Source organism: Flavobacterium chungbukense (assembly GCF_020805785.1).
Taxonomy (GTDB): domain Bacteria; phylum Bacteroidota; class Bacteroidia; order Flavobacteriales; family Flavobacteriaceae; genus Flavobacterium; species Flavobacterium chungbukense.
In genome coordinates this window covers 1-57,671 of record NZ_JAJGZV010000012.1, presented here as the reverse complement: position 1 = coordinate 57,671, position 57,671 = coordinate 1, and the positions used below count along the sequence as shown (strand labels likewise).

Genomic DNA, 57,671 nt, shown 5'->3' with positions numbered 1-57,671 from the left:
ACAGCAGATATTAATACGCCATTAAATGAAGACAAAACCGCTCTTTTTAGAATTAATACGGCTTTACATAGTGAAAGAAGTTTTCAGGATGCAGGATTTAATAAAAGCTTTTTCATCGCACCGAGTTTTTCTTATGAAGTTAACGAAAGATTGACTTTGTTAATTGATGCTGAATTTAGCACTTCTAAAGGAACTTCACCAACAAGATTAGCTCCTTGGACTGGAGGAACGGCTCATAGCATTGAAGAGTTAGGAATTCCTTACAAACTTTCTTTTGCAAATAATACCGTTAATTATACCAGTCAGCAATATAATGTATTTGCTCAATTAAAATACAAAATGTCAGAGACGTGGACTTCGCAAACAATTGTTTCTCGTACGAGATCATCATCTGACGGATATGTTGTGGCATTGACTGTTTTGAGTAATGAAACGTTGAGACAGCAAGTTACAAATCAAGAATATCCATATTATGGAACTGATATTCAGCAAAATTTTAATGGAGATTTCAAAATTGGAAAATTGCGTAACAGAGTAGTGGCTGGTTTTGATTACTATAGTCTTCGTGCAACGCGAAATGATGCTTCTGTAAATATGCCTGCGATTAACTTCAAAAAACCTGGAGATGCATACAACAATTTTACAATAAAAAGAATAGAACCATTATTTGCAACAGCTAAGTATACCAATTTTGTTTCTAATAACGAAAGAACATATAGCGCGTATGTGTCTGATGTTTTAAATGTTACGGACAAATTATTAGTTATGGCTGGAGTTAGAGCTGACCGTTATATTAATAAAGGAGTATATTATCCAAGTCGTGATTCTATTGCTGGAAATTACAATCAGACGGCATTTTCTCCTAGATTTGGAGCTGTTTATCAGGTTATTAAAGATAAAGTTTCGGTATTCGGAAATTACATGAACGGATTTAATAATGTTGGTGGATCTGATTTTAACGGAAATACATTCAAACCAAATCAAGCCAATCAGTTTGAGGGCGGAGTTAAATTTGACTTTAATAAAATCAGCGCCACTTTTAGTTATTACGATATTAAAGTAACAAATGTAACGCGAGATGATCCAGATCACGTGAACTTTCAGATTCAGGACGGAACTCAGTTGAGTAAAGGTTTTGAAGCAGAATTGATTGCCAATCCAATTCGTGGTTTAAACATTGTAGCAGGTTATACGTATAACGACAGTGAATATACCAAAGCAAATCCTAGTATTAATGGACTGCGCCCGACTACGGCTGGTTCGCCAAGAACCGCCAATCTTTGGGCAAGTTATCGTTTGTCTGAAGGGCCAGCCGCAGGTCTTGGATTTGGTTTCGGTGGAATTTACGGAAGCGAATATTACCAAACCAATACAGCAACTTTTAAATTTAGCATTCCTTCTTACACTGTTCTGGATGCATCTATATTTTACGATAGACCAAAATTCAGATTAGGCTTAAAAGTAGATAATCTTACGAATGAAAAATATTGGTCTTACCGTTTGGCCGCTCAGAATCCAACGAGAGTTACAGGAAATATTACGTTTAAATTCTAAGATTATAAATCTTTCATTTAAATGAGATTATCTACATTTGGATTTTATTGCAAATTATGACCAAAGGTTTCAAGAATACAATTAGGCAAATACATTTGTGGCTCGGTTTAGCATCGGGCCTCATTGTTTTTATAATAAGCATTACTGGATTTCTTTATGTTTTTGAAGAAGAAATTCGTGATTTTTCACAGAAAGAATATCTGCATGTTCCCGTTCAGGAAAAGCCATTTATTGGTTTAAAAACGATTATTGAAAATTATGAACGTCTTGAACCTAAACAGAAAATTACGGCTTTAAAAATAAATAGAGAAGAGCCAAATGCAACGGTCGAAATTTCTACCAAAAAGAAAAAGACGTACTATTTTAATCCGTACGATGGAAGTTTAATCAACCAGCAAGGTTCAGATTGGTTAAATACGGTTTTAGAAATACATCGAACTTTATTATTGGGCGAAGTTGGGGAGTTTATTCAAGGTTGGTCCGTTGTCATTTTCATCATAATGTTGATTACGGGTTTGATTTTATGGTTTCCAAACCAAAGGCGCTTACTTAAACAATCTTTAAAAATAAAATGGGGCGGTTCTTTTAAAAGAGTCAATTTTGATCTGCATCAGGTGTTAGGATTTTACGCTTCCATTTTTTTGCTTTTAATTGCTTTTTCGGGAACTTATTTTAGATATGATACCGTCAAAAAGGGAGTGAGTTTAGTCACAGGAAGTAAGCTCAGAAAAGGAGATGAAATAGTTTCTAATGCTAAAATCAATTCGACAACAATTCCCGTTCGTTACCATACTATTTACGAAAATGCCAATGCAAAATATCCTGGCGCAACTTCAGTTTCTTTTTCGATTAGAAAAACCGGCGAACTTCGATTAAGAATGATATATCCGAATAAATGGGCAAGAAACCAAAACACTATTTTCTTTGATGGTAAAACAGGGCAAATGCTTAGAACTAAATTATACAAAGACAATAATGCTGCCGACGTTTATGAAGCCAGTAATCACGATTTACATACAGGTGTTTTCTTTGGTCTTATTGGAAAAATAATCTGGAGTTTGGTTAGTTTAATTGGAGCTTCTTTACCCATTACTGGATTTATTATTTGGTGGAAGAAAGGGAAGAAGTCTAAAGGAAAAAAGGTTAAGAGTTAAAAGTTGGAAGTTTTTTTTAAAAAAATATAAATCGCAAATGTCTTTGGCTTTGCGATTTTTTTTGTTCTAAAGGTTTATAAAAATGACTTTCTATATTTCACTACAAATTTTCCTTAACTCATTACAAAATGTAATTTTCCCTTTATATTTTGTAAATAAAATAAATTTCAATGTTCTACATTTGGTCGAAATGTAAAAATTACGGCCATGCAGATCAACTTAAATTTAGACTCATTTTGGGCAAGCAAAAAGAAAGTTTCTCTTTGGGAAAGATTATTCAAAAGGAATAAAACGATAAATAAAGCATTGACAACACCAGAAATAATTGGTGGAAATTGTCAAGGTTTATTGCTGAAAAATGAAAATATAAAGTCTTTTCTTTTTTCTACAGATATGGCACTTATCGAAAATAACGATGCCGATGCAATTCTAGCGGTTTATCCTTTTCCACCTTCACCAAAAATCATCAAAACGTTGATTGATTTTGCAGGAAAACCAATTGTCTGCGGTGTTGGCGGCGGAACAACCAAAGGTAAAAAATCACTAGAAATGGCGATTTATGCTGAAGAAGTTGGCGCGGCGGGAATTATTGTCAATATTCCGTTTGAGAATAAAGACATTAAAAAAATTAGAGAGAAAGTTTCTTTACCGATTATAGCAACCGTTACTTCTTCCGATTATGATTTTCTCAAAGGAAAAATCGATGCTGGAGTTGCTATTTTTCACGTTTCTGGTGGAGCAAATACGAGTAAAATTGTAAAAGAAATTGCCGATAAATTTCCAGATTTTCCAGTAATGGCAACAGGTGGAAAAAGTTTACACAGTATCGAACAATCTATAAATTCTGGCTCAAGAGCAATTGTGCTTTCGCCGCCTTCAAATAAGGATTTGTTTAAAACGGTGATGGATAAATATAGAAAGACTTTTGGGAGTTTATAATTGATTATTCGTTTTGCCTATATTTGTTTATAAATGTAAAATTAGAATATTTTTCATTTTGTAAATGAACCAATAAGGATGAGTAAATTAATCGAAATTCAAAAACAAATTTGTAATAAATACGGAAGTAAATTTGAAACTTGCGAGTTACATCTAAAAGTTGGAATCTCACTAAATATAATTGAGAAAAACTATGAAATGCCAATTCACGCACTAAGACTTCGTGTGGAAAACGGTACAAATGGCTGGTATATCTGGGCTGGAGATTATTCTGAAGATGATGATTTCTTTAAGCCCTTACATGCTTCTCACTTAGAGGAATATTGTCCAGTACTTTTGCCTTATTTAGGATTAGCGCCTGGAAATAGATTTTTAATTGCAGAAAATGGGAATTACGTAGATGTGTGGGAAGATTTGTCTTTACTTGAATATAAATAAAAGTAGCAAAGTACTTTAAATAGATCAATCGATGAAATGGAACCTTGTCATTTTAATTTTGTTGCTAATTTCTTGTAATAAAAAGAACAATGCTGTAATTGTAACAGATGATAATTCTGCTAGTTATTTTCGAAGAAAACTCGAGAATAAAAAATTGATGGACAGCTTGGATAATCTTGTTATGAGCAAAGGAGATACTTTAGCTTATAATGAATTAAAAGCCATTCATTATATCGGCGAACAAAAATTTACAGGATTTCTTTATTATGCATTGATAATGTCAAACAAATACAATTATAAAGTAGCTTCTTATGATGTTTATGATATTCTAACCACAAATGAAAAATTTTTAGACAAAGAAACAAGAAGAATGGCAGATGAATATTTAATAAAAAGTAAGCGATACAAATCAAATCCCGCCATAACGAAGCGTTGATCCTAAAACCAACATTGCGACCCCAATAGAAGTAACCGAAATAATAATCAGAGCAATTCTGTTAATATTCTTTTCATTCAAATTCGGAATCACATAAAACTGTGCACAGATTGCGCAGAAGAAAGTACAGAAAAGCAAAATCAATTTTATTGAAATCACTTTTTCAAATCCACTTTTAAAGGCAAACCAGGTTTCAATGGTAATGCCAAAATCATACGCCATCCAGATTCCTGTAATAATTAATAAAGCAAGAGAAGACATTCCGAGAACTTCAAATTTCTTTTCAAAACTTAAAATAATATGCGGATCTTTTTTTCTTAACGCTGTTGGCAAATAACAAATGGCCAACAATAAATGTCCGCCAACCCAAACCGTGGCCGCCAAAAGATGAATTATTAAAACGAAATGATGTGTGCTCATAATGAATTCATTTTAAGGTTGTTACTCTCTAAAAATAATTTTTATTTTTGGGGTAGAGAAGTTTTTAAGCCTGATTTCTTTATTCGAATTGTCTAATTCTGAAAGTGTTGGCACATTATTTACAAAGTGCTGAACATAATAATTTCCTTCAAAATTTTGAGTTTCTAAATATTCAATCATCTTCACAAAATCGTCTTCTGAAATTAAAGAGGAATGAAAAGTAGTACGCACTTCAAACGGGATATTTGACTGAATTAAAAGATTTAAACTTACTTCAAATTCAGAAAATAAGCCTGATTGCGTTAGTTTTTTAAAGGTATGAGGAAGACTTTTATAATCTAACGCGACATAATCAATTAATCGATTACGAACCAGGCTATTCAATATTTTCGGGTTTGAGCCATTGGTGTCTATTTTAACTGCAAATCCCATTGTTTTGATTTCTTTTATAAAATCAATTATTTTATGATGTAAAGTACATTCACCGCCGCTTAAAACTACTCCGTCCAACAATCCTTTTCGGGTTTTAAGAAAATTCAAAACAGTTTCAAAATCTATTTTTCCTTTTCCTAAAACAATATCAGGATTGTAGCAATATAAACACCGCATGTTACAGCCTGCAAACCACACTATGCAGGCCGTTTTATGCGGATAATCTAATAAAGTAAAAGGCGTGAGGCTAAATATTCCTTTAATAGATAATGCTTTCTTCGAAATGTTTGCGTTGTTGGTGTTCACCTTTTTTTCCGATATTAAAACTTTCCACAGGTCTGTGATATCCCATTACGCGGGTGTAAACCAAACATTTGCTTCTTTCGTTTTTGTGTTCTGTTAAAACTTTATGCGTTTTTGTTTTCATAAGCCAAGTGTTTTTGATTGTTTTTTTGAAGTAAAATTTCATCACATTTCGGGCAATATTCATGTTCTCCGTTCAAATAACCATGAATTGGGCAAATGCTGAAAATTGGTGTTACGGTTATGTAAGGCAGTTTGAAATTGGTTAAAACTTTTTTCACGAAGTTTTTACAAGCTTCTGGGCTGCTTATTTTTTCTCTCATATAAAGATGCAAAACCGTACCGCCAGTATATTTACATTGTAATTCGTCCTGAAGCAATAAAGCCTCAAAAGGATCGTCGGTATAATCTACCGGAATCTGGGAACTATTGGTGTAATAAATGTTTTCGTTTTGTCCCGCTTGCAAAATATCTGGGAAACGCTTTTTGTCTTCTTTTGCAAAACGATACGTTGTTCCTTCGGCGGGAGTGGCTTCAAGATTGTAAAGATTTCCCGTTTCTTCTTGAAACTCTTTCATTCTTAAACGAATATGATCTAGAATTTCGGTAGCAAAATGAATTCCTGAACTACATGTAATATTCTGTTTTCCTTCAGAAAAATTAATTACCATTTCGTTCATTCCGTTTACGCCAATTGTCGAAAAATGATTTCTAAAATGTTCCAAATAACGTTTTGTGTATGGATACAATCCGCGATCGTACATTTGCTGAATAAAGACTCTTTTTTTCTCTAAAGTCGACTTGGCGATTTTCAATAATTCATCCAAATGAGCAAACAAATTGATGATATTTCCTCGATGCAGAAATCCCAAACGTGCCATGTTAATCGTAACAACGCCAATGCTTCCCGTCATTTCTGCACTTCCAAAAAGCCCGTTTCCTCGTTTTAATAACTCTCTTAAATCGAGCTGTAATCGGCAGCACATACTTCTAACCGCATTGGGTTTGTATGCTTCTGGATTTTCGATTCGATTTCCTTTTTCATCCAAAATATATTGGCTTCCAATAAAATTCTGAAAATATGACGAACCAATTTTAGCTGTATTTTCAAATAGCAAATTGACATTTTCTCCATTCCAGTCAAAATCTTCTGTAATATTTACCGTCGGAATTGGAAACGTAAAGGGCTGTCCGTTGGCATCTCCTTCAGTCATAATCGTATAATACGCTTTATTGATGAGGTTCATTTCCTGCTGAAAATCGGCATATTTTAAATTGGTTAGTTTTTCAACGCCTCTTTTTTGAGCTTCATCAAGTAAGTTTTTATCTTTTATTTTAGCGAATAAATGATCGTTATTTTGTGTCGGAATTTGTTCTTTTAAATCTTCAGGAACATTCCAATCCAAAGTAATATTTGTAAAAGGCGATTGTCCCCAACGAGCTGGTACATTCAAATTGTAAACAAAACTTCTAATTGCTTTTAAAACTTCTTCATAAGTAAGCTGATCTTTAAAAACATAAGGTGCCAAATAGGTGTCAAACGAACTGAAAGCTTGAGCGCCAGCCCATTCACTTTGCAAAATTCCCAAAAAATTAGCCATTTGTCCCAAAGCTTCTCTAAAATGAGAAGGAGGTCTGCTCTCGACACGTCCGCGAACGCCATTAAAACCTTCATTTAATAGCACTCGTAGGCTCCAACCAGCGCAGTATCCGGTAAGACAATCCAAATCATGAATGTGTATGTCGCCATTCCTGTGAGCAGAACCTTCTTCTTTATTGTATATTTTATCCAACCAATAATTGGCAATAATTTTTCCAGCAGTATTGCTTACTAATCCAGCATTTGAATATGAAATATTGGCATTCGCATTAATTCGCCAATCAGACTGATTAATATATTCTTCAACAGTTTGCGTACTGTCTATGTAAGTCGTATCATCATTTAAACCGTTAATATGTTCGCGTTGTAATTTTCGGGTATGACGGTAAATAATAAACGAACGCATGGTTTGGAAATAGCCATTTTCAAAAAGAACTCGTTCAATTATATCCTGAATTTCTTCGACTGGCCATGAATATTTAACTTCCAAACCAGAAATCACAATTTTGTAAATCTTTTTATCGAAAGGTTTATTGACACTTTGAAAAGCTTTTTGAATAGCATCCTGAATTTTGTAAGCTTCAAAAGGCTTATAATCTCCATTGCGTTTTATTACATATTTTTCCATCCTAAAATTTATTTATAGTGCTTTTTCAAAAGTTTTTTCGAGTTCGATTGCTTTTGGAAACAGAATATTATTCTCTAAATGAATATGTTTTCGTAAATCTTTTTCAAATTCTTCCAGCATTGCAAAAGCTACTTTGTATGTATTGCAAGATTCTATTGGAGGAGTATAATTGTTGGTTAAAGCCGCAATTCGTCTAAAACGTTTGCTTTCTATTTCATGGTCTTCTTTTAATGTTGCAATCGGATTTTCAATACTTAAAAAAGGGGGCGTATCTAAATAATTTCCATTGTTTTGAGCATTTTTCATTTTTATAATGAAAGGAAAAACAACCATTTCTTCTCTTTTCAAATGCGCTTTTAGGTCTAAATAAGATTTAGAAAAAATAGTATGTATTTCATGAAGTTCGGGATGAATTGCTCCTTGAACACCAGATAATTTGTTTAAATATTGAAGAATTATAGGCGCTTTTTCGTTAATATATCTATGATGTGTTTTCGTCAGATAATCTGCTATAACATCAACAGGCCATGTTTTATAATCAAAAGATTGATTAACAGTGCTTCCCTTTGCATCTAGGATGTATTCAATTAAAATAGCTTCGTCGATATCTCTCTTTTTGCAGACTTCTTCAATGGTTCTATATCCTTTACAGCAAAAATCGATATGGTATTTTGTAAAAACAGCTGCCGTTCTGAAATCATCTGCTACGATTTCGCCAATGGTACTTTTATTTGTTAGTTTCATAATGGGAGTGTATAGATTAATTTTTGGTTCAGCACATTTGTTTGTTCGGCGCCTCTTTGCATTGCTTAACTATAATTAAAGAAGTCGCTATCATATTTGAAAATTCTATAAACGGAATTGTAATTTCATGCGATTCTGTAAGTGAAACAGCATAATTATGAAGGTCTTTTATTTTTATAAAAACCAATTCAGAATCTCGTTCTTCGCTCGTGTAGAATGAAGTAACCAATTTTTGCAATTCTTTTTTTAATATTTCGAATGATAAATAATCATCAACTCGATGTGCTTTTGGAAACTTTGGAATTAATATTTTGGATGAAAAAACAAATTCGGCAATAGTTTTGTCTACATTTTCTGAGGCCTGATGCGCAAAAACCAAAGCCTCTAAAAGTGAATTGGAAGCCAAACGATTTTTACCATGAAGTCCAGTTCTTGAACATTCGCCCACAGCGTAAAGATTTTTAATCGAAGTTGTAGCATTTTCATCAACTTTAATTCCGCCACACTGATAATGAGCCGCAGGGACAACCGGAATTAAATCTTTTTCAGGTTGTATTCCTAATTCATTGCAATGTGCCGCAATTATGGGAAAATGAGCATAAAAATCGGCTTTATTCAAATGCCTGCAATCTAAGTACACATGGTCTTTTCCGCTCAAGCGAAGTTCTTTGCTGATGGCATCGGATACCATGTCTCGTGTAGCCAATTCGCCTCGAATATCATGTTTGAATAAAAATCTTTTCCCTTCCTCGTTTACAATATGAGCGCCAAAACCTCTAACGGCTTCGGAAATCAGAAACAACGGATTTTCTTTTCCATTAAACAAAGCCGTTGGATGAAACTGCATATATTGCATGTCTACAATTTCGGCTCCCGCGCGCGCTGCCATTGCGATTCCATCGCCAGTTGCAATTTTCGGATTAGTAGTATTTTCAAAAAGCTGACCGCATCCGCCAGTACTTAATACAACAGTTCGAGTTCTAATATATTTGATTCGATTGTATTTCTTTTCATAAAAAAAGGCTCCGGTACAGATCGTTTTATTCCGCTTCACTTCTGTATTCAAGTCAATCACCAGATGGTTTTCTAAAAGTTCAATGTTTGGTATTTTCTTAATGATTTTGAGCAGTTTGCGCTCAATTTCCAATCCAGAGCTGTCTTTATGATGTAATATTCTGTGTTGTGAATGGCCGCCTTCCAGACCTAAATCCCATTGTCCTTTTTCATTTTTGTCAAAAGAAGTTCCGATTTCGATTAATTCTTGAATTCTTTCGGGCGCTTGTTTAATCACCATATTAACAATTTCTTTGTCACACAAACCGCCTCCAGAACGAAGCGTATCATGAATGTGTTTACTAAAACTGTCTTTTAAATGATCTGTCACCACTGCTATACCGCCTTGTGCCAGTTGTGTATTGGTATTTTTGGCAGTTTCTTTAGTCATTATAACAATAGATAAATCTGGTCGTTTTTTTGCTGTTTTCATCGCAAAAAATAATCCCGAAATACCAGAACCGATGATCAATATATCTGTTTTAAGCATGTTATTTTGATTTTAGCGTTATTGCATTTTTTATGATAATTCAAGCATTCTTTCAATTGGTTTTAAAGCTTCTATTCTAAGCTTTTCTGAGATCTTCATTTCCGGACTTTCATTTTTAAGGCACCAATACAATTTTTCAAGAGTATTCATCTTCATGAAAGCACATTCGCTGCAAGCGCAAGTATTGTCTTCTGTGGAAGGAGCCGGAATCAGCGTTTTATCGGGTACCGCTTTAGAAAGCTCATGCAGGATACCGGCTTCTGTAGCCACAATGAAAACGGCAGCAGGATCCGTTTTAATAAAATTAATAATGCCCGAAGTAGAACCGATATAATGGGCCACTTTCAAAATATGGCTTTCCGATTCTGGATGCGCTGCTATTTTCGCATTAGGATTCTTATTATAAATTTCAATTAATTTGTCTAACGAAAAGGCTTCATGCACCACGCAAGAGCCTTTCCATAAGACCAAGTCACGTTTGGTTTCTTTCTGAAGATAATTACCTAAATTTTCATCTGGAGCAAATATGATTTTTTGTTCTTCGGGAATAGACCCGATTATTTTTTTGGCATTCGCCGAAGTGCAAACCAAATCGCTCATGGCTTTTATTTCGGCAGAACAATTTATATAAGTTACTACAACATGATCAGGATAATTTTCTTTAAACAATTTAAAATCTTTCGGATCGCAACCATCTGCAAGAGAACATCCTGCTTCCCAATCTGGAAGCAATACTTTTTTATTTGGATTTAAAATTTTAGCGGTTTCTGCCATAAAATGAACTCCTGCAAAAACAATAACATCGGCATTTGTTTGTTGTGCTTTTTTAGATAATTCAAGACTGTCACCGATAAAATCTGCTAATTCCTGGATTTCCTCACCTTGGTAATAATGAGCGAGAATTACAGCATTTTTTTCTGTTTTTAATCGGATGATTTCCTGTCTTAAAAAGTTCTTGTTCATTTTGAAAGTTGATGGTATTTATAATTTTAATACGGTAAATGTATTATCATCATTTCTTTCAAAACATGATTCAAATCATACTCTTATATATTTATTTTTTTATTTTATGCAGTCGAGAAGGTTTTTAAAGAGTATTAAATAAAAAAAGCTGCAACTCTTTTTAGAGCTACAGCTTTTTTATTATCAGGATATTTTAATTTCTTTTAACTAGAAAAATTCAAACCTTTATTTTTAAAACTCACATAAAGTTCTTGTCTTGCTGAACTTATCGTTTCTTCAGTTCTATAAATACTGCACCAGAATTTAATGAGCAGTTTGTATTTTCCGTCAGAAATAGAACTGTAATAAATCTGCGATGGTTTTGCGTTGTTTACCAAAGGAAGATTTCCAAGGGTTTCGTTTACAATGGTATTTATTTCTTCCGGAATAGTTTCTCCATTGATTTCAAAAGTAATTTCAACCAATTTAAAATTGTCCGTATACGTCCAGTTTGTAATATTTTGAGACAGCAAATTACCATTCGGAATAATAATTTCGGCACCGTTTGGCGCATTGATTTTGGTTGTTCGAAGTCCCATAGATTTTACGCGACCTGATTCTGAACTAATTTCCACAACATCGCCAATTTGGATCGGTTTATCAAAAATCAAAATAATTCCCGATACAAAGTTGTTAACGACATTTTGAAGTCCAAGACCAACACCGACACCTAAAGCTCCTAAAAGAATACTTAATTTATCTAAAGGCATTCCAGATGCGGCAACTGCCAGAAGATAACCGCTTATTAAAACTACTAATCGCGTTATTAGCAATTTAGAATGCTGCCTTTTATTGATGTTTTCTTCGTTTTCATCGTCAATTTCACCAAAGAAATACGCCACATATTTTTGCAATAAATGCGCAGCCCAAATGATAATAAAGAATAAAACAATATTACCTAGCGTAAACGTAATACTTCCGATTGTGTTTGGATGACTTAATAATGAAGCCAGAGAAGAACGAAGCGATTCCCAAATATTTAAATTGGAAGCAATCACAATCACCCACATATAACTGATTACGATGATGAAAGGTTTTTTAAGCGTGTCTGATAAACTTTCGTAATCAAACATTTTTTCGATTCCTCTTTTAACTCTTGTTGTATAAATCTGCAGTAAAATAATTTCTAAAATAATCTTCAATAAAACGCTTAAGGCCACAATTTGAGTTAAAGAAATAAATGCGGTAAGGCTTAACATATTGGAAAGTGAAACTCTTCCGAACAAATTGTAGAGAATAGATAAAAAATTTAATCCAATAAAAAGGATGCTTGCCCATTTAAAAAAGCCTTTGATGTACAATTCGTCTTTCAGTGTTTTAATCTGCACTAAACCATAGCGAATTCCTAAAAGATTAATCGCAACAAAGGCAAAACGCTGTAATAATCCGATTGTGATAAATAAATCAAGGAAGCAAAGCGCAAAGAATATTCCGATAAGGAAAAGCCAGTTTCGCATGGAAACTCCCGACCACTGATTTTTGAAAAGTATCGTTAAAGCACCAAGTAAAAGAAGTTGTATAAATTCTAAAAACAAGGCTGGCGCATATAAATTGGTGACAACCGCAATGTTTAAAGCGATTACCATTACGGGCACCATAACGCCTCGATTGAGGTATTTAAAGTTTAAAAGAGAAAGACTTTCAGAGTAACCGTTTGCTTTTAAGTATTTTATATTTCGAGAAATGTACCAGAATAAAAGACCCATAAAGAAACATAACGTAATCAATCCGCCGGCCTTGTAACCTAAATAATATTCGGCAACGCTTTCTTCAATTATTATTTTGGCTTTAATGTTGTGCGTCACTTTTTTAGAAACGGCAGAATCTCCAGTCTGCCATAAAGAAGGGTATTCTTTATTGAAAATACTGATTCCAGATTTTTCTAATTTATTTTCAACCGTAACCAAAGCATTAGAAACGGCAATTTTTCGCTCAACAGTAAGTCTTTTTTTATTGTTTAAAGTCGTTTGGTTTTTAGTCATAAGACTATCTGTGCCAACGTATCTTTTTCGAAGATTTGCAAATTCTTTTTTGAATTGCTGACGACGAATCGTATCTTTTATCAAAGTCATTAAAGTCTTATCTTTTCGAAGTTCGATAACACGACTTTTGATTTTTTCGAGACTTAGATTTTTTTCATTAATGGCTTTATTCTGATCTTCTAATTCCTGTTCAATCTCTTGAAGAACAATACGATACATCTGCTGATTGCGCACATTTGGATTGGCTCCTTTTAAACTTGCAAGAATTAAATTCAGTTTACTTTCGGTACGTTTCATTTCGCCAAAAAGATGACGCGTATCACCCGCAAAATCAATGTCATTATAGGCAGATTCTAATACTTCTCCTGCTTTTTCGATTGCCATTAAATAATCGCTGTCGGTAGCTGTAGTATCGTTGAATAAACGTCCGCGGCTTTCTTTTTTAACCTGTTTTTGTTCCTGCGCGTAATTAAACTGCGAAACAAAAAATAGAAAAAATAAGGATAGAAAATAAAAAGTACTCTTTTGAAAAATCATAATGTAAAGGCTTATTTAGGGAGTTCAAATTTAATTGTTTTTAGAAAACTTTCGGTTACTAAATATTAAATTTAAGTAAGTCTAAAACGCTTTACGATATGGGTTTATTTTATGAGTTTCTCGAAGTAATTTCTTTTCGAATTTCTTTTAAAGAATTAGAAAAGATAATGATAAATGAAACCATAGAAAAAGGGATTACAATCAAGGCTGAAAAGCCCTGTTTTGTAAACAAAAAGATAACAGCAATTATCAGAATTATATTTAGCGCAATTAAAGAATAAATTGCAACCTGAATCATTTTCTCTCTTTTAAGTAATTCTTCAAGAGTCATTTCGCTTGGTTTCTTTGTTTTCATTTTATATTTTTACGTTAGAATTGTACAAATATTCTAAAAAAAATATTCTAAAGCAATAAGTCTAATTTTTTTGACTACCTAATTAATTTCATGGAAGAAATCGAAACTTGTCCAGCACAAAGACTTTTAAAAATGTTATCTGGTAAATGGAAAGCAGAAATTTTTCGCTTGGCAGTAGAATCTCCTTTACGATTTAATAGTTTACTCAGACAAATTCAAGGTTCTAACAAACAATCTTTAGCAACCGCTTTGAAAGAATTGGAAGAAGAAGGACTATTAGAAAAAACAACGATCAAACTGAAACCTCTGCACATCGAATATAATTTGACGGAAAAAGGACAAGCTTTGATTCCTGTTTTTCAACAATTAGAGGGATTGTCTTAGGAGCAAAAGACGAAAGAGGAAAGACGAAAGAGGAAAGAAAATACATAGAAAAAGATTCTCAAGTACTACTCAATGCTACTACATCATTGATATTCTTTGAGAATCATTCCTATCCAAAAAATAAAAACGTCAGCTAAAAAAGCAAGACAGCTTAGTCGATAAAACTGAATTTATCTTCAAAGATTTTTCCGATTACCGGAATGGGTTTCTTTTGTTCGTTTGCGGCATTTATGATTCCGAAAATCCATAAAATTAAAATGATGTAGCCAACGTAGCTTAAAAAATAAAGCGGCGGAGCGACCATTACAGTTACAGACAAAGCAATATTTACAAGTAAAGAAACCAGAAAAATTCCGAATCCTTGTTTTAAATGATAGCGCACCAAATCACTTTTTGGCGTTAGATCTTTACTCTTAACAAAAGCTACAATCCATCCAATAATTGTGATATAGCTTAAAATAGACAGGGTTTTATTATTCATCGTTTTAGTATTTATTACGTCAAAAATAAATGCAGAAAACCGATGCTGAAATAGTTGGTTTGTCTATGGTAGCTTTGAATTGGTATTCGGAAAGTTTGGATTAAAAATTAACAATTGATAATTATTAATTGTCTTTCATCAAATTAAAAAACTGTTCTTTTTTGCTCCTCGAAATCGGCACAACAGATTTATCGCTCATGTGTACCATTCCTTCGCGCGAATAGCTTACAATCGAATTAAGATTAATTAAATGCGATTGATGAATGCGGAAAAACAAAGGAGGTTCTAGTAAATCTTCATAATTTTTTAATGGTTTAGAAACCATTATTTTTCTTCCGTCTATTAAAAAGAAAGTAGTATAAGAACCCGAAGTTTCGCATCTCAAAATCTGGTCTAGTTTCACTACATACATCGCTTCTTGTGTTGGCAGAATAATTCGGTCAGGCGTTTTCGAAAGATTGTGCTGTAATTCGTTTAACTGATGTTTTTCTAAAACGCGTTCTTGCAAAAGAGAAATACGCTCAATTGCCGTTTTCAGTTCCTCTGGATCAATAGGTTTTAAAAGATAATCTATGGCGCTGTATTTAAAAGCACTGACGGCATGCTGTTCATAAGCTGTTGTAAATATTAAATGAAAAGAATTGAACGAAATCTGCTGTAAGACATCAAATCCGGTTCCGTTTTGCAGTACAATATCCATAAAAACTAAATCTGGTTTTAAACGGTCAATTAATTTTACGGCTTCTTCTACACTTTCCGCGTAAGCGATAATCTGAATTTGATCTGATGCCACCATTTCAAGTATAATAGATAAAGCTTCGCGAATGCGTTGTTCGTCTTCTATAATTATTGTTCTATACATTTTTATACGATTGGAATATTGATAATAACAATGCAGCCCGTTTCATTACTTTCTAAACTGCGTTCTAAAACCTGAAAACCAGCATTTGGATATTCTTTTTGCATTTTATTCAACCTTTCGTCGGTGATTGTTGTAGACAGCGATTGATGGTTTTCATTGGCCTTCAGTTTGTGTGAAGCGTTGAGCCCGATGCCATTGTCTTTGATCGTGCAGATTAGATTTTTTAGATCGGTTTGCTGCGAAAAATAGATTTCTAACAAACCTTTTTCCTCTTTAGGTTTAGGTTTTAATCCATGTTCTACGGCATTTTCTATAAAAGGCTGAATCAACAGTGGCGGAATAAGAACGTCTTCTTCGACCGTTTCATCACAGACAATAGCATAATCGAAATTATTGTTTAGGCGCAGTTGCTGCAATTCGATATAATTTTTTAATGTACCGATTTCTTCTTCTAACGAAATAGTTTCTTTTCGAGATTGTTCTAAAATCTGTCGCGTAAGTTTTGCAAATTTATTCAAATAAGAAACTGCTGGAATAGTGTCTTTTTGCAGAATCATGCTCTGAATATTTCCTAAAGCATTAAAAATAAAATGCGGATCCATTTGAGAACGCAGTAATCGTCTTTCTAGCGAAAGTCTGGCTGCCAGATTTTCCATGGTTTCTTTTTCCATTAACTGCACTTTCAAATCGCTATTGGCTTGTTCTTGTTTTAAAACTTCTTCGCGATTTAAGTAATAACGCTGCCTGTAATAATAAGATCGAAACATAAACACCAATCCGATTAGCAAAACGCCAGCAATGCCATAGCCTAAAAGTTTGTTTTTTTGCTCCAGTTCATTTTCAAGTTCCAGTTGCTTAATCCGTTCCATTTTTTTTGAAGATTCATATCGGGCATCTGCGTTTTGCAGAAGTTTTTGTGTGCTTTCATTATATTTTAACTGATTGTATTTGGTATATAATGTGTCGTATGCGTAATAAGCATGATAATCTTTTCGCTTTATCGAAACCTCTTTTAGGCAGCTATAAAAAGTCGCAAGCAGATAATTATCCGTATACGGAAGACTTAATTGGTATTTTATTCCTTCAATAAAAAGCAATTCTGCTTTTGCGTAATTTCCTTTTTCGGTGTAATACATTCCTTGAAGTCCGATAGCGCTTCTATAAATGATTTTAATATTGTATTTTTTGGCAATTGCAGTAGCCTTTTCGAGATTGGTTAATAATGCTTTTTCGTCTATTGGTTTCGGGCCTTTTGAGTAAAGGTCAGCGAGATTAACGTAAGCGATTCCAATATTGCTTTTACTCACTATTTTAGAAGTATTTTTTTCTGCCAAAGCAATAGTTTCTTTAAAGAAATTTACGGCAACGGACCAATTTTCATTATGTCCAGAATCTAGCTGATCTGTTAAATAACCTCCAAAAGCCAATCGAGCATACAATTGACTTTCTGGATCTCCAGCTTTGGCAGCATGGTATAAAGCCTCTTTGGCATATTTTTTTACTTTTTCTGGCGAAGAAGGAGAAAACAAATAAGAGATATCTGAAGCAATTTTTGCGCATTGATCATGAGCATTTATAGAAGTAAAAAGTTCGTACGCTTTCAGTAGGTTATCCAAAGCTTGAGGTTTATCGTCTATGTACGATTTTAAAGCTCCCATTGCGAGCGAAGCAAAAGCTTTTACTCTAATTTTATTGCTTTTTTGAGCTAAAATATAGGCAGTGTCTGCGTAACGGGTAAACTCCTTTAGATGAAGCAAACGTCTTTGTGTTAATGCCAAATAAGAATAGCAAATCACTTCATCGTCGATATTCTTTTTTTTCTTAGCTAAATCTAAAGCCAGAAGCTGCATCTTTTTGCAAGAGGCAGAATCTGAAAAACGTTTGTCATATCCATAAGACGCCATTTTTTCTATGGAAGAAATTTGCTGCGCGTTTGAATACGAAAAGAACAAAATAAAGAAACAGAACAACGCTTTAAATTTGTCATTTTCTGCCGTTAGAAAAGTAGTTTTTAAGTGCATATACAATTTTAATTGAAAGCAAAGTACAAATTGCGAAGGGACTAACCAAAAAAATAAGGACTCAAATTTTACACGAAAAACCTTTATAAACAATCTTTTATAAGCTAAGCCAAAAGTAATATTTCTCAATAATCGTAAAGATTTACCAAATAAAAATCTAAAACATCCATTTACCAATTCCGAATTGTCGACAGAAGATCTTAGTAGTAATCTTGTTGTTATTAATTTTTTTTAAAACCCCGAAATTATGAATAAGAATTTTTTTACATTGTTGCTTATAGGTTGCCTTTTTTTCTCTGTTTTAACTTTTGGACAGCAAGAGGATAAACGCATAAAAATTGAGATTGCTGTCAAAGATGGAAACAAAATTGTAAAAGGCACCATACGATCAGCGACACTTTCCTTTACTAGATCTGTGGTGAATTCGGAAACGAATGAAATTAAAAACAATTATTATTTTTCTATTGATTTTGAAAAGCAAGATATTGCTTTGCTAGCCGCTTTTATGAAAAACAAATCTGGAATTGACGGACAGATTACAATGACTGATCTTTTTGGAAAACTGCCCAACAGAAAATTTGATTTTACCAAAGGAAGAATTGATTCTTTGAGCGATCAGATTACGGCTGATTACACGAGCGCTTATTTGTCACTTCTTTGTGATTCTTTAATTATTGATGGCGTTAAAATTGACTAAGGATATGGCTGAGTTTAAAAAATTCGAAAAAGTAGGGAGCCAGTTTATCATGAAAAGACAATATGGTTTTGGCTTAGTAGTCGTAATCGGAATGCTGGCTTTTGCCATTGGTGGTATCTATAATAAAAATACCGCCGTAATCTGGATTTTTGGTATTTTGACTGTTTTGTGTTTTATCTCCATTTGGGCACAGCAGTTTATTATAGATATGGAGAAAAAAGAATTCATTATAAAAAATGGATTAATCAATAAACCGTTGCAGATTCCGCTTTCGAATTTTGTCAATTTTGAATTGGTAAAAATCAAGCACAATTTTATAACTACCAATGTTTCTTTAAACCTTTATTATATGAAAGATACGAAAGAAAAGTGCATGGGAATTGCGCAGGGATTCTCTACGCGATCTATGCAGAATCTTATTAATGAAATCAATGAAATAATACAGCCAAATGAACGTTATTGAAAGATATAACATAGAATATACTTTAAATACATTTGTTCTATATCCAAATAAACCGTCATTACAATTGTTATGGTGGTTTTTAGCGGGTATAATTGGAGGGTTACTTGCCTTATTTTTTCTTCAGGATCATCTGGACGAAGTTATGCGCTGGTCGATATGTATTTTATTGATATACTTTGTTTTACATGTTTTGTATGATATAAAGATTGGTTCGAAAATTCATTATATATTTGATGTTTCTACGAATTCAATTTATAAGAAAAGCCCATTGTTTTCAAAAAAGAAAATTATGCAATTAGATGAAGCTGTAATATTTACACAATCAGAAATGGGAAGTTGGTACTATGCATTGGGAGCATATAAAACTCAATTTATAAAAAATTACAGAATTAGCGAAGCATTTAGTTCTGGAAGAAAAAGCTCAGAAAGGCAAGAGGCGTATGAAAATTTTGTACTTATTAAAATTGACAAATTAATAGAGAAAATACATTTGGAACGTAACAACTAAATCATAGTAAAAGTATATTTTATGAAAATTAAAATCATTCCATTTTTCATTATGCTGATTTCAATTTTTTCTTGCAATCTGATAAATGATACTCCTGATCAAGTTTTTCAGGTAATTGGTTTGAATGCCAATAAAATTCCTTCGAGTTTTCAAAGAATTTTTAGAGAGTTTCGACAGCATAAAGCGAATGGCACATTGAAATTGCCGTCTGAAGATGGCAAAACAATGAAAAAAGCAAGTTGTGAAGAAGTAGTGAAATTTGCTTATGCAAATATTTTTAAGCAAGATATTAAAAGAATAAAAAATCTGAATCCACCAAAAGATGCTGAACCAATTGTAAAAGCAGGAATCGAGTTGTTTGAATATGCAGATGAAATTCAGAGCAGGGATTTTTTAATAATTGCTAAAATGATTGATGAAGGAAAAAGTGACGAAGAAATTGATACTGCCGTAAAACATCTTGATGAAACCAAAGGAGCTGAATTAGATCAGCGATTTGGCAAAGTAATGAATTTGCTCCTGCCTTATGCCGATGCCAATGGAGTACAATACAATAAGATTTAAATTGAAAATTGCTATATAATTGCTATATAATAGTGATCAACGATAATTAACTAAATATTTAAAATTCAATCCTCAGTAAATTTACTGGGGATTGAATTTTTACAAGTAATTCATTCCGAAAATATAGAAGTAAGTAATATTATTTATTAATCAAAATCACTTCGTTTCCTGCTATGGCATAAACGATATGATCTTCTTCGGGTTTTAGAATAAACTTTCCAGTAAATTCTCCAAAAGCGGGCAAAATCATTTGATTGGGTTTATGAAAAAAACAACGCAGTTTTAAGCTTTGCATTCCCAATCCGCGCAATATTATTCCGGGATGAATATGTCCTGAGAAATTGAAAAAATTTTCTTTTTCTGTGGGATGATGCGTGAATAGAAAACCGTCGATTTCTAAATTATTGACCACAACAATTCCGATTTCATCATAATGTTTCTGATCAATGATATCGTGATTTCCTGCAATTAAATACGTTTTTTGATTATGATTGGAAATCCATTCTACAAATAAATCCCATTCCGAGTTTTTAACGCTATGAAATAAATCTCCCAAAAAAATGATTTTCTCGGGAAGAAAATGATCCAGAATTGCTGTGATTTTTCTAAAATTTTCAGAAATAGCATTTTCTGGAATCGCGATTCCGTGTTTTCTAAAATGTGTTACTTTTCCTAAATGAACATCAGAAATAATGACGGTTTTTTTTTCTTCCCAAAATAAAGCGCCACTGAAATGAAGTATAAAGTTTTGTTCTTGTATTTGAATATTCATAAAGTATTATTTCATGTAAGAAGCGGTCATTTTCTGAATTCTTTCTGCCAAAGTTTCGCTTGACAATTTTTCTCTCAATCGATCTGTAATAATTGGGAAACTAAATGGCGTTGGTTTTAAGCATTGTTTCCAAACGATATTTTGGCTGGCAATTCTTTCTAAAGCTAAAATCAGACGCCCTTCTTCTAATTGATGCTCAAATGTTTCTCGATATGCTTGATGCAATAATAAGTTATCTGGTTCATAATCCCTAAAAACTTCAAATAATAATTGAGAACCACTTTGCAAATGTTTTGTTTTTACCATTTTTCCAGGAAAACCCGTAAAAACCAATCCAGCAATTACAGCAATATCTCGAAATTTTCTTCGAGCCATTTCAGTCGAATTCAGACTTTTCTGCAAATCGTGATGGACGTATTCTGTAGAAAATAAATTATTATCTAAAACCGCTTCAATATCAATTTCTTGATCCGAAAGCAATTCAAAACCATAATCATTATACGCCAAAGAAAAAGTTATAGATTGCAGTAAACTAATTCGATACGCCAATAAACTTGCCAAAGCTTCATGCACGAATCGACCTTCAAAAGGATAAAAAATAGCATGAAATCCTTCTCGAGTTTTAAAAGTTTCAATTAAAAATTCATCGGAGCTCGGCACAATAGATTCTTTACGCTGTCTTAAAAATAAAGGTTGTAAAGCTTTTAATTCTGGAGAAAGATCATCGGTATTGGCGCGATACAATTCCTGACGAAGCAATTCACTCATTTGAGAAGACAAAGCCAAACGGCCGCCCATCCAACTCGCAATTTTCGATTCTTTCTTCGGACTCGCTTTTTTGACCAAAACCTGCATATTCCTGATTTTGAACAATTCCAGTTTTTTTCCAGCAAAAATAAAAGTATCACCAGGTTTTAATTTTGAAATAAACCATTCTTCAATAGTTCCGATATAACCGCCACTCAGAAATTTTACATTCATTACAGCATCGCCCACAATGGTTCCAATTTGCATCCTATGGTGCATGGCAATCATGCGACTATTTATTTTATAACAGCCGTTTTCGTCAATTTCTACTTTTTTAAATTCGTCATAAGCTTGTAAACTCTGACTTCCGTTGGTAATAAAATTGAGAATCCAGTTCCAGTTTTCTTTGGTAATAGTTTGATAACTGAAAGTACCTTGAATTTCTTTGAAAATTTCATCAGGAAAAAATCCATCAGAAACCGCTAAAGTGTTGAGGTATTGAACGAGAACATCCCAACTATTTAAGTAGGGAACACGATCTTCAATAACACTATGTTCGACAGCTTTTTTCAAAGCAGAAGCTTCTATCAATTCGATGGCATGTGTAGCCAAAAAATAAATCACACTTTCTTTTCCCGGCTGATGTCCGCTACGTCCGGCACGCTGCATAAAACGAGCGACACCTTTTGGACCGCCAACTTGAATAATCGATTCAACAGGAGCAAAATCAACACCCAAATCTAAACTCGAAGTGCAAACGATTACTTTTAATTCTTCATTTCGAATCGCATTTTCTACCCAAAGTCGGGTTTCTCGGTCAATACTTCCGTGATGCATCGCCATTTCGCCGGCAAATTCGGGATATTTTTCTAATAATCTTTGATACCAAATTTCACAAGCCGAACGAACATTCAAAAAAATTAAAGTGGTTTTACTGGCTTTTACAATTTTGGCCGCTTCATCGATTAAATGCAATCCCATGTGTCCTCGCCACGGATACGTATCCATTTTGGGTGGAATTATAGAAACGACTTTTATCTTTTTATTGATAACGGCTTTAATTAAAACAGAATTATGATAAGCTTCAGAATCAACTCCGAGTAAAACTTCTTGCGCTTGCTGCAGATTTCCAATGGTGGCTGAAATTCCCCAAATTCGAATATTTTTGGCAATGGTTTTAAGTCGGGATAAACCCAATTCTACTTGAACGCCACGTTTCGTTCCCAATAATTCATGCCATTCATCGATCACAATTGCGCTGCAATTTTTAAAAGTATTGGCATAGCCTTTAGATGCTAGAAGCAATTGTAAACTTTCTGGAGTTGTAATTAATAAATCGGGCATTTTGCCTTTTTGTTTGGCTCTTTCTGCTGCAGAAGTATCTCCAGAACGAATTCCAACCGTCATGGGAATTTCTAAATCGGTTAGAACTCGTTCTGCCGCTTGTTTGATTTCTACAGATAAAGAACGCAATGGCGTAATCCAGATTGCTTTTAAACCGGGATTGTGTTTCGTTTTATAATTTGGATTTTCTTTAATATAATTTAAAATGATCGGCAGCCAAAGCGCATACGTTTTTCCGCTTCCTGTTGGCGCATTTAATAAACCGTTTTTTCCTTGCAAAAAAGCAGTCCATGTTTGTGTCTGAAACGGAAAAGGCTTCCATCCCTGACTTTCAAACCAATTGCTGGCGATTGTAAATAGCTGCTCTCTGTTCATTTATAAAATCATATTTTTTAAATCTTCTATAGAATTGGCTTCTTCGATTTTCTTATCATGACGCCATCTTAAAATTCTTGGAAAACGGGTTGCAACACCACTTTTATGTCTTTTAGAAAGTGCAATTCCTTCAAAACCAATTTCAAAGACTAATTTTGGCGTTACGCTTCTAACAGGACCAAATCGTTCTAAAGTATTTTTTTTAATAAAATCGTCTACCATTCTAAATTCAGCATCGGTTAAACCAGAATACGCTTTCGCGAAAGTGACAAGTTCACGTTCCTGATTTTCATTCTCTTGCCAAAGGGCAAAAGTATAATCGGTAAATAAATTAGATCGTCGCCCGTGACCGCGCATCGCATAGGTTAGTACGGCGTCTATGGTTAAAGGTTCGATTTTCCATTTCCACCAATCTCCTTTTTTTCTTCCAACTAAATACGGAGAATCTTTGCGTTTCAGCATTAAACCTTCGCTTTTCATTTCGCGAGATTTCAATCTTTCTTCTATTATATCTTCCCAAGTAGAAAAAGTAACTCTTTCAGAAAGTTGTAGCGGAATATCTTTTCCGATTAAAGTAGTAAACAATTTTTCTAATAAAGTTCGGCGTTCTTCATAAGGTAAATTTCGAATATCATTTCCTTGCCATTCTAATAAATCGTAAGCTTTTATAATAACAGGAGAATTTTTTAAAACAGAAGCCGAAACATTTTTTCGACCGATTCGGGTTTGTAAATCATTAAAAGTACCAATTTCATTTTCTATGAAAGGAAGAATTTCACCGTCAATTACAGTTCCGTTCGGAATCACTCCAACGAAAGTTTGAAATTCAGGATATTTATCGGTTACCAATTCTTCGCCACGGCTCCAGACATAAATTTCATTATCGCGAATAATGGTTTGAGAACGAATTCCGTCCCATTTGTGTTCAGCACTCCAATCTTCTGGATTTCCTAAAGAAGAAACTTCTCCTTCAATCGGATAAGCCAAATAAAACGGATACGGTTTTGATAAATAATCACTGCTTCTTTCGTCTAAAATCAATTCTTGAAAAGTTATGGTATTCGGATTCCAATCGCCCATTAATTTGTAAGCCAATGTATCTTCATCAATATTTTCAGCTTTAGAAAGTGCCCTAGTCATCAACTTTTGACTCAGACCGATTCTGAAACTGCCTGTTATTAATTTCGTAAAAACGAAGCGTTCATAATAATTTAAATTCAGCCAATTCGTTTGCAGATATTCTTTTTTCTCAAAATCATCTTTCTTTTTTAAAGCGATAATTTCCTGTAAAAATTCGGTCAGACTTTTATCGGAATGTTCTTTTGTAGTCGGAATAACCAATGCAATGGTTTCTGCTAAATCTCCCACAATATGATAACTTTCCTCAAACAGCCAAAGCGGAATATTTGCGATTTCATTTGCCCATAATCGCAATAAAGTAGTATTTACAGGGCGAGGAGGACGTCGATGCGAAAGTATGGCAATCGTCCAGACTTTATCTTCGTCACTTGCTTTCAGAAAATAAGTAGTCAAAGCATCTACTTTTACCGATGTTTTATTAGAACTATCTAAGGTTTTTATAAGCTCGGCAAAGTTTTTCATTTTTTTTGTTGTTGGTTTATAGTGGATTGTTGATGGTTTGATAATCTTTGAAATTATAACTCATAACTCATCATTTGCGGCGTCGTTTGTTTCTCCTTCGTATTGGGTGTGGGCGGTTCTGGCATCGTAACCTAATTCTCGGAGGTATTTTGAGAATATATCAGAATATCCGTGTGTGCAGATTACTTTTTCTGCTCCTGTTGCTTTGATACTTTCCAGTAAACCAGTCCAATCGCAATGGTCGCTAATTACAAATCCGCGATCAACGGCACGTCTGCGTCTGGCACCTCGAAAAGCCATCCAGCCGCTTGCTGTTCCTGTAACAAAAGGTGTCATTTTTCGAATCCAAGTGCTTCCGTGTGCGCTTGGTGGAGCGAGAACAATATTGCCTAATAAATCTTCTTTTTTGGTTTCTTGTGTGACTCTAATGGTTGCAGGCAAATCTATTAACGGACGAACGACGTTTGTCATATTTTCGATAGCGCCGTGCGTATAAATGGTACCGATATTCTGATCAAGGTATTTTAGTAATCGTTGTGCTTTTCCTAAAGAATATCCAAAAAGTATGGAAGTTTTTCCTTCTGCACGATTTTCTACCCACCAATTATTAATGTCGGTCATGACATCTTTTTGCGATTCCCAATTAAAAGCGGGAAGTCCAAAAGTGCATTCGGTTATAAAAGAATGGCATTTTACGACTTCGTAAGGAACAGAAATTCCGTCGTCTTCTGTTTTATAATCTCCCGTAAAAACCCAAACTTCGCCTTTGTATTCTACTCGAATTTGGGCAGAACCAATAATATGACCTGCAGGATGTAAAGAAAATTTTACTCCATTTATGGTAAATGTTTCGTTCCAATCTTTTCCTGTAACATTAATTTCGCCAAGACGATATCTGATAATGGCAACATTGGTATGATGTGTTATATAATTTTGATGTCCCCATCTAGAATGGTCTGAATGTCCATGCGTAATGATGGCATTCTTTACAGGACGCCAGGGATCAAGGTAAACATCTGCCTGCTGGCAGTAAATTCCTTTATCGTTAAATTGCAATAATGGTGGATTCATCTTTTAAATTAGATAATTATCTTGTTGCAATTATTAGATAAGTAATTAAAGAAATACTCAAAACACACGTAAAGACGTTTATAAAATTGAGCATTGCGAAAGAAAATTTATATTTTGACGACATAGTAATTTCTTTTAATTTTTTAACATTCAAAATTTCTGTAAGGTGGACAATCATATTTGTGATCTTCATGATCTAAATTATAACTGTCAAAAGGATTTGCATCATCATAAGTTGAAAAAGGAGTATTATCTTCAGCTGTGTTTAATCCGCTTTCTATGATTTCATAACAATCATTATCAGAAAAAGATTCACATTCTTTTCTGTAATTATTCTCATCATTTTGCCCGCTTGTAAATTCTTCATCTAGAGCTTCATTTTCGTGAGCGGTGTCAATATGATCGGGTCTGCTGCATTTAAAATCATTTAATTTTGCAGTGTATCGGCTTTCGAAATTCGTTTTCATAGCTGCTTTATTTAAATTAATAATTTCTCAACTTATATACTTACAAATTTGATAATTAGAAGATTAAAAAAATTATAGGATTTGATTTTATTCTTATATGATTTCCTTTCAACTAAGTTTTTATTTTGTAAAAGTCAAGTATAATTCTGTAAAACAAGCTTTTGGATAATTTTGCAACTTTGTCTTGTTAATTATTTAAAAATTATAATATTATGGAAACTTCAAGAAAAGATTCGAAATCTGGAATGAAAGATTCTGGAAAAGCTCAAAAATCAACTTCTGGTTCTAGAGCAAAAAGCACTACTACGAAATCAACTGATTCAAAAGGTAGAGCTGGACATTAATTTTTTTTAGTTAATTATAAAAAACTAAATAATAAAAGCGTGCTATTTACATGTAAGTAGCACGCTTTTACACTTTTATAAGAAAAAAAATAAAATAATCCTTTAATAACATGGAAATTGTGTAACTCATTTTATGTCAATTATTTATAGCTTTATGTTCAAATAAATCTCTGAAAACATGTCCCTTACCAAATACAATCAGAAAAGAAATTTCAAAGAGACCCAAGAACCTCAAGGAAAAAAAGGAAAATCGGAAAGTAAATTAATATTTGTTGTCCAGAAACATGCTGCATCACATCTTCATTATGATTTTAGGTTAGAAATGGACGGTGTTTTGAAAAGCTGGGCAGTGCCAAAAGGGCCTTCATTAGATCCGGATATTAAGCGTTTGGCGATGATGGTTGAAGATCATCCGTACAGTTATAAAGATTTTGAAGGGAACATTCCAAAAGGAAATTATGGCGCTGGAAATGTGATTGTTTGGGATAATGGAACTTATGAGCCTGCTGAGGAAAGCACACTAACTCCCGAAAAGCAATTATTGGCAGATTTGAAAAAAGGACATTTAAGAATTATCTTGAAAGGAAAAAAGTTGAAAGGAAATTTTTCATTAGTTAAGCTAAAAGGGAAAGAGGATAATGCTTGGCTTTTAATTAAAAAAGAAGACCAATATGCTGATAAAGCAGATATAATACTTCAAAATAAATCGGTAATCTCAAAACGAACTTTAGAACAGCTGGAAAAAGAAAACGAGCCGGAGCCTGTTAAAAAAAAAGTGAGTTCGACAAAGAAAACAACCGAAACAAATCAACCAGTAACTTTTATAAAACCAATGCTGGCCAGTTTAAGTGATAAACCTTTTGATGATAAAGAATGGATTTTTGAGAACAAATTTGACGGTTACAGAACCATTGCGGTTTGTAATGAAAATGATGTTGAATTGTTTAGCAGGAATAAAATTTCATTTACAGATAATTTCAAAACAATTGCTTCAGATTTAGAAAAGATAGAACATCATGTTGTTTTGGATGGAGAAGTGGTAGTTGAAAAATCAGGTCGTTCCGATTTTCAATTGTTGCAAAATTATTTGAAAACAGGAAAAGGAAAACTAAAATATTATGTTTTTGATATTTTAAACCTTGACGGAAATGATGTAACCGGACTTTCATTATTAGAACGAAAAGAGTTACTCAAAATGCTACTTGAAAAATATGATTTTACGAATGTTTTCTATTCGGAACATATTGTGGAAAACGGAATTAAATTTTTTGATCAGGCGGTAAAGAAAAAAAGTGAAGGCATAATTGCAAAAAAAGCTTATGGATCGTATGCCGCAGATAAAAGATCTAAAGATTGGCTGAAAATCAAAATCTCGCAGGCAGAAGAAGCCATCATTATCGGAATTACAGAACCTAAAAATTCCAGAGAACATTTTGGAGCTTTATTATTGGGACAATATGAAAATAAAATCTTGAAATTTATTGGTAAATGTGGAACGGGATTTACGCAGTCAACGTTAAAAGAATTGTATGAAAAGTTTAGTCCCTATTTTATTGATGAAAGTCCATTAAATGAGAAAACGGGTTTAAGAGATACCGTGCAATGGATTAAACCCAAATTTGTCTGTCAGGTAAAATTTGCAGAATGGACGCAGGACAATCACTTAAGACAGCCTGTTTATTTGGGACTTCGTTTGGATAAAAATCCTAAAGATGTTGTTTTTTCTAATGAAATAATTACGCCTAAAAAAGAAACTTCAATGAAAAAAGAAATACATACAACAGATAAAAACGAAAATGATTTAGATTTGAAAGTAGGGAAAGTTACGCTTCACCTGACAAATCAAAATAAAATCTATTTTCCAGACGATAAAATTACGAAAGGAGAAATTGTGACTTATTACAATGAAGTTTCAGAATTGATTCTCCCGTATTTAAAAGATCGCCCGCAGTCTATGAATCGATTTCCGAACGGAATTGAAGGTCCGAGTTTTTATCAAAAAGATGTGGATGAAGATAAAATTCCAACCTGGATAAAAACAAAAAAAATCTTCTCAGAATCCAATAATGCAAATATTGATTATCTGATTTGCAATGATAAGGCAACGTTGCTTTATATGGCTAATTTGGGTTGTATTGATATAAATCCGTGGAATTCGACCATAAAAAGAATAGATAATCCAGATTGGGTTGTAATCGATATTGACCCTGAAAAAGATGATTTTAAAGAAGTCGTAAAAGTAGCTTTGGCTGTAAAAGAAGTGATGGATAGTTTTGAAGCACAATGTTATTGCAAAACTTCGGGCGCGTCAGGTTTGCATGTATACATTCCGCTTGGTGGCAAATACGATTATGATTCTGTCAAAATATTTGCTGAGATTCTGGCTCATGAAATTCATCAAAAACTACCGGATTCAACTAGTTTAGAACGTTCTATAAAAAAGCGTAAAGGAAAAATTTACATTGATTATTTACAAAACAGAAAAGGACAAACTTTGGCAGCGCCTTATTCTGTGCGTCCAAAACCTGGAGCGACAGTTTCAACTCCTTTAGAATGGAATGAAGTAAACGATAAATTAACTCCGCAACAATTTACAATCAAAAATGTATTGCAACGATTTGAGAAAAAAGGCGATTTGTGGGCGCCAGTTTTAGGAAAAGGAATTGATATCAAATCGATTCTGAAAAAGACAGAAGCGATTTAAATCAAGAAGATTTTTTCTTCTTTTCTAAACTCGCTTTCAACATACTCATTAAATCATCGGATTGTTTGTGAACGACTTTAAGTTTAGGCGCAGTTTGTTTTTTGCCTTTGGCTTTGTCTTTGATAATTTTTAAAAGTTTGGCGGTGTATTCGTCTTTATATTTTGAAATATCGAAAGGTTCTGTCAATTGTTCTACCAATTTATTCGCCATATCGACTTCTTTCATTTTAGTTTTAGAAACAGCAGGTAATTTTAAATCGCTTGTATCTCTAATTTCTTGCTCAAATCGAATGCGATTTAAAACAATAACATTTTTATAAGGTTTTAGAATGGCAAGTGCTTCTTTGTTTCGAAGTACAAAACTAGTTACGCCAACTTTTCCAGTAGATGCCATGGCGTCTCTCAATAAAGCATAAGCATTTGCAGCGCCTTTGTCGGGTTCTAAATAATACGGTTGTTCGTAATACAAACTGTCAATTTCTTTTTCGAGAGTGAAATTTAGAATGTCAATAGTTTTGGTTTTCTCGGCATCGGCAGCTTCAAAATCTTCATCTTCTAAAACAACATATTTCTCGTCAATTTTATATCCTTTTACAATATCTGCAAAAGCGACTTCTTTGCCAGTAGTTTCATTTACTCTTTTAAATTTAATATTGCTGTGATCGCTTTTGTCCAACATGTCCATGTCAAGTGAACTTTCTTGAACGGCAGAAAAAAGTTTTATCGGAATATTAATTAGCCCAAAGCTGATCGAACCTGTCCATATAGATCTCATAACCTTATTTTTTTAAATGAAAATAAAGTTATGAAGATCAAAACAGATTCAATTACAAAGCGTTTTGTAAAAGTTACAAAATCTCAATCTTAAAGAGCTGAAAATTAGAGTTGAATTATTTCAGTATTTCTTGAATTGTTTTTACGAAAGCCTCCACAGGTTGAGCACCAGAAACGGCATATTTCCGATCAAATACAAAAAATGGTACGCCTTGAACGCCAATCTCTCCAGCTTCCTTAATATCAGATTGCACTTCTTTTATAAACAAATCTTCACTTTCTAAAACTTCTCTAACTTCATTTTCGGCAAGACCAGCTTGAATGCCTAACTTTATTAAGGTAAGTCCATTGTTTAAATCTTGGCCATCTGTAAAATAAGCTTTAAAGAAGATTTCTTCCATTCGATCGCCCATATTTTTGGTTTTAGCCAATTGAATGATTCGATGAGCATTTAAAGAATTCGAGATAACCGCTTTGTCAAAATTATAATCTAAACCAACGCTTTTAGCACGTTCTGCAACACCTTTGTGCATTTCTTTAGATTGTTCAAGAGACATGCCTTTTCGTTCGGCTAAAAACGTGTAAACGTCTGTGTCAGGTTGTGCAGTGATGGTTGGGTCCAGCTGAAAGCTTTTCCATTCAATTTCAAAATTATCATTTGGAAATACTGAAAGAGCAGTTTCCAATTGTCTTTTTCCGATATAACAAAACGGACACATAATGTCCGACCAAATTTCTATTTTCATATCGTAAAGATAAGGAAAAATTTGTTTCAGGTTTTAGGTTTCTCCCGAAGCGTCGGGATCACGTTTCTATGCTTTGTGTGGTTTTTAACGCAAAGTGCGCAAAGTTTTTTTAAAGGCTTGTGTTTGCAAAACGCTAAGTTCGAAAAGCTTTGAGCAATATCTTTGCGGCTTTGCTACTTTGCGAGATTATCTCGTCCAACTTTTGAAAAAAACTTTGCGAGCTTTGCGTAAACCTTAGCGTCTTTGCGGTAAAAATATACATAAAGTATATCAGCCTGAAACAAAAATTAACCAAAAATAAAAAACCGCAACTCTTTATAGGAATTGCGGTTTCTAGGTATAAAAAATGGTTGGTTAATAGCGATATTTTTTTTTACAATGATATATCTTTAATATTGAACTAAAAAACATCCCTGTAACAAAAAGAAACTTTGATGTTAACTATTTAACATAACAGGCATTACAAGCATCGTAACTGTTTCTCCCTCTTCTAAACCGTCAACTGGAGTTAAAATTCCAGCTCTGTTAGGCAATGACATTTCAAGCATAATCATGTCAGATTGTAAATTAGTCAACATTTCTGTTAAGAAACGAGAGTTGAAACCAATTTGAAGATCATCTCCTTGATAATCACAAGTTAATCTTTCTTCTGCTTTGTTTGAGTAATCGATGTCTTCTGCAGAAACGTTTAATTCAGCTCCAGCAATTTTCAAACGAATTTGGTGTGTTGTTTTGTTAGAGAAAATCGCAACACGACGAACAGAACTTAAAAATAAAGAACGGTCAATCATTAATTTGTTTGGATTTTCTTTTGGAATTACCGCTTCGTAGTTTGGGTATTTCCCGTCGATTAAACGACACATTAAGATATAATTGTCAAATGAGAAAGTCGCATTTGAGTCATTGTATTCAATTTTTACTTCAGCATCAGAACTTCCTAAAATACTTTTTAAAATGTTTAAAGGTTTTTTAGGCATAATAAAATCGGCAACTTGAGATGCTTTTACATCTGTACGTGCGTATTTTACCAATTTATGAGCATCTGTAGCTACGAAAATTAATCCTTCTGGTGAAAACTGGAAGAAAACTCCAGACATTACCGGACGTAAATCATCATTTCCGGCAGCGAAGATAGTTTTGCTAACCGCAGTTGCTAAAACTTCTGCAGGAACAAGTGTAACAGATGGATCTTCAAGACTTACTGCTTTAGGAAATTCTTCTCCAGCAGCATAAGCTAATGCATATTTACCAGAATTAGAGCTAATTTCTACTGTGTTGTTGTCTTCAACAGTAAAAGTTAAAGGTTGTTCTGGAAACGTTTTTAAAATTTCAAGCAAAAGTTTAGCAGGTACAGCCACACTTCCTTTGCTTGTAGAATCGATTGATAATGTTGCAGACATTGTCGTTTCAAGATCTGAAGCCGAAACTGTCAAAGCATTATTGTCTAGTTCAAATAAAAAGTTATCTAAAATAGGAAGTGTATTGTTGCTGTTAATAACACTACCTAAAACTTGTAATTGTTTTAATAAGTACGAACTCGATACTATAAATTTCATCGTCTTTTGTTTTATTTTTTGCTCTTTTTCTCAGTTTTTCTTCAACTAAGTAAGGTTTTACAAATATATCGTAAACATTCTTAGTTTCGCAATTTTTTTATTAACATCTACTTGCTGTATTTTCTTTTTCTTAAAAAGGTAAAAACAAGTCCGAACACCAATAAAATTAGAATTGGAACTCCGATAGTTATGAATTGGGTCAAAGTATAGCTTTCATAAACTTTCTCTTTGTCTAATAAAGGCAGTTCAACATCTTTGCTTCTGATGTTAATAAGTCCAGTATCATCAAGCAAATAATTAATACTATTCATGATGAAGTCTTTATTGTCGTACAAATTTCCTGTTCGTTGGTCGTAACCTAATTCAACTGGCTCTAAGTTCTTGTCTAGCTGATTTCGAGCTAAATCTCCATCGGCAATTACAATCATTTTATTCGGTTTTCCTTTTGCAGTAAACGAATTGTCTTTAAAAGGTAAAACTCTATTTTCAAAAGCAGAATGAAATTCTCCTTCTAATAAAACTGCCAGTGCCTTGTTGCCTTTATTCACATATTCTTCAGGCGTTGTTTTTTCGGTTACCATGTTTAGATTTACTTCTGCTGGTGTTCCGATTATTTTAGAATATTGTGAAGATTGTAATAAAACCGTTTTCTTGATTCCGTTTTTTAAAGTGTCAATCGGGTTGGCAAAATCGAATTTAATTCCGCCCAGATTTTTTACAATCGGATGCTGGCTTGTTGGATAAACTTGCGGTGCAAATTTCCATATAAAATCCTGATATTGTGTTGCGCTTCCTTGTTCTCCAGTTGCTAATTTTATCGGACTTCCTTGCTCATCTTTTACCAAATCAGGATTGATTCTAAATCCGTATTTAAAGAACATGTCGTTCAAGTTTAAATCTCTCGGATATGCCAAAGTTGCACCTGCATCATTATACAAACTGTCCATGTCAGCCGCCGTTTGGTCTATCAGCCAAAGCGTTTTGCCTCCATTCATAATAAATTGATCTAGCACTTCTTTTTCTTCATCAGAGAATTTTTCTGTTGGTTTTGAAATAATGGCTAAATCGTATTTTTTAAGAGCATTTAGTGTTCCATTCGGATCTTTTGCAACAGAATCTAAAGTAAATGGGCCAATAAAATAGCTTTCTCTAATTTGCAAAAGCATTTTTGCAATGTAAATCTCTTTCAATTCGCCATTTCCTCTTATAATGGCAACTTTCTTTTGCTTGTTTTTTGTGATTTTATTAATCGCATCTGCAATAGAATATTCTAAATGCTGAATGGAACCCATTACTTTTTGAGTGGTTGAAGCGCCCATTCTGTTTTTCAACAAAGGCATATTAACTTCTTTGTTGTTGTAAATGGCAACCGCCCAAGGAAAAACCATTGCTTGAGATTGTTTTCCTTTATCATCAACGGTAATGTTTATTGGTGTTAAACCTTTCTGGAAAAGCGATTTTGTCAATGCGTCGCTTTCTTCTTCATTTGCTAATGGATCTACAAATTCGAAAACAATATTTTTATTATAGGCCTCAAATTCTTCTAATAATTGTTTGGTTTCTTGCTGTAAACGTCTAAAATCGGCAGGAAGATCTCCTTCCATATAAATTTTTATAGAAAGCGGATTTTCAACTTGTTTTATAATTCCTAATGAAGTTGGAGATAACGTATAGCGTTTGTCCTTCGTTAAATCAAAACGATGAAAAAATAAAGTTCCAAGTACATTTAAAACAATTAAAATGAAAATAGTAATTCCTAGCGTCTTGATATTTTGCTTTGTAGATGTTTTCATTACGCTTTAAAAGATTTTAATTGATAAACAGTAAAAGATAAAAAAGCGATGGTTGTGCTTAAAAAGTAAATTACATCTCGTGTGTCTATGACACCGCGACTTATGCTTTTAAAATGGTTCTGCATTCCTAAAACAGAAATAAAATCATTAGAACCAGGAATTAGCGAACTCAATCCTTCAAAACCAAAATAAAAGAAAAAGCAAAGAAAAACGGCAATGATAAAAGCCACAATCTGATTTTCTGAAAGGGTAGAAGTAAAGATTCCGATTGCTGAATAAGAAGCTATTAAAAACAATAATCCGAAATAAGAACCAATTGTGCTTCCCATATCAATATTTCCTTCTGGCGAACCTAAATCTGAAATTACTTTTACATAAATTAAGGTTGGAATAATTGCTAAAATAATTAACAAAAACGAACCGAAAAATTTTCCGTTTACGATTTCCCAGATTGATAAAGGCTTGGTTAAAAGAAGCTCTAAAGTTCCTTGTTTTTTTTCGTCAGAGAAACTTCTCATGGTTACTGCTGGAATCAAGAAAATTAGAATCCACGGCGCCAAAGTGAAAAACGGAGTTAAATCGGCATAACCTGAATTTAGAATATTATAATCTCCTTCAAATACCCATAAAAACAGTCCGTTGCTGATTAAAAAAATCGCAATGACCAAATAGCCGATCGGCGAGCCAAAAAAGGATTTTATTTCTCTTAGAATTATAGACTTCATGTGTTAGGTTTATTCGTTTATTTGTTTAATCGTGTAATCGTTTTTTGTTTAATCGTTGATTTGTTCTGGCCACACTGCAAACTGCCACTGCGACTGAAAACTAATTTAAACTAACCAATTTATCAACGCTCCAAGCTTCTGGTTTTGCGTTGAATAATTTCTTTGTAAAATTCCAAACGGTATTAAAAAGTTCAGAATTTCTGTAATTTTCTAAATCTTGTTCTGTTTCCCAATAACTGTAAGTGAAAAAGATGCATTTATCATTTTTATCCTGATACAATTCTAAAAAACGATTTCCTTCTGCATTTCGTATTTTTTGTTTCACAGATTCAAAATTCTCTAGAAAATCAGGAATTTTTTCTTCGTGAAAACTCATTTTTACTATTCGAACAAACATGTTATTATTTTAGAATTTAGTCCCGAAGCCTCGGGATAGATTTTAGATTTTTTGAATTGTCTAAAGTCTTACAAGTGCGCAAAAATACCAAATTTGATTGTTGTTTTTCTAAAAATTGCACTTGTTCTATAAAAAATAGTTTGCGTTTGATTGATTGGATTTTATCATAGCTTTTAATTTGAATTTTTCTTGATTTCTTTCATTCATTATAGTAATGATTTTATCATTAAAAAATTCTTTTAAGAATCCCCAGCTACTCGCATTAACTGCGCCGTTTCCATTTTTATTTAGATTTGGAAGAATGTCAAGATTGCTAATGAATTCTAAATTGTCACGAAATGTCATAAAATCTTTTCTCCAGATGATGAGACTATATGTTCCCAGAAGACATGGTTTGATTTCAGGATGACATTCCCACATATTTTTTAAATCTTCCTCAGAATAGTTATAATGATTGGTTTTAGTCATATTTCCCACTCCAAAAAAGTTGAGACTTAAAATCTGTTCAATAGTTGGTTTTTGTATATCATTATAATCTAGAAGACAAAAAGTATAATTATGAGGACTTATCGTTTTATTTGTATTTGTGCAAAGAATAATGTTGTAATTATTATTTGCATTTACGAATGTTAATAGATCACCTTGATTAATATCTTTGATTTTCGTCATTGGATTTCTTATTGAAGTGAAATGATTTATTTTTAAAAACTAAGAAAACTTAATCGTAATCACATCGCGATAATTCAGCCCTAACAAACTATTTGCAGAACCCACTTTAGAAGGATTACTTCTAAAAATGGCAATTTCTAGAAAACCAGCTTCATTAAAAATAGCCAATTTTTCTCCTTCGTACGTTTTAATCGGGTATTTATCAGAAGTGGCAATAGCCGAATAATTGGGTAAAATTGTTTTGATGCTCTTCGGCTTCATTACAATTTCATAAGGTCGTCCGCGTGAAACTTCTAAGAATTGTTTTTTAGAAATATTCGTTACGATATTTCCAAAATGGTCAATATAAATTACATATCCCTTTAAAGAGTTTCCATCACTTGCCACAATGGCTTGCAATTCGGTTGCTTCTTTAATCGCTGTAATTTCTTTTCCGATAACATTTAGTAATCCGCCTTTTGCCAAATGGGAAGCGACCTGAATAAAAATATCCAAATCGGTAGCCTCAATCGGAAAACGATCATGAATATTGATCGCCACGATTTTCTGCGGTACAATCTTCTGCGTAAGCATACTAAGAATTCCATTATCAGCACAAATAAAATAGTGGTCATTCCACTGCATAGCAATATGCTGATTCTCTTTATTGCGCTCAATATCGACTCCAATTAAGTGTACAGTTCCTTTCGGGAAGCTTAAATAAGAAGCGCCGACAATGTAACTTGCTTCGGCAGTATTAAAAGGATCAATGTCGTGAGAAATGTCAATAATCTGAACTTCTGGATTTTCAGAAAGTATTTTACCCTTCAGCGCCCCCACAAAGTGATCTTTCAAGCCGTAGTCTGTTGTAAGGGTAATTATTGACATCATTTTGTTTATAACTATTGATAGTATTTAAATCTAATTTTCATTAAATTTGAGAAATGCAAAGCTAGTAATAGTAAATACAAATTGAAAGAAAGAAAAGACAAATTGTATTTTTTACAGCATTTGTTTGTTACAAGATTCAAAAACATTGATTTAGTTTTAAAAGCAAAAAAACTGAAAAACTGCGACTGAGTACTGTGACTTTAAAAAAGACCCGACAACCTCTAAATAGTAAAAAAGGAATTATTTAATTTAAAACTACTTCATTTGAACGAAAGAATAATCGAGCTAGTAGATATCGCACCAAAAGAATTTTGGGGCGCGCAGGACAGCCATCTAGAAATCATTAAAAAGTATTACCCGAAGCTTAAAATCGTAGCGCGAGGGACAACTTTAAAAGCATTTGGCGAAAAAGACGTTTTAGATGAATTCGAAAAAAGGTTTCAAAGATTAATGCTACATTTTACGCGTTACAATAATATCGACGATAATGTCATTGAACGTGTAATAATGAGTGATGGTCAAGAAGATAAAAGAGCTTACGATCATGATAAAATCTTAGTTCATGGTGTTGGCGGTAAGATTATCAAAGCAATGACACCTAATCAGCAATTGCTGGTTGATACCATTAAGAAAAATGATATGGTCTTTGCTATTGGTCCTGCTGGAACCGGAAAAACCTATACCGGTGTTGCTATGGCGGTTAAAATGCTAAAAGATAAAGAAGTAAAAAGGATCATTCTGACGCGTCCAGCGGTAGAAGCGGGAGAAAATCTCGGATTTCTTCCTGGGGATATGAAAGAAAAATTGGATCCTTATATGCAGCCATTATATGATGCGCTGCGTGACATGCTTCCGAACGAAAAACTTGAGGATTATATTTTGAAAGGAATTATTCAGATTGCGCCACTTGCGTTTATGCGCGGACGCACGCTTGATAATGCTTTCGTAATTCTTGATGAAGCACAGAACACAACCCATTCACAAATGAAAATGTTTTTGACCCGTATGGGAAAAAACGCCAAATTTATGATTACGGGTGATCCTGGACAGGTCGATTTACCAAGAAGAACTATTTCTGGTCTTAAAGAAGCAATTTTGGTGCTGAAAGACATTGATGGAATCGGAATTATTTATCTAGATGATAAAGATATCGTGCGTCACAGGTTGGTTAAAAAGGTAATTGACGCTTATAAACAAATCGAAAATCACGATTAAGTTTAATTTATAGAAATGTTAAATGTAAATCGTGAATTGTGTTTTAACATTTATAAATATTCGTTTTGTATGTTTCCTTCGGAGAAATGCAAAACGAATATTTTTTTATTTAAATAAAAACGAATTGATTATTCTAATTAATGGAAAGTAAAATTATTTTGGTAGTGGGATTACTATTTTTTGCATTCAGATTATATGCTCAAAAAAGTGAAAGTAAAAACTCCGATAATTATATAAAGAAATTATCAGGAAAAGAAATTGTTTCAGAACTACACAGATTAAATTTTTTCAATCTCACGGACAAAAAAGATTTAAAAATTACGAATGATGATTTTGAAAAATCTTATGATGAATTAAGTTTTTTTGAAGGTCACATGAGAGATGATTTAAGTTTTACAGATAATAGATTCTATTTTATTGATTCTGAAGAATTATTTGAAGGGGGAGGATTGATTGTTTATTTAGAAAAGGTGAAAAAATCATTTGAACAATTGAATTTGAAGCTTTCAATAACTGATGAATTTCATCAGCAGACAGAAAAGCATTGGTTGCATAAAATAAAATTAAACGGAAAAGAGTATATTGCTTATGATAATGATTTTGGTGATTATGATTGGGGAATAGCTTATTTGAATTTTATTGAAATGCTAAACGATCAACTTAAAATGCAAGGAAGTAAGGAACAATTTTATCCTATTATTTCTAGCAATGATGGGAGAATAGTGCTGTTAACGGATGAGCAATTCAAATTTGTGAAAATGAATTACCCGTCTGATAATGAGCATCCAAGAGAAATTAAAGACTGGAAAAAAGGGTTCAAATTTTAAAATATTTAGAAAGTAATGACACAACTGGATGATTTCTACCTTAATCAAGAAGAACCAGTAAAAGGAGTATTTCTTGCATTAAAAGAAATCATTCTAAAACAAGATCAAGATATTACTAATACTTTAAAATACGGAATGCCTTTTTTCTCTTATAAAGGAAAAATGTTCTGCTATTTATGGATTCATAGAAAACTCAAACAACCTTATATCGGAATTGTGGAAGGAAAACATTTTGAGGAAACTTTTCTCATTCAGGAAAAACGCTCCAGAATGAAAATTATGATGTTTGATCTTGATGAAGATTTGCCTTTAGAACAAATTGAATTTGTAATTCAAAAAGCGATAAATTTATACAAATCTGGAATTGTTAAGATTTAATTATCTAAAAAACCATTATTTAACCGAATAGTTAAATAAATAATAAACTTATCCCATTTTTGACTTTCAAAGCGTTGAATCTTTGTCTAAACGAGCTTAAAACCGTAAATTTGCCTATCATTGATATTTGATAAATATGACAAAACTTAAAAATATAAAAGTTGTGGTAAGTGACCTTGATGGAACTTTACTCAACCCTCAACACAGAATTTCAGAATATACTAAATCTATCTTTCAAGAACTTCATAATCAAGGCTATCTGCTTGTTGTAGCTACAGGACGTCATCATTTGGATGCAATGGCGATTATTGAAACACTTGAAGTTCCAGTTTATTTGGTAAGCTCAAACGGAGCTAGAATCCATTCCCCAAATAAAGAACAACTTTTTGCTTTTAACTTAGATAGCGATGTGGTTAAGGCGGCTTTAAATGTCGAAATTGATCCAGCAATTACCGTAGTTTTATTTAAAGAAAATGTTTGGCAAACGAACAAATGGAATGAAAGATTAAACTCTTTTCAAGCAGAATTAAAATATCGTCCAGAATTGGTAGATTATAAAAATTTAGAAGATTTTGGAGCGATTAAAATTTTCTTTTCATGTGACGATCACGAAAAATTAGTAAAATTAAAAGATGACGTTTTAGCCAATTCTTCAGAACATTTACATCATGCTTTTAGCTTGCCAACTTGTCTAGAATTTATGGATAAATCTATAGATAAAGCAGTTGCGATCGAGCAAGTTTTAGAAAAAGAAGGTTATACTTTAGATCAAGCCGTTTCTTTTGGCGATGGATTTAATGATGTTCAAATGTTGTCGGCATCTGGAAAAGGTTTAATTATGGGAAATGCGCCAGCTATTTTAAAAGAAACTTTGCCCAATTTAGAAGTGATTAAAACAAATGCAGAAGATGGCGTAGCGAGATATATTGCAGCAAAAATATTGGATAAAGAATTCGCTACGAACTAAAATCAAAATAAAAAGTAAAGATTTAATTTTTTAAAGAATTAGAATTTTCAGCAAAAAACAGAATCCTTGGAGACTTTTCTTCAAGGATTTTTTTGTTAAGTGTGTTTAATGTGAAGAATTTCGCAAGGAAATAGTTAAAACATTTTTTTAGAAGTTTGGAGAGTGTATTTTTGTTTTATCAAAAACACATTCATTATGACAAAAAACATTTTTACCCTTGCCTTTTTATTTCTTTCGGTTTTAGGAAATGCCCAAGAATTGAAATTAGAAGAAATAATGAAAGGCGAATCTTTTATTGGAAATCAACCAACAAACGGACGCTGGTCTTTAGATGGTAAAAAGGTTTATTTTGAATGGAATCCAAAAGATGAATTAGGACCGAGCACATTTTTCTGGCAAAAAGGAATGTCAAAACCAGAAATAGTAGCACCAAAAGAAGCTGCTTTTTCAAAATTTGATTTTAAAACCAAACCTGGCTCAGATGTAGTTTATTATCTGGATAATGGAAGTTTATATTCGTATTCGATTCCATCTAAAACAACAAAAAAACTAATTCAGCAATCTTCAAGATTATCCAATTTACAATTAGGAGCTCAAGATGGAGTTTTGTTTTATGAGCAGAATGATAATATTTTTAAATACGATACCAAAGCTGGTACAATTTTACAAATCACCAATTTTAATAAGGGAACAAAAAAAGACATAAAAGCAGACACAGAATCTTTTTTAGCTGTTCAGCAAAAAGAATTATTCCAGTTTATAAGAGATAAAGAAGCAAAAAAACAATGGAATCTTGACAAAAGTAAAGCAGTCAAATCTGATTTTGCAAAACAATATTTCTATGGAAATGATCAGTTTGCGGGACTTCAGGTAAATCCGAATGGTAATTTTGCCACTTTTATTTTGGTTGAAGAACCAGAAGTTAAGAAAGAAAAAATGGAAGTTTTTATAACGGCAGATGGTTATAATCAAAGTCCAGAAACCAAAGAAAAAGTTTCGACAAAGAATTTTGTAAAAACAAAATTCGGAATTTATTCGGTAGCTAAAGATTCTGTTTATTATGTGAATTTTTCAACCTTAAGCCATATTCAAGACGCGCCAAAATATTTTGAATTATACGATAATTTAAAAAACAAAGCTAAAGAAGATAAATTGATTGTTTCTAAAGCACCAATTTATAACGAAAGTGGATCACTGGCAATTGTAGATATTAGAAGTCAGGATAATAAAGACAGATGGTTGGTAAGTTTGAATTTGGAAAAAGGTACTTTTGAAGAAATTGAACATCAGCATGATGATGCTTGGATTGCTGGGCCAGGAATTCCGTCTTACTCATTTTCTTCTGGAAATTTAGGTTTTTTAGCCGATAATGAAACTATTTATTTTCAATCTGAAGCTACAGGTTATTCGCATTTATACACTTTTAACTTAAAAACTAAAAAGAAAACGCAACTTACCAAAGGAAATTGGGAAGTAAGAGATTTGACTTTATCTAAAGACAAAAAAACGTTTTATTTAACAACAAATACGACTCATCCTGGAAATAGAGAGTTTTATAAAATTGCTGTTGCAGACGGAACTTTACAGCCAATTTTGACAAAAAATGGTGCGCATGAAGTGGTTTTATCTCCAGACGAAAAAACGCTGTTAGTTCGTTATTCGTATAAAAATATTCCATGGGATTTTTATGTTGCCGAAAATAAAAAGAATGCCGTTTTACAGCAAATTTCTTCTTCAGTTTCAGAAGATTTCAAAAAATACAAATGGAGAGAACCAGAAGTAATTACTTTTAAAGCTCAAGACGGAACGCCTGTAAATGCAAGATTATATACTTCTAAAACAGAAAATACCAATAAAGCAGCGATCATATTTGTGCACGGTGCGGGCTACCTTCAAAATGCGCATAATTTCTGGAGCAATTACTACAGAGAATATATGTTTCATAATTTGTTGACCGATTTAGGATATACTGTTTTAGACATTGATTATAGAGGAAGTGACGGGTACGGACGTGATTTTAGAACTGGAATTTACCGTTTTATGGGAGGAAAGGATTTATCTGATCACCTTGATGGCAAAAAATATTTGGTTGAAAAATATGGTATTGATGCCAATAGAGTAGGAATTTATGGAGGTTCGTACGGAGGTTTTATAACTTTGATGGGAATGCTGACTGCTCCAGGCGAATTTAAATCGGGTGCGGCTTTGCGTTCTGTGACGGATTGGGCACATTACAATCACGGATATACAGGTAATATTTTAAATTTTCCAGAAACAGATCCAGAAGCTTACAAAAAAAGCTCACCAATTTATTTTGCCGATAATTTAAAAGGAAATCTGGTAATGCTTCACGGAATGGTTGATGATAATGTGGAATACAAAGATATTGTACGTTTGTCTCAGCGTTTTATAGAATTGCAAAAAAAGAACTGGAGTTTAGCATCATTTCCAGTTGAAGCCCACGGTTTTAAAGAGACCTATTCATGGATAGATGAATACAGCAGAATTTTGAATTTATTTAATGAGACACTTTTGAAATAATTGTTTTTAGTCGCAGTTTTCAGTCACAATATTAAAACTGAAAACTGTGACTGAAAACTGAATACTTTCTTGCTTGCTCTTTTAAATAGTTTTAAATTTGCATGCATAAAAAAACAACACAACAAAAATGAGCAATACAATCACAACTACAAATTTTAATTTCCCGAATCAGAAATCAGTTTACCGCGGAAAAGTTAGAGAAGTTTATAATATCAACGATGAGCTTTTGGTAATGGTGGCAACCGATAGACTTTCGGCTTTTGATGTGGTTTTGCCAAAAGGAATTCCTTACAAAGGACAAATCTTAAATCAGATTGCAACTAAGTTTATGGAATTAACAGAAGATATTGTTCCAAACTGGTTAATTGCAACTCCTGATCCAAATGTTGCTGTTGGACATTTATGTGAGCCTTTTAAAGTAGAAATGGTAATTCGTGGATATTTATCAGGACATGCAGCTCGTGAATATGCAGCGGGTAGAAAACAAATCTGCGGTGTTGCTATGGCAGAAGGTTTAAAAGAAAATGATAAATTTCCAGAACCAATTATTACGCCAACTACAAAAGCAGATAACGGTTCTCATGATGAAGATATTTCTCGTGAAGACATTTTAGCAAAAGGAATTGTTTCTGAAGAAGATTATTTAGTTTTAGAAAGATATACTCGCGCTTTGTTTCAAAGAGGAACTGAAATTGCAGCTTCTCGCGGATTAATTTTAGTAGATACAAAATACGAATTCGGAAAAACGAAAGACGGAGTTATTGTTTTAATTGATGAAATTCATACACCAGATTCATCCCGTTATTTTTATGCAGACGGATATGCTGAAAGACAAGAAAAAGGAGAAGAACAAAAGCAATTATCTAAAGAATTTGTTCGCCGTTGGTTGATTGAAAATGGTTTTCAAGGACAGGAAGGACAGCAGATTCCAGATATGTCAGACGAATATATTGCCTCTGTTTCTGAAAGATACATCGAATTGTACGAGAATATTTTAGGAGAAAAATTCGTGAAAGCTGATATTGACAATATAGATCAACGTATTGAAAAAAATGTATTAGAATACCTTTCTTCAAAATAGTAATTTCGGGTTTAAACTAACTATTTAAACCATGAATGATAAAATTAGAAATGCCCTGCTATTTGTATGTCTTACAGCAGGGCATTTTCTTTTGGCACAAATTGATAAGAAAGCGACAAAAGAAACCAAAAATCTTTTTCAAAATTTAAAAACAATTTCGCAAAAACATATTCTTTTCGGACATCAGCATGCGCTTGAATATGGGCACGGCTGGAGTAATGAACTCAATCGATCTGATGTAAAATCGGTAACGGGTTCTCATCCTGCAGTTGTTGGAATAGATTTTAGTGATTTTTCAGGACGATCTAAAGAACAGCTTGAAAAGACCAAAGCAATTTTAAGGAAAAATGTAATTGAAACTTATGAAAGAGGCGGTATTACAACTGTTTCATGGCATTTTAATAATCCTGCTTCTGATGGCGGGTTTTATTGGAAAGACGGAATTTCTAAAGCTTCAATGTCTTTAATAAAACCCGGCGGTTCGCATCACGAAGAATACAAAGAGATTTTGAAAACAATTGCCAATTTCGCGCATTCGGTAAAAGCTAAAGACGGAAAACTTTCTCCAATGATTTTTAGACCTTTTCATGAGTTTGATGGTGATTGGTTTTGGTGGGGAAAATCACAAACTTCTAGTGAAGATTTTATTGCAGTTTGGCAATTTACTGTTTCATATCTCAAAGATACTTTAGGAGTTCATAATTTTATTTATGCTTTTTCTCCTGACAATCGATTTAATTCTGAAGAAGAATACTTGGAACGTTATCCTGGTGATGATTTTGTTGATCTGTTAGGAATGGACGATTATGGCGATTTTGGCCGTGACGGCAAATATGATTTAGAAGCAGGATTAAAAAAACTGAAAATCTTTTCTGATTTGGCTATTAGAAAGAAAAAATTGGCCGCATTTACAGAAACTGGTTTAGAGTCGATTCCTAATGAAAAATGGTGGACAGAGGTTTTACTTAAAACTTTAAAATCAGAAAATTTGCAATTGGCTTATGTGTTGGTTTGGCGAAATGACGTTACAAGCACAACGCATTATTACGCGCCTTATCCCGGTCAGAAAAGTGAAAAGGATTTTATCAAATTTTATGATGATCCTTTTACTTTGTTTGAAAAGGATTTACAAAATATTTATGATACAAAATTCAATTTGAAATAGTATAAATTTCAACAAAAAGTAAAGCGCGATTCAATTATTTGGATCGCGTTTTTCTTGATAGATAACAATTTTAAAAAAAAATATAAATTTTTTCATTTTTAGTGCAACGTTTTGCCTTTGTATGCGTCTATATAATAAATCATCACAATCATCAATCAATTAAAAACAATCAATCATGAAAAAAACAGTAATCGTTTTAGCAACTGCTTTGTTGCTATTTGTAAATTCCGTAACAGCTTCAAATCAAAAGCTTAGAGTTAAAAATCAAACTGAAATTTCTACTTATTTATCATCTCCCTTGCATGTAGCAATATGTAAAGGCGATGTGGAAAGCGTGAGAAAAATTATCGAGTATGGCGCAGATGTAAATAAAATTATAAGAAATATGACGCCGTTGATGCTCGCAGCTCGTTATAATCATGTCGAAATTGTTAAAGTTTTATTGGCAAAAGGAGCTTTGCCTTCAATTGAAAATGAACATGGATTAAGAGCTTTAGATTACGCGAGATATGCTAAGTCAGAAGAGTCTGTAGCATTATTAAAAGGGTTGAAATAGAACCTTTTTTGACTCAAAAGAAAAGCCTCATTTATCAATTCATGAGGCTTTTCTTTTAAATTTATTAGACTTTTATTCCATTTTGTCTTTAAGATTTTCGAGACCTTTTTGCAAATCGTTTCCAATCATTTGGTCCATTTTAAGCATCGGTAGCATAATGTTTGTCGGGTAAGGAATAACGCCGCTGATTCCCCATTTTACTTTAGTTTGATTTCCTCCTAAAGCTTTCGTAGACATAAAACCTATAGCAGTATCTTCCATTGGTTTTTTAAATCGAAGAGCAAAATCAATACGTCTGTTTTCTGTTATTTTAGTAATTTCCTGTTCGCCAACGCCAACTTCTTTTACGTTGCTTTCCCAAGAAGAAAGTGAACCAACTTGGCCTTCAGTACCTTTATAATTTACTTTCATTTTAGGATCTGTGTTGGCCCAGACACTAAATTCATTCTGATTTTTTAATGACCTTACATAATTAAAAACAGTATCTACAGGTTTGTTAATTGTGATTTCTCTTTCTACGGCATATTCTTTCGGCATAAAATAAGCCACTATAAGAACAATTGAGATAATTAAAATTAGGACGACAAGAATTCTTTTGATAATGATCATAACGTTATGGTTTTATGGTTACTACTTCGTTGATTTCTTTATATAAAAACAACTATGCTGTTAGATTCTGTATCTCTTTCTAATCGGAATGTCTAGTAAAGTTAAATAAATAAAGAACTGTTTTTTAGCTGATAATAAAAAAAAGAGCATTATTCTGTAATTTTTTTTCCGTCTTAAGTGTAACATTTTCGGTTTAGTTGCGTCTATTAGTAGGAAACCAATCAATTTGGTAACGTTGGGCTCTTATTATTATCGTTTTATTAAGCAAATGTTAAGTATTAGTTAAAACATGGTACTTTGTATTGCATAATACGATTTAATAATTACCTTTGAATAGAAATTAAAATCATCATTAATCAATCATTTAACAACAATCAATCATTATGAAAAAATCAGTTATTTATTTAGGAGTAGCCTTATTATCATTAGGAAATGTAGCAATGGCTTCAAACGGAACTTCATCTTTTAAAAATAAAGTAGAACGTACTAAAAATTTTGCGACACCTTTAACAGTGGCAATCAGCAAAGGAGATCTTGAAACAGTAAAGAAATTTATTGAATACGGAGCAGATGTAAACCAAATGTCTGAAGATCTTTCACCATTAATGACTGCTGCACGTTACAATAAAGTTGAGATCATTAAAGTGTTACTAGCAAGTGGAGCACGTGCTAATGAGAAAAATGACAAAGGATTTACTGCATTAAAATACGCAGAATTATCAAATGCTACAGAGGCAATTGCAATTTTGAAGGATTTGAAATAATCAGTTTAAGACTTTGAGTTAGTGGACAAATGACCTTTCTGAGCAAAAGGTCATTTTTTTTTTGTTTTTAATTCATTCTTAAAATAAAAAAGCACCATTACAAGAATGATGCTTTTCCTTTTTTAAACCCAACAATTGATTTAAAAAAATCTAAAAAAATAAACTATTATTCGATTGGTATATGTTTTTTACGATTGAATACCCAAAATAGAATTGGGAATACCAATAATGTCAAAACGGTAGCTGTTATTAAACCTCCGATAATTACTATTGCAAGAGGTTTTTGAGATTCTGAACCAATTCCTGTTGAAATTGCTGCAGGCATTAATCCTATCGAAGCCATTAAAGCAGTCATTACCACAGCTCGGGTCCTTGCTTTTACTCCCATAAATATGGATTCTTCGAGCGTAAACTTGGCCTTCAAATTATGATGGAATTCGGATATTAGAATTACACCATTTTGAATACAAATTCCTAAAAGCGCTATAAATCCAACTCCAGCCGAAATTCCGAAGTTCATTCCAGTAAGATGTAAGGCGATAATTCCACCTATTATAGCAAAAGGAACATTGGCTAGAACCAAAAGCGAATCTTTAAAATTTCCGAATAAAATAAATAAGAGAACAAAAATTCCAATTAAACTGATCGGCACCACTTGCGCCAAACGCGCACTCGCACGAACTTGGTTTTCAAATTCGCCTGTCCAACCAGTTGTGTAACCGGCAGGAAGTTTTAATTTATTTACTTTTTGCTGTGCCTCTGCAATGGTACTTCCTAAATCTCGGTCACGAACAGAGAATTTTACTCCAATAAATCGTTTGGTATTATCTCTGTAGATGAATGCTGGTCCAGTAATTGTTTTAATGTCGCAGATTTCTTTCAAAGGAATTTTTACACCGCTAATTGTTGGCACTTTTATTTCTTCCAAATCTTTTTCATCTTTTCTATATTCTTTAGAAAAACGAACACGAACATCAAATTTCTTTTCATCTTCATATTTTTCAGTTGCCGTTTTTCCTCCAAAAGCCAATTCTAGAACCGCTTGTGCATCACTTAATGTTACACCGTAAGCGGCCATTTTTTCACGATCTAAGATTACACTTATTTCTGGCTGACCTACATTTCGAAGAATTCCCGCATCTTTTATACCTGGAATATCTTTAATTTGTGCTAAAACTTCATTGGCAAGCTGATCCAGTTTATTCAAATCATCTCCATAAATTTTCACAGCATTAGAAGCTTTAAATCCAGCAACAGATTCTGCAACGTTATCAATTACAGGTTGCGAATAATTATACGTAATTCCTTGATGAACTTTCAATTTATTATCCATTTCGTTGATTAATTCATCCATCGAAATTTTACGTTTCCATTCTGCTTTTGGCAATAAATCAACCTGAAGCTGAATAAATCCAAAACCGTTTGGATCGGTTCCGTCGTTACTACGGCCAGTTTGTGATAAAACTTTTTTCACCTCAGGAAAAGATTCTAAGTCTTTTCTAATCATCGCTGCTGTCTTAACACTTTCAGGAAGCGAAGTACTCATTGGTAGTTCGGCTGTAACCCAAAGGGCACCTTCATTTAATTGAGGTAAAAATTCTGTTCCTAAGAAGCCAGCAGAAAAGAACACTGTTGCCAATAATCCTGTAGAGGCGATCAATGTTTGAACTTTGTGTTTAAAGGTCCAAGCAAATCCTTTAGAAACAATTCTGTCCCAGAAATTCACAAACGGATTATGCTTTTCTTTTACATTTTTGTTTAATAAAATATGAGAAAGAACTGGAACCAAAGTCAAGGTAAAAATTAATGCTCCAAGCAATGCAAAACCTAATGTAAAGGCTAGGGGAGAGAACATTTTTCCTTCTACTTTCTGGAAAGAGAAAATAGGAAGTAAAGCTGTTATAATAATCAATTTTGAGAAAAAGATGGCTTTACCCATTTCAGTTCCTGTTTTCTTGATCAGGCTTCCCTTGGCAATTTTATTAAATTTTTCCATTCCTAACTGATGCGCTCTATGATCTAAGACGACAAATAAACCTTCGACCATTACGACGGCACCATCAATGATAATTCCGAAATCGACTGCACCTAAACTCAATAAGTTGGCACTCATCCCCATCATTTTCAAACATAAAAAGGCAAATAATAGAGAAAGCGGAATTACAATTGATACCGTGAAAGTGGTTCGCCAATCTGCCATAAAAAGGAATACGACAACCGTAACCAGAATAATACCTTCAAATAAATTGTGCATTACGGTTTCGGTCGTGAAATTCATCAAATTATCACGATCGTAAAAAGTCTCTATTTTAATATCTTTCGGAAGAACATTATCGTTAAGATCTTTAATTTTAGCTTTAATTAAAGCCAAAGTTTCCTGCGGATTTTCTCCTTTTCGCATTACGACAATTCCTTCTACGGCATCGTCATTATTTCCTAAACCAGTTTGTCCAACTCTTGGCATGGAACTTTCGTAAACTTCTGCTAGATTCTTAACCAAAATTGGATTTCCTGCAGCATCGTCTACGATAATATTTCCAATATCTTCTTTAGATTGTAATAAACCGACACCACGAACCACAAAAGCTTGTCCGTTTTTTTCAATAACATCACCACCAACATTTATATTTCCAGCATTTACGGCATTGTAAACTTGCAAAGGCGTAATATTGTATTTGGCTAATTTTATAGGATCAACTCCAATTTCATACGTTTTAGTCTGACCTCCAAAAACATTTAAATCTGCAACACCTGGAAGCGAGCGCAATTGTTTGTCGATAACCCAGTTTTGATACGTCAGTAATTCTCTACTGTCTCTGCTGTCACTTTTTACAATATACCTAAAAATCTCGCCTGTTGGCCCATAAGGCGGCTGAACATCTGGTTCTACATCATCGGGAAGTGAAACATTTTTAAGTAAATTGTTTACCTGAAAACGTGCAAAAGTATCATCAACGCCATCATCAAAAATGATTTTGATAACCGATAAACCGAACATGGTAATGCTTCGAACACTTGTTTTTTTCTGAACAGAGTTCATCGAAATTTCAATAGGAGACGTTACGAAACGTTCTACTTCTTCGGCACTTTTTCCGTTCCACTGCGTGATAATAATGATTTGTGTATTAGTAACGTCTGGAAAAGCATCAATAGGCATATTCTTGAAAGAAATAAATCCTGCAACAGCCAATAACCCGACCCAAAAGAAGGTAAATGCTTTATTCTTAAGAGAAAAAGCAATAATATTTTTTATGAATTTGTTCATGTCTTAATTATTTAAAGCACCATAAATAAATAGCTGATTGTTTGTGATCACTTTCTCGTTTTCTTTTAACCCGCTTGAGATATAAGTGGTGTCGCCAACTACTCTGTATACTTCAACTTGTCTGGTTTCTATGTTGTTACGATCTTTAAAAACAACAACAAAATTTTTGCTTTTGTCAAATACAATCGCTTTACTTGGCACGGCTATCATGGATTGGTTTTCATTAAAAGACAATTTAATATTCGCATTCATATCAGGCTTAAGCATATAATCTGGATTGTTTAATTTAATTCTTGCCTGCATTGCTTTTGTTTCAGGATCAATTACATTGTAGATTTTATCAACTTTACCATTAAAAATTTTGTCAGGATAACTTAAAGTTGTCACGGCTGCATTGGTTCCTAATTTTACTTTATTAATATCAATTTCATTAATATTTGCCATTGCCCAAACCTCGCTGATTTCTGCGATGTCGAAGATGTTTTCAGAACGGTCATTACGCAAAAGCATGTCTTGGTTGATACTTTTTTGAATAATGAAACCGCTTATTGGAGCTGTTACTTCATAAATAGATCCCGCTTTAATATTGTAGATTTTGTAGGTTTCCTGAATTTTACTCAATTGAGATTGCGCTTTATTAACTTCAGATTTTGCTTGAAGAACATCACTTTCAGAATTTAATTTTCCGTCAAATAATTCTTGGGCAACTTTCAAATTATTTTTGGCTACCAACAAATCACTTTTAGCATCAATAGATTGTTTTTCAAAATCAGCAACATCCGTACTTTTTATTGTGGCTAGAACTTGTCCTTTTTTGACATAATCTCCAAGTTCAACATTTACTTTCATTACATTTCCGCCAACTAGAGGATAAACGTCAATCATTTTATTATTGTCTGCCGTAATTTTTCCGTAGAAACTAAGTTCGTTTTTTAGCGGCTGAGTTTGCGCTTCAGTGGTAGTAGTAGTTTTAAGCATAGCATCACTTAAAACAAATGAAGTATTTGTTTCTGGATTTTCAACTTCTTTTTTGCAGCTTGCCAGAGATAGACTTACAATTGCGATTCCGATTAATAATGTATGTTTCATTTCTTTACTATTTTTTTAAAATAAATCTTTATTGATTGTGCTATTTAATTCCTCGCCAGCTATTACTACTTTTTTCTTTAGTTCATTTAATTGAATTATAGCTTGATTATAACTTTCCATGAAATCGGTAAATTCTAGAAGGCTGACATTTCGTTTTTGAAAGTTGGTCAGCATTCCGTTGTAAACAGCTTCAAAATCAGAATTTACAGTAGGTTTTATAACAGAATAATTTTGTCTTGATTCATCCCATTTTGTCCAAGCAGAAGTAATTTCTGTTTGTAGCTGTAATTCAAAATTTTGTTTTTCGATTTTCGACTGCTCTAAAATGGTTTGAGCATATTTGATATTACCTTTATTTTTATTCCAAAGAGGAAGCGGAATAGCAACATTGACATTTGCTTCTCTATTAAAAGCTCCGCTGCGTTGATCATAATTTGCTCCTACAGTTATGTCTGGAACAGAAAGAGATTTTTGCCATCTCACATTCAGTTCGTTAGCGTCAATTTCTTTTTGTTTAGCCAAATAATCTGGTCGATTTGCAATTGCTTGTTCTTCAAAACTTTTAAGATCAAATTCAATTGGTTTTAGATATTTATTCGAATCATCTTTGGCAACTATTGGAACTACATTTTGAGTTTCATTCATCAATAGTTTTAAATTCGCTTGCTCATCGATATTGTCATTTATAACTTCTAATCTTTCGTTTTTAAAATTAAGATACAAGGATTGCAGACGGACCACATCTTTAAGAGGAATGTTTCCTTTTTGTGCCTGAACAGAATACGAATTAATTAGGTTTTCAATATGAGCGAGCTGTTTGTCGGTGTTTTCGAGATTTTTGGAGTTGTAATAAACAGTATAAAAACTTTTGCGCAATTGAAGTTTTAGTGTGCGGAGTAAATCATTAAACTGAAACTCAGCCAATTTCTCATTTGCTTGAGCTAACTTTACTTCATTTCTTTTTTTTCCGCCAAGATAAATAAGCTGTTCGATTGCAAAGACTTTCTGGCCCTCTTTACCTATATCAAAATACTTATCTCTTTCAGGATTATAGGCATTTAATTCTGCCGAAATTGTAGGGTTATCCCAGATACGAGCTTGAATAGTTAGCGCTCTCGAGGCATCGATATTATATTGAGATGCTAGTAAAAATAGATTCTTTTTTAAAAATTGAGTTTCACAGTCTTGAAGAGTAACTGTTTTTTGAGCTATTGCAGCTTGATTGAGAAGTGCAAATAACAGCAGTGCGAATAACTTTTTCATTGTATCATCTTTAATTTGTACAAATATGCTATCAACAGGCTTTAAGAGACCTTAAAATCTACCTTAAAAATAGCTTAAAAAAGCTTACAAATTGAAAAATAACTGAAACAAATTCGTGTTAGTGGTTGGTATTGAGTATTTTATGTTTACTTTGTGCAAAGTCAGTATTCTGTGTACAATTCTTAAACCAAGTCCAAATCCGGCAGTTCCTTTAGAATTTTGTCCGCGCATAAAAGGCTGAAAAAGATTTTTTTGTTCTTCTTCATTTAATGTGTTTCCAGTATTCGAAACCGATACAATCAAGTGATAGTGATCGGTGCTAATAGTTACTTTGGCTTGTTTATTGTCTGAGTAAATACAAGCATTTTTTAAGACATTTGTTAAAGCAATTTCTAATAAATTTTTGTTTCCTTGAATCTCCAAAGCGGTGTCAAGATTGTCACTGTCCTCAATTTCAAAAAGGATGATGAAGTCTGGAAAGGTTTTATTTATCTTTTCAATCGAAGAAAATAAAATTTCATCAATTCGCAGTGTTTCATGAATTTCAGTTCTTTTATTATCAATTTTAGAAAGGATAAGAAGAGAATGGATCAATTCGCTTAAATGATTGACATCTCCTAATATTCCATTTAAGAAAGATTTATTTTTTGGTTGAATATCAGGATCAGAAACAGCGTTTTCAATTTGCGAAGTCATTCTCGAAAGCGGAGTTCTTAACTCGTGAGAAGCGTGAGCTGTAAATTCCTTTTGCTTTTGATACGAAATTTCAATTCGATCCATCATAAAATTAAACTCATCTGCGATCAGATCAATTTCATTTTTACTGCTTTTGGATTCAATTCTCGTATCTAAATTATTTTCGTTTATGTTTTTTATTTTTTGATGAAAGTCATTAAGCGGATTCATCAATTTTCTAACAGTAAATGAAGTAATAACCCAGCATAAACAAGTGAAAAAGATGTAAGATACAATTAAAGTGTAACGTAAAAAAAGCAGTTTCTTTTTGCCATAATCATCTGTTGCCGATATTAAAGCATAAAAATCTTTATCATTTGTATCATAAAAAACACCATAGACTTCGTAATCTCCCTGCTGTTTAAAAAACGTTTTGTTTTTCTTTAAGTATTTTAAATCATCTACAGACCAGTTGATTTTAGCATCGTCTATACTGCTGTAAATGAGTTTGTAATTAGAATCGAAAACCAATGTCTTCTCATCATATAATTTATTAATCGAATTTTGGTCAATAATTTTTAAAAGCTGGTTATCAACCTGTTTGACATTTACTAAAAGCTTTATGTTAGATAATGCTTTGATTTCTAAACGATCTCGAAATTCTTCTTTTCGATAATTAGAATATAGAATGAATATCACAGTAGATGCCAAACCAAAAAGTATGGTGAACAGCAAACTTACTAAAAGTGATATTCGATTTTTTAATGTCATTCCAGATCGCTTAAATAATATCCGTAACCCACTTTGGTACGAATAAGTTTGGTTTCATGATCTTTATCTATTTTTTTCCTCAAAAAATTAATATAAACCTCAATTGTATTCTGATTGGTTTCGATGTGGTAATCCCAAAGTTTTTCGGCAATAAATTGTTTAGACAATACTTTTCCTTTTGCATGTGCAAGAATAAGAATCAATTTGAATTCTTTTGGGGTAAGTTTAATTTCTTCCCCAGATCTAAAAACTTTCATTTCTTCTTCAAAAATCTCTAAATCTTTGATAATTATCTTATTTTCAATTTGCTGCGGCACTTCTTTTCTTCTCAGTAGCGATTGCACTCGAGCATATAGTTCATCAAAATGAAATGGTTTAACCAAATAATCGTCTGCGCCGCTGTCAAAAGATGATAATTTATCTTCAATTTCACTAAAAGCGGTCAGCATAATAATTGGCGTCTTTTTATCGATTTCTCGAATGCCTTTGCAAACTTCAATTCCGTTTATTCCAGGAACATTTATATCAAGAATGATGATGTCATAATCATATGGAAAATATTTTTTTAGCAAAAAAGTTCCGTCATAATAAGGAATACACTCGAATTCCTTAGCAACAAAGAATGCTGAGATTTCTTTAGATAAAGTAAAATCGTCTTCGAGTAGTAATATTTTCATGTTAGTTTTATTTGTAAATCTGGTCCAAATAAAATTCAAACCAGATTTACACTAAAGATATGTTTTATTTGAAATAAGAAAAAGTCTCGTTGTTTTCAATTTTTAGCAAAGATTCATAAATAAGCTGAATTACATTTTCCACATCATCTCTATGAACCATTTCAACAGTCGTATGCATATAACGCAAAGGAAGAGAAATCAATGCCGATGGTACTCCGCCATTACTATAAGCAAAAGCATCTGTATCTGTACCCGTTGCACGAGAAGTTGCATGTCTTTGAAAAGGAATTTTATTCTCTTCTGCAGTATTTACGATTAAATCGCGTAATTTATTTTGAATAGCCGGAGAATAACCAATAACAGGACCTTTCCCCATTTTAAGGTCACCTTCAACCTTTTTATCAATCATTGGAGTAGTGGTATCGTGGCAAACGTCGGTCACAATAGCAACATTTGGCTTAATTCTGTGCGCAATCATTTCGGCACCTCGAAGACCAATTTCTTCCTGAACAGAATTTACTATGTATAAACCAAAAGGAAGCTCTATATTGTTTTCTTTCAATAATCGAGCAACTTCAGCAATCATAAAACCGCCCATTCTATTATCAATAGCGCGACAAACAAATTTATTCTCATTCAAAATCATAAATTCATCTGGATACGTAATCACACATCCGACATGAACACCCAATGCTTCAACTTGCTCTTTATTCTCGCAGCCCAAATCAATAAAGATATTGCTCAATTTCGGAATTTCTTCCTTATCGCGCAAACGAGTATGAATGGCAGGCCATCCAAAAACACCTTTTACAATTCCGTTTTTAGTATGTATGTTTACTCTTTTAGAAGGGGCAATTTGATGGTCAGATCCGCCATTTCGAATCACATAGATTAAACCATCTTCGGTAATATAATTGACATACCATGAAATTTCATCAGCATGGCCTTCAATCACAACTTTATAAGGAGCATCAGGATTTATAACTCCAACTGCAGTTCCGTAAGTATCGGTAATAAAAGTGTCAACATAAGGTTCCAAATAATTCATCCAAAGTTTTTGTCCTTCGCTTTCGTAACCAGTCGGAGAGGCATTATTTAGATAGCTTTCCAAGAAAGCTACAGAAGTATCTTTTAAAATAGATTTCGTGCTCATAAAATATTTTTTTGCTAAAATATAAATTTGGTATTAGAGTTGTGTATAAATATATAATTTTACATTTAAATTATGATTCGATGAGATTAACCAGCTTTATTTTATTTATATTATTTGTTTCCTTTTCATGTCGTGCCCAGATTACTCCAAAAGAGAATGAACAGATGGGATATATACTAACGGAAAAAGATTCTATTTTAAATGACACTATTCAGTTGCCTGAAATAATTATTTCTAAAGAAAAAAAATTAAGTGCAGAAGAATTGAAGCAGTTTCAAATTCTTCAAAATAGAGTTTATAAAGTGTATCCGTATGCAAAATTGGCTTCAGAAAGATTAACGGCTTTAAATAACGGAATGGCTCGTTTAAAAACTAGAAGCGAGAAAAAGAAGTATTTTAAAATTGTAGAAGACTATCTTAATAACGAATTTGAGGAAAGACTTAAAAAGCTTTCAAGAAAGCAAGGACAAATATTGGTTAAACTGATTCATCGCCAAACAGGAATCACCACCTATGAATTAATTAAAACATTAAAAAGCGGATTCAAAGCTTTTGTTTCTAATACCACGGCAAACTTGTTTGATATTAGTTTAAAGACAGAATACAAACCTTACGATGTAAACGAAGATTATTTAATAGAAACAATTTTACTCCGTGCATTTGAATCTGGTCGATTGGTAAATCAAAAACCAGCTACTCCTATTGATTATGATGATTTGTCTCTTAAGTGGCAACAAAGAGCGCAAGAGTTAAATAAGAAATAATTCTCCTTAATATATAATGTATACGACCAGACAGTTTATCAAAACCTGTCGGGTTTGTTTTTTCTACATATAATAGGTAAGCTGAAATTCTGCTATACTAATATGAAAATGTTTTTTCATGCTGAAGAACGGTTAAATTTTGGAATTTGGGATTTAAAGGATTTGAAATTGTGTTTTTGTTTAAGGAGCTGTTTCCCGCTATCCGCTGCAATCTTTTTGCGGCGAACCCCGCCTCAAAAAGGATTTCCGCTTCTATCGGGGCTAGGGGATCGGTTTTTCAAAGGAAGTTTCGAAAAAATAGAATCGAGAGACAGCATAATAAAAGTGAAAAACGGCCATAAACAGCGAAAACTCTGCAAAAAGAATATTCAAAAAAAGCGCTAAAGGCGGAATACTGCATGCTGATTTAAGAAAAGACTTATAGAAAACGAAAAAATCTTCATCTGTAAACAATGCATTGCCAGCGTGTTAAGAAATAAGGCTTAAAAACATGGAAAAAATATAAAAAAAAGGCTTGCAGATGTAAATAAAGGTGCTACTTTTGCACCCGCAACAGCGAAGGCGTTCATCGAAATACTGGCAGGAAGGAAGAGTCGCTACTGAGAAAAAAATCAGAAAAAAAGATTCGAAAAAGCTTGCGAGATTTGAAAATGCTTTTTACATTTGCACCCCGCAAAACACGGAAGCTCTTTGAGAAACTGGGAAGGAAGATTTGGAAAATGAGGCGAAAAAAAAGTTTCAAAAAATTTCAAGTTTTTCTTGCAGGAAACAAAAAGAAGTTTTAGTTTTGCACCCGCTTTGAAACACAGGCGAAGACAAAAAGAAATACACGTTCGTAGACATATTGAATTGACAGCCGTTCCGATGCAAATCGGAACAGAAAAAATAAGAGTAATGGAATCGAGAGA

At 33.0% G+C, this 57,671-nt stretch carries 54 protein-coding genes (1 of these 54 running past the window's edge); 22 read left to right on the top strand and 32 right to left on the bottom strand.

Features of this window, described 5'->3' with window-relative positions; translation table 11 throughout:
* From LL966_RS22020 to LL966_RS22000, 5 genes are all read left to right on the top strand, one after another.
* Positions 1 to 1,554, top strand: the 3' portion of a protein-coding gene (locus tag LL966_RS22020) for a TonB-dependent siderophore receptor (protein ID WP_229356292.1). The gene continues 822 nt to the left of window position 1, outside the view; only the last 1,554 of its 2,376 coding nucleotides appear in the window; its start codon lies beyond the left edge, outside the window; the stop codon is at positions 1,552 to 1,554.
* A 56-nt stretch (positions 1,555 to 1,610) separates the two neighbouring features.
* Positions 1,611 to 2,708, top strand: a complete 1,098-nt coding sequence (locus LL966_RS22015) for a PepSY-associated TM helix domain-containing protein (RefSeq protein ID WP_229356291.1) — start codon at positions 1,611 to 1,613, stop codon at positions 2,706 to 2,708.
* Positions 2,709 to 2,915: 207 nt separating this feature from the next.
* On the top strand, positions 2,916 to 3,647 hold the full coding sequence (locus tag LL966_RS22010; RefSeq protein ID WP_229356290.1) for a beta/alpha barrel domain-containing protein: 732 nt from the start codon (positions 2,916 to 2,918) through the stop codon (positions 3,645 to 3,647).
* Between the two features lie 78 nt (positions 3,648 to 3,725).
* The gene (locus tag LL966_RS22005) at positions 3,726 to 4,085 is read left to right on the top strand and encodes an immunity protein Imm33 domain-containing protein (protein WP_229356289.1); all 360 of its coding nucleotides are present in this window, start codon (positions 3,726 to 3,728) and stop codon (positions 4,083 to 4,085) included.
* Between the two features lie 31 nt (positions 4,086 to 4,116).
* Positions 4,117 to 4,521 (top strand): hypothetical protein, encoded by a 405-nt coding sequence (locus tag LL966_RS22000; RefSeq protein ID WP_229356288.1) that lies wholly within the window; start codon positions 4,117 to 4,119, stop codon positions 4,519 to 4,521.
* On the opposite strand, the gene LL966_RS21995 is transcribed toward LL966_RS22000, so the two are convergent.
* The 9 genes from LL966_RS21995 to LL966_RS21960 form a co-directional block, all read right to left on the bottom strand.
* Positions 4,495 to 4,941, bottom strand: coding sequence for a copper resistance protein CopD (locus LL966_RS21995; protein ID WP_229356287.1), 447 nt, complete (start codon positions 4,939 to 4,941; stop codon positions 4,495 to 4,497). The genes LL966_RS22000 and LL966_RS21995 overlap by 27 nt on opposite strands.
* Positions 4,942 to 4,962: 21 nt before the next feature.
* On the bottom strand, positions 4,963 to 5,679 hold the full coding sequence (locus LL966_RS21990; protein ID WP_229356286.1) for an anaerobic ribonucleoside-triphosphate reductase activating protein: 717 nt from the start codon (positions 5,677 to 5,679) through the stop codon (positions 4,963 to 4,965).
* Positions 5,633 to 5,800, bottom strand: a complete 168-nt coding sequence (gene nrdD / locus LL966_RS22780; protein ID WP_262909506.1) for an anaerobic ribonucleoside-triphosphate reductase — start codon at positions 5,798 to 5,800, stop codon at positions 5,633 to 5,635. Before nrdD ends, LL966_RS21990 begins: the two co-directional genes overlap by 47 nt.
* Entirely contained in the window at positions 5,781 to 7,904 is a 2,124-nt protein-coding gene (locus tag LL966_RS21985) for a ribonucleoside triphosphate reductase (RefSeq protein WP_262909505.1), read from the bottom strand. The genes nrdD and LL966_RS21985 overlap by 20 nt, the downstream gene beginning before the upstream one ends.
* A gap of 12 nt (positions 7,905 to 7,916) precedes the next feature.
* Complete coding sequence (ric, locus tag LL966_RS21980; RefSeq protein ID WP_229356285.1) at positions 7,917 to 8,648, bottom strand: iron-sulfur cluster repair di-iron protein; 732 nt, start codon at positions 8,646 to 8,648, stop codon at positions 7,917 to 7,919.
* A gap of 28 nt (positions 8,649 to 8,676) precedes the next feature.
* On the bottom strand, positions 8,677 to 10,191 hold the full coding sequence (nadB, locus tag LL966_RS21975; RefSeq protein WP_229356284.1) for an L-aspartate oxidase: 1,515 nt from the start codon (positions 10,189 to 10,191) through the stop codon (positions 8,677 to 8,679).
* Positions 10,192 to 10,221: 30 nt separating this feature from the next.
* Positions 10,222 to 11,154 carry a quinolinate synthase NadA gene (gene nadA, locus LL966_RS21970; RefSeq protein WP_229356283.1) on the bottom strand — a complete coding sequence of 311 codons (933 nt, stop codon included), beginning with the start codon at positions 11,152 to 11,154 and terminating at the stop codon, positions 10,222 to 10,224.
* 203 nt (positions 11,155 to 11,357) lie between these two features.
* The gene (locus tag LL966_RS21965) at positions 11,358 to 13,712 is read right to left on the bottom strand and encodes a mechanosensitive ion channel domain-containing protein (protein ID WP_229356282.1); all 2,355 of its coding nucleotides are present in this window, start codon (positions 13,710 to 13,712) and stop codon (positions 11,358 to 11,360) included.
* A 109-nt stretch (positions 13,713 to 13,821) separates the two neighbouring features.
* Entirely contained in the window at positions 13,822 to 14,067 is a 246-nt protein-coding gene (locus LL966_RS21960) for a hypothetical protein (protein ID WP_229356281.1), read from the bottom strand.
* A gap of 90 nt (positions 14,068 to 14,157) precedes the next feature.
* On the opposite strand from LL966_RS21960, the gene LL966_RS21955 reads away from it, so the two are divergent.
* Positions 14,158 to 14,451 (top strand): winged helix-turn-helix transcriptional regulator, encoded by a 294-nt coding sequence (locus LL966_RS21955; protein ID WP_229356279.1) that lies wholly within the window; start codon positions 14,158 to 14,160, stop codon positions 14,449 to 14,451.
* 151 nt (positions 14,452 to 14,602) lie between these two features.
* On the opposite strand, the gene LL966_RS21950 is transcribed toward LL966_RS21955, so the two are convergent.
* The 3 genes from LL966_RS21950 to LL966_RS21940 form a co-directional block, all read right to left on the bottom strand.
* On the bottom strand, positions 14,603 to 14,932 hold the full coding sequence (locus LL966_RS21950; RefSeq protein ID WP_229356277.1) for a DUF4870 domain-containing protein: 330 nt from the start codon (positions 14,930 to 14,932) through the stop codon (positions 14,603 to 14,605).
* A gap of 124 nt (positions 14,933 to 15,056) precedes the next feature.
* Positions 15,057 to 15,794: a LytR/AlgR family response regulator transcription factor gene (locus LL966_RS21945; protein WP_229356275.1), complete on the bottom strand. Its 738-nt coding sequence runs from the start codon at positions 15,792 to 15,794 to the stop codon at positions 15,057 to 15,059.
* A 2-nt stretch (positions 15,795 to 15,796) separates the two neighbouring features.
* A complete protein-coding gene (locus LL966_RS21940; RefSeq protein ID WP_229356273.1) occupies positions 15,797 to 17,815 on the bottom strand; it encodes a sensor histidine kinase in 2,019 nt (672 codons plus the stop codon).
* A gap of 247 nt (positions 17,816 to 18,062) precedes the next feature.
* Here LL966_RS21940 and LL966_RS21935 point away from each other — a divergent pair, with 247 nt between their 5' ends.
* Genes LL966_RS21935 through LL966_RS21920 form a run of 4 tightly spaced genes read left to right on the top strand, consistent with a single transcriptional unit; the run spans position 18,063 to position 20,047 of the window.
* A complete protein-coding gene (locus LL966_RS21935) occupies positions 18,063 to 18,512 on the top strand; it encodes a hypothetical protein (RefSeq protein WP_229356271.1) in 450 nt (149 codons plus the stop codon).
* Positions 18,513 to 18,516: 4 nt separating this feature from the next.
* On the top strand, positions 18,517 to 18,975 hold the full coding sequence (locus LL966_RS21930) for a hypothetical protein (RefSeq protein ID WP_229356269.1): 459 nt from the start codon (positions 18,517 to 18,519) through the stop codon (positions 18,973 to 18,975).
* Entirely contained in the window at positions 18,962 to 19,483 is a 522-nt protein-coding gene (locus LL966_RS21925; protein WP_229356267.1) for a hypothetical protein, read from the top strand. Before LL966_RS21930 ends, LL966_RS21925 begins: the two co-directional genes overlap by 14 nt.
* Positions 19,484 to 19,504: 21 nt before the next feature.
* Positions 19,505 to 20,047, top strand: coding sequence for a hypothetical protein (locus tag LL966_RS21920; RefSeq protein WP_229356265.1), 543 nt, complete (start codon positions 19,505 to 19,507; stop codon positions 20,045 to 20,047).
* Between the two features lie 139 nt (positions 20,048 to 20,186).
* Here LL966_RS21920 and pdeM read toward each other — a convergent pair whose 3' ends face one another.
* The 5 genes from pdeM to LL966_RS21895 form a co-directional block, all read right to left on the bottom strand.
* Positions 20,187 to 20,819: a ligase-associated DNA damage response endonuclease PdeM gene (pdeM, locus tag LL966_RS21915; RefSeq protein ID WP_229356264.1), complete on the bottom strand. Its 633-nt coding sequence runs from the start codon at positions 20,817 to 20,819 to the stop codon at positions 20,187 to 20,189.
* 6 nt (positions 20,820 to 20,825) lie between these two features.
* A complete protein-coding gene (locus LL966_RS21910; RefSeq protein ID WP_229356262.1) occupies positions 20,826 to 23,285 on the bottom strand; it encodes a ligase-associated DNA damage response DEXH box helicase in 2,460 nt (819 codons plus the stop codon).
* Entirely contained in the window at positions 23,286 to 24,887 is a 1,602-nt protein-coding gene (locus LL966_RS21905) for an ATP-dependent DNA ligase (RefSeq protein WP_229356260.1), read from the bottom strand. It lies immediately after the preceding gene.
* 60 nt (positions 24,888 to 24,947) lie between these two features.
* Entirely contained in the window at positions 24,948 to 25,958 is a 1,011-nt protein-coding gene (locus LL966_RS21900) for a ligase-associated DNA damage response exonuclease (RefSeq protein ID WP_229356258.1), read from the bottom strand.
* A gap of 143 nt (positions 25,959 to 26,101) precedes the next feature.
* Positions 26,102 to 26,425 (bottom strand): hypothetical protein, encoded by a 324-nt coding sequence (locus LL966_RS21895; protein WP_229356257.1) that lies wholly within the window; start codon positions 26,423 to 26,425, stop codon positions 26,102 to 26,104.
* A 212-nt stretch (positions 26,426 to 26,637) separates the two neighbouring features.
* Between LL966_RS21895 and LL966_RS22775 the strand changes: the two genes are divergently transcribed.
* Both LL966_RS22775 and ligD read left to right on the top strand, forming a co-directional pair.
* Complete coding sequence (locus tag LL966_RS22775) at positions 26,638 to 26,769, top strand: hypothetical protein (RefSeq protein WP_262909504.1); 132 nt, start codon at positions 26,638 to 26,640, stop codon at positions 26,767 to 26,769.
* Positions 26,770 to 26,947: 178 nt separating this feature from the next.
* Complete coding sequence (ligD, locus tag LL966_RS21890) at positions 26,948 to 29,473, top strand: DNA ligase D (RefSeq protein WP_229356256.1); 2,526 nt, start codon at positions 26,948 to 26,950, stop codon at positions 29,471 to 29,473.
* Between the two features lies 1 nt (position 29,474).
* On the opposite strand, the gene ku is transcribed toward ligD, so the two are convergent.
* The 8 genes from ku to LL966_RS21850 form a co-directional block, all read right to left on the bottom strand.
* A complete protein-coding gene (gene ku, locus LL966_RS21885) occupies positions 29,475 to 30,248 on the bottom strand; it encodes a non-homologous end joining protein Ku (RefSeq protein WP_229356255.1) in 774 nt (257 codons plus the stop codon).
* 115 nt (positions 30,249 to 30,363) lie between these two features.
* Positions 30,364 to 30,993, bottom strand: coding sequence for a DsbA family oxidoreductase (locus tag LL966_RS21880; protein WP_229356254.1), 630 nt, complete (start codon positions 30,991 to 30,993; stop codon positions 30,364 to 30,366).
* 437 nt (positions 30,994 to 31,430) lie between these two features.
* Positions 31,431 to 32,549: a DNA polymerase III subunit beta gene (dnaN, locus tag LL966_RS21875; RefSeq protein WP_229356253.1), complete on the bottom strand. Its 1,119-nt coding sequence runs from the start codon at positions 32,547 to 32,549 to the stop codon at positions 31,431 to 31,433.
* A gap of 107 nt (positions 32,550 to 32,656) precedes the next feature.
* Positions 32,657 to 34,342 (bottom strand): gliding motility-associated ABC transporter substrate-binding protein GldG, encoded by a 1,686-nt coding sequence (gene gldG, locus LL966_RS21870; RefSeq protein WP_229356251.1) that lies wholly within the window; start codon positions 34,340 to 34,342, stop codon positions 32,657 to 32,659.
* Positions 34,342 to 35,067, bottom strand: coding sequence for a gliding motility-associated ABC transporter permease subunit GldF (gldF, locus tag LL966_RS21865; RefSeq protein ID WP_229356249.1), 726 nt, complete (start codon positions 35,065 to 35,067; stop codon positions 34,342 to 34,344). The genes gldG and gldF overlap by 1 nt, the downstream gene beginning before the upstream one ends.
* A 100-nt stretch (positions 35,068 to 35,167) precedes the next feature.
* Positions 35,168 to 35,464: a putative quinol monooxygenase gene (locus LL966_RS21860; protein WP_229356248.1), complete on the bottom strand. Its 297-nt coding sequence runs from the start codon at positions 35,462 to 35,464 to the stop codon at positions 35,168 to 35,170.
* 126 nt (positions 35,465 to 35,590) lie between these two features.
* Complete coding sequence (locus LL966_RS21855; protein WP_229356246.1) at positions 35,591 to 36,133, bottom strand: hypothetical protein; 543 nt, start codon at positions 36,131 to 36,133, stop codon at positions 35,591 to 35,593.
* Positions 36,134 to 36,172: 39 nt separating this feature from the next.
* A complete protein-coding gene (locus LL966_RS21850; RefSeq protein WP_229356362.1) occupies positions 36,173 to 37,000 on the bottom strand; it encodes an SAM hydrolase/SAM-dependent halogenase family protein in 828 nt (275 codons plus the stop codon).
* 267 nt (positions 37,001 to 37,267) lie between these two features.
* On the opposite strand from LL966_RS21850, the gene LL966_RS21845 reads away from it, so the two are divergent.
* From LL966_RS21845 to LL966_RS21810, 8 genes are all read left to right on the top strand, one after another.
* The gene (locus tag LL966_RS21845; RefSeq protein WP_229356245.1) at positions 37,268 to 38,218 is read left to right on the top strand and encodes a PhoH family protein; all 951 of its coding nucleotides are present in this window, start codon (positions 37,268 to 37,270) and stop codon (positions 38,216 to 38,218) included.
* Positions 38,219 to 38,358: 140 nt separating this feature from the next.
* On the top strand, positions 38,359 to 39,045 hold the full coding sequence (locus tag LL966_RS21840) for a hypothetical protein (protein ID WP_229356243.1): 687 nt from the start codon (positions 38,359 to 38,361) through the stop codon (positions 39,043 to 39,045).
* A gap of 15 nt (positions 39,046 to 39,060) precedes the next feature.
* Complete coding sequence (locus LL966_RS21835) at positions 39,061 to 39,423, top strand: DUF1801 domain-containing protein (RefSeq protein WP_229356240.1); 363 nt, start codon at positions 39,061 to 39,063, stop codon at positions 39,421 to 39,423.
* A gap of 136 nt (positions 39,424 to 39,559) precedes the next feature.
* Positions 39,560 to 40,390 (top strand): Cof-type HAD-IIB family hydrolase, encoded by an 831-nt coding sequence (locus tag LL966_RS21830; protein ID WP_229356238.1) that lies wholly within the window; start codon positions 39,560 to 39,562, stop codon positions 40,388 to 40,390.
* Between the two features lie 195 nt (positions 40,391 to 40,585).
* Entirely contained in the window at positions 40,586 to 42,931 is a 2,346-nt protein-coding gene (locus LL966_RS21825) for a S9 family peptidase (protein WP_229356235.1), read from the top strand.
* Between the two features lie 127 nt (positions 42,932 to 43,058).
* Positions 43,059 to 44,012: a phosphoribosylaminoimidazolesuccinocarboxamide synthase gene (locus tag LL966_RS21820; RefSeq protein ID WP_229356233.1), complete on the top strand. Its 954-nt coding sequence runs from the start codon at positions 43,059 to 43,061 to the stop codon at positions 44,010 to 44,012.
* Positions 44,013 to 44,043: 31 nt separating this feature from the next.
* A complete protein-coding gene (locus LL966_RS21815) occupies positions 44,044 to 45,177 on the top strand; it encodes a glycoside hydrolase family 26 protein (protein ID WP_229356231.1) in 1,134 nt (377 codons plus the stop codon).
* 175 nt (positions 45,178 to 45,352) lie between these two features.
* Positions 45,353 to 45,733, top strand: a complete 381-nt coding sequence (locus LL966_RS21810) for an ankyrin repeat domain-containing protein (RefSeq protein ID WP_229356229.1) — start codon at positions 45,353 to 45,355, stop codon at positions 45,731 to 45,733.
* 72 nt (positions 45,734 to 45,805) lie between these two features.
* On the opposite strand, the gene LL966_RS21805 is transcribed toward LL966_RS21810, so the two are convergent.
* The gene (locus LL966_RS21805) at positions 45,806 to 46,342 is read right to left on the bottom strand and encodes an SRPBCC family protein (protein ID WP_229356227.1); all 537 of its coding nucleotides are present in this window, start codon (positions 46,340 to 46,342) and stop codon (positions 45,806 to 45,808) included.
* Between the two features lie 383 nt (positions 46,343 to 46,725).
* On the opposite strand from LL966_RS21805, the gene LL966_RS21800 reads away from it, so the two are divergent.
* Positions 46,726 to 47,106, top strand: a complete 381-nt coding sequence (locus LL966_RS21800) for an ankyrin repeat domain-containing protein (RefSeq protein ID WP_229356225.1) — start codon at positions 46,726 to 46,728, stop codon at positions 47,104 to 47,106.
* Between the two features lie 166 nt (positions 47,107 to 47,272).
* Here the strand turns inward: LL966_RS21800 and LL966_RS21795 are convergent, their stop codons facing one another.
* The 6 genes from LL966_RS21795 to LL966_RS21770 all read right to left on the bottom strand — a co-directional run bounded on the left by LL966_RS21795 (position 47,273) and on the right by LL966_RS21770 (position 55,999).
* Positions 47,273 to 50,371 (bottom strand): efflux RND transporter permease subunit, encoded by a 3,099-nt coding sequence (locus LL966_RS21795; protein WP_229356223.1) that lies wholly within the window; start codon positions 50,369 to 50,371, stop codon positions 47,273 to 47,275.
* A 3-nt stretch (positions 50,372 to 50,374) separates the two neighbouring features.
* Positions 50,375 to 51,460: an efflux RND transporter periplasmic adaptor subunit gene (locus LL966_RS21790; protein WP_229356221.1), complete on the bottom strand. Its 1,086-nt coding sequence runs from the start codon at positions 51,458 to 51,460 to the stop codon at positions 50,375 to 50,377.
* 15 nt (positions 51,461 to 51,475) lie between these two features.
* The gene (locus LL966_RS21785) at positions 51,476 to 52,723 is read right to left on the bottom strand and encodes a TolC family protein (RefSeq protein WP_229356219.1); all 1,248 of its coding nucleotides are present in this window, start codon (positions 52,721 to 52,723) and stop codon (positions 51,476 to 51,478) included.
* An 84-nt stretch (positions 52,724 to 52,807) separates the two neighbouring features.
* Positions 52,808 to 54,169, bottom strand: coding sequence for a sensor histidine kinase (locus LL966_RS21780; protein WP_229356217.1), 1,362 nt, complete (start codon positions 54,167 to 54,169; stop codon positions 52,808 to 52,810).
* Positions 54,166 to 54,846: a response regulator transcription factor gene (locus tag LL966_RS21775; protein ID WP_229356215.1), complete on the bottom strand. Its 681-nt coding sequence runs from the start codon at positions 54,844 to 54,846 to the stop codon at positions 54,166 to 54,168. Before LL966_RS21775 ends, LL966_RS21780 begins: the two co-directional genes overlap by 4 nt.
* 64 nt (positions 54,847 to 54,910) lie before the next feature.
* Positions 54,911 to 55,999, bottom strand: coding sequence for a M42 family metallopeptidase (locus LL966_RS21770; RefSeq protein WP_229356213.1), 1,089 nt, complete (start codon positions 55,997 to 55,999; stop codon positions 54,911 to 54,913).
* An 80-nt stretch (positions 56,000 to 56,079) separates the two neighbouring features.
* Here LL966_RS21770 and LL966_RS21765 point away from each other — a divergent pair, with 80 nt between their 5' ends.
* Positions 56,080 to 56,763 carry a DUF4294 domain-containing protein gene (locus LL966_RS21765; RefSeq protein ID WP_229356361.1) on the top strand — a complete coding sequence of 228 codons (684 nt, stop codon included), beginning with the start codon at positions 56,080 to 56,082 and terminating at the stop codon, positions 56,761 to 56,763.
* Positions 56,764 to 57,671 lie beyond the last annotated feature (908 nt).

Bases quoted from the DNA above. Each gene is read 5' to 3' on its own strand.
- LL966_RS21910 (WP_229356262.1), bottom strand. From the start codon at position 23,285: ATGAACAGAGAGCAGCTATTTACAATCGCCAGCAATTGGTTTGAAAGT.
- ric (WP_229356285.1), bottom strand. From the start codon at position 8,648: ATGAAACTAACAAATAAAAGTACCATTGGCGAAATCGTAGCAGATGAT.
- LL966_RS21900 (WP_229356258.1), bottom strand. From the start codon at position 25,958: ATGAATCCACCATTATTGCAATTTAACGATAAAGGAATTTACTGCCAG.
- LL966_RS21995 (WP_229356287.1), bottom strand. From the start codon at position 4,941: ATGAGCACACATCATTTCGTTTTAATAATTCATCTTTTGGCGGCCACG.
- nadB (WP_229356284.1), bottom strand. From the start codon at position 10,191: ATGCTTAAAACAGATATATTGATCATCGGTTCTGGTATTTCGGGATTA.
- LL966_RS21880 (WP_229356254.1), bottom strand. From the start codon at position 30,993: ATGAAAATAGAAATTTGGTCGGACATTATGTGTCCGTTTTGTTATATC.
- gldG (WP_229356251.1), bottom strand. From the start codon at position 34,342: ATGAAAACATCTACAAAGCAAAATATCAAGACGCTAGGAATTACTATT.
- ku (WP_229356255.1), bottom strand. From the start codon at position 30,248: ATGAGATCTATATGGACAGGTTCGATCAGCTTTGGGCTAATTAATATT.
- LL966_RS21770 (WP_229356213.1), bottom strand. From the start codon at position 55,999: ATGAGCACGAAATCTATTTTAAAAGATACTTCTGTAGCTTTCTTGGAA.
- LL966_RS21780 (WP_229356217.1), bottom strand. From the start codon at position 54,169: ATGACATTAAAAAATCGAATATCACTTTTAGTAAGTTTGCTGTTCACC.
- LL966_RS21920 (WP_229356265.1), top strand. From the start codon at position 19,505: ATGAAAATTAAAATCATTCCATTTTTCATTATGCTGATTTCAATTTTT.
- LL966_RS21775 (WP_229356215.1), bottom strand. From the start codon at position 54,846: ATGAAAATATTACTACTCGAAGACGATTTTACTTTATCTAAAGAAATC.
- LL966_RS21815 (WP_229356231.1), top strand. From the start codon at position 44,044: ATGAATGATAAAATTAGAAATGCCCTGCTATTTGTATGTCTTACAGCA.
- LL966_RS21955 (WP_229356279.1), top strand. From the start codon at position 14,158: ATGGAAGAAATCGAAACTTGTCCAGCACAAAGACTTTTAAAAATGTTA.
- LL966_RS21935 (WP_229356271.1), top strand. From the start codon at position 18,063: ATGAATAAGAATTTTTTTACATTGTTGCTTATAGGTTGCCTTTTTTTC.
- LL966_RS21850 (WP_229356362.1), bottom strand. From the start codon at position 37,000: ATGTCAATAATTACCCTTACAACAGACTACGGCTTGAAAGATCACTTT.
- LL966_RS22015 (WP_229356291.1), top strand. From the start codon at position 1,611: ATGACCAAAGGTTTCAAGAATACAATTAGGCAAATACATTTGTGGCTC.
- gldF (WP_229356249.1), bottom strand. From the start codon at position 35,067: ATGAAGTCTATAATTCTAAGAGAAATAAAATCCTTTTTTGGCTCGCCG.
- dnaN (WP_229356253.1), bottom strand. From the start codon at position 32,549: ATGAAATTTATAGTATCGAGTTCGTACTTATTAAAACAATTACAAGTT.
- LL966_RS21765 (WP_229356361.1), top strand. From the start codon at position 56,080: ATGAGATTAACCAGCTTTATTTTATTTATATTATTTGTTTCCTTTTCA.
- nrdD (WP_262909506.1), bottom strand. From the start codon at position 5,800: ATGAAAACAAAAACGCATAAAGTTTTAACAGAACACAAAAACGAAAGA.
- LL966_RS21840 (WP_229356243.1), top strand. From the start codon at position 38,359: ATGGAAAGTAAAATTATTTTGGTAGTGGGATTACTATTTTTTGCATTC.
- LL966_RS21790 (WP_229356221.1), bottom strand. From the start codon at position 51,460: ATGAAACATACATTATTAATCGGAATCGCAATTGTAAGTCTATCTCTG.
- LL966_RS21820 (WP_229356233.1), top strand. From the start codon at position 43,059: ATGAGCAATACAATCACAACTACAAATTTTAATTTCCCGAATCAGAAA.
- LL966_RS21905 (WP_229356260.1), bottom strand. From the start codon at position 24,887: ATGAAAAACTTTGCCGAGCTTATAAAAACCTTAGATAGTTCTAATAAA.
- LL966_RS21800 (WP_229356225.1), top strand. From the start codon at position 46,726: ATGAAAAAATCAGTTATTTATTTAGGAGTAGCCTTATTATCATTAGGA.
- LL966_RS22775 (WP_262909504.1), top strand. From the start codon at position 26,638: ATGGAAACTTCAAGAAAAGATTCGAAATCTGGAATGAAAGATTCTGGA.
- LL966_RS21945 (WP_229356275.1), bottom strand. From the start codon at position 15,794: ATGTATAGAACAATAATTATAGAAGACGAACAACGCATTCGCGAAGCT.
- ligD (WP_229356256.1), top strand. From the start codon at position 26,948: ATGTCCCTTACCAAATACAATCAGAAAAGAAATTTCAAAGAGACCCAA.
- LL966_RS22005 (WP_229356289.1), top strand. From the start codon at position 3,726: ATGAGTAAATTAATCGAAATTCAAAAACAAATTTGTAATAAATACGGA.
- LL966_RS21925 (WP_229356267.1), top strand. From the start codon at position 18,962: ATGAACGTTATTGAAAGATATAACATAGAATATACTTTAAATACATTT.
- LL966_RS22010 (WP_229356290.1), top strand. From the start codon at position 2,916: ATGCAGATCAACTTAAATTTAGACTCATTTTGGGCAAGCAAAAAGAAA.
- LL966_RS21965 (WP_229356282.1), bottom strand. From the start codon at position 13,712: ATGATTTTTCAAAAGAGTACTTTTTATTTTCTATCCTTATTTTTTCTA.
- LL966_RS21795 (WP_229356223.1), bottom strand. From the start codon at position 50,371: ATGAACAAATTCATAAAAAATATTATTGCTTTTTCTCTTAAGAATAAA.
- LL966_RS21940 (WP_229356273.1), bottom strand. From the start codon at position 17,815: ATGCACTTAAAAACTACTTTTCTAACGGCAGAAAATGACAAATTTAAA.
- pdeM (WP_229356264.1), bottom strand. From the start codon at position 20,819: ATGAATATTCAAATACAAGAACAAAACTTTATACTTCATTTCAGTGGC.
- LL966_RS21805 (WP_229356227.1), bottom strand. From the start codon at position 46,342: ATGATCATTATCAAAAGAATTCTTGTCGTCCTAATTTTAATTATCTCA.
- LL966_RS21895 (WP_229356257.1), bottom strand. From the start codon at position 26,425: ATGAAAACGAATTTCGAAAGCCGATACACTGCAAAATTAAATGATTTT.
- LL966_RS21785 (WP_229356219.1), bottom strand. From the start codon at position 52,723: ATGAAAAAGTTATTCGCACTGCTGTTATTTGCACTTCTCAATCAAGCT.
- LL966_RS22000 (WP_229356288.1), top strand. From the start codon at position 4,117: ATGAAATGGAACCTTGTCATTTTAATTTTGTTGCTAATTTCTTGTAAT.
- LL966_RS21810 (WP_229356229.1), top strand. From the start codon at position 45,353: ATGAAAAAAACAGTAATCGTTTTAGCAACTGCTTTGTTGCTATTTGTA.
- LL966_RS21855 (WP_229356246.1), bottom strand. From the start codon at position 36,133: ATGACGAAAATCAAAGATATTAATCAAGGTGATCTATTAACATTCGTA.
- LL966_RS21985 (WP_262909505.1), bottom strand. From the start codon at position 7,904: ATGGAAAAATATGTAATAAAACGCAATGGAGATTATAAGCCTTTTGAA.
- LL966_RS21825 (WP_229356235.1), top strand. From the start codon at position 40,586: ATGACAAAAAACATTTTTACCCTTGCCTTTTTATTTCTTTCGGTTTTA.
- LL966_RS21930 (WP_229356269.1), top strand. From the start codon at position 18,517: ATGGCTGAGTTTAAAAAATTCGAAAAAGTAGGGAGCCAGTTTATCATG.
- LL966_RS21960 (WP_229356281.1), bottom strand. From the start codon at position 14,067: ATGAAAACAAAGAAACCAAGCGAAATGACTCTTGAAGAATTACTTAAA.
- LL966_RS21835 (WP_229356240.1), top strand. From the start codon at position 39,061: ATGACACAACTGGATGATTTCTACCTTAATCAAGAAGAACCAGTAAAA.
- LL966_RS21830 (WP_229356238.1), top strand. From the start codon at position 39,560: ATGACAAAACTTAAAAATATAAAAGTTGTGGTAAGTGACCTTGATGGA.
- nadA (WP_229356283.1), bottom strand. From the start codon at position 11,154: ATGAACAAGAACTTTTTAAGACAGGAAATCATCCGATTAAAAACAGAA.
- LL966_RS21950 (WP_229356277.1), bottom strand. From the start codon at position 14,932: ATGAATAATAAAACCCTGTCTATTTTAAGCTATATCACAATTATTGGA.
- LL966_RS21860 (WP_229356248.1), bottom strand. From the start codon at position 35,464: ATGTTTGTTCGAATAGTAAAAATGAGTTTTCACGAAGAAAAAATTCCT.